General features: G+C 70.9%; 62 protein-coding genes and 2 pseudogenes (2 of these 64 running past the window's edge). 21 read left to right on the plus strand and 43 right to left on the minus strand.

Annotation, left to right across the window (positions count from 1 at the left end; translation table 11 throughout):
* Positions 1-408 carry the 3' portion of an ATP-dependent chaperone ClpB gene (clpB, locus tag M6B22_RS12675; protein WP_269441916.1) on the plus strand. It extends 2,166 nt beyond the left edge of the window, so 408 of the gene's 2,574 nt are visible here — the last part of the coding sequence; its start codon lies off the left edge, out of view; its stop codon occupies positions 406-408.
* A 99-nt stretch (positions 409-507) separates the two neighbouring features.
* Here the strand turns inward: clpB and M6B22_RS12680 are convergent, their stop codons facing one another.
* Positions 508-861, minus strand: coding sequence for a hypothetical protein (locus M6B22_RS12680; protein ID WP_269441917.1), 354 nt, complete (start codon positions 859-861; stop codon positions 508-510).
* On the opposite strand from M6B22_RS12680, the gene M6B22_RS12685 reads away from it, so the two are divergent.
* The 3 genes from M6B22_RS12685 (at position 860) to M6B22_RS12695 (ending at position 2,805) form a co-directional block, all read left to right on the plus strand.
* The gene (locus tag M6B22_RS12685; RefSeq protein WP_269441918.1) at positions 860-1,522 is read left to right on the plus strand and encodes a serine hydrolase; all 663 of its coding nucleotides are present in this window, start codon (positions 860-862) and stop codon (positions 1,520-1,522) included. The two genes, M6B22_RS12680 and M6B22_RS12685, sit on opposite strands and share 2 nt — an antisense overlap.
* Positions 1,523-1,635: 113 nt before the next feature.
* Positions 1,636-2,388: an RDD family protein gene (locus tag M6B22_RS12690; RefSeq protein ID WP_269441919.1), complete on the plus strand. Its 753-nt coding sequence runs from the start codon at positions 1,636-1,638 to the stop codon at positions 2,386-2,388.
* Between the two features lie 54 nt (positions 2,389-2,442).
* Positions 2,443-2,805: a DUF2752 domain-containing protein gene (locus M6B22_RS12695; protein ID WP_269441920.1), complete on the plus strand. Its 363-nt coding sequence runs from the start codon at positions 2,443-2,445 to the stop codon at positions 2,803-2,805.
* Position 2,806: 1 nt separating this feature from the next.
* Here M6B22_RS12695 and M6B22_RS12700 read toward each other — a convergent pair whose 3' ends face one another.
* A complete protein-coding gene (locus M6B22_RS12700; protein ID WP_269441921.1) occupies positions 2,807-3,418 on the minus strand; it encodes a DUF4190 domain-containing protein in 612 nt (203 codons plus the stop codon).
* A 132-nt stretch (positions 3,419-3,550) separates the two neighbouring features.
* On the opposite strand from M6B22_RS12700, the gene M6B22_RS12705 reads away from it, so the two are divergent.
* The 4 genes from M6B22_RS12705 to M6B22_RS12720 all read left to right on the plus strand — a co-directional run bounded on the left by M6B22_RS12705 (position 3,551) and on the right by M6B22_RS12720 (position 6,449).
* Positions 3,551-4,450 carry a hypothetical protein gene (locus M6B22_RS12705; protein ID WP_269441922.1) on the plus strand — a complete coding sequence of 300 codons (900 nt, stop codon included), beginning with the start codon at positions 3,551-3,553 and terminating at the stop codon, positions 4,448-4,450.
* Positions 4,451-4,580: 130 nt separating this feature from the next.
* Entirely contained in the window at positions 4,581-5,108 is a 528-nt protein-coding gene (gene pyrE, locus M6B22_RS12710) for an orotate phosphoribosyltransferase (protein WP_269441923.1), read from the plus strand.
* Positions 5,105-5,746, plus strand: coding sequence for a TrmH family RNA methyltransferase (locus M6B22_RS12715; RefSeq protein ID WP_407935698.1), 642 nt, complete (start codon positions 5,105-5,107; stop codon positions 5,744-5,746). Before pyrE ends, M6B22_RS12715 begins: the two co-directional genes overlap by 4 nt.
* A gap of 22 nt (positions 5,747-5,768) precedes the next feature.
* The gene (locus tag M6B22_RS12720; protein ID WP_269441925.1) at positions 5,769-6,449 is read left to right on the plus strand and encodes a hypothetical protein; all 681 of its coding nucleotides are present in this window, start codon (positions 5,769-5,771) and stop codon (positions 6,447-6,449) included.
* 49 nt (positions 6,450-6,498) lie between these two features.
* Here M6B22_RS12720 and M6B22_RS12725 read toward each other — a convergent pair.
* Positions 6,499-6,723 (minus strand): annotated as a pseudogene (locus M6B22_RS12725) (substrate-binding domain-containing protein); the annotation flags it as partial.
* 9 nt (positions 6,724-6,732) lie between these two features.
* On the opposite strand from M6B22_RS12725, the pseudogene M6B22_RS22220 reads away from it, so the two are divergent.
* A pseudogene (locus M6B22_RS22220) lies at positions 6,733-6,840 on the plus strand (carbohydrate ABC transporter permease); the annotation flags it as partial.
* 35 nt (positions 6,841-6,875) lie between these two features.
* On the opposite strand, the gene M6B22_RS12730 reads toward M6B22_RS22220, so the two are convergent.
* The 4 genes from M6B22_RS12730 to M6B22_RS12745 all read right to left on the minus strand — a co-directional run bounded on the left by M6B22_RS12730 (position 6,876) and on the right by M6B22_RS12745 (position 12,569).
* Positions 6,876-8,081 carry an ATP-binding protein gene (locus tag M6B22_RS12730; protein ID WP_269441927.1) on the minus strand — a complete coding sequence of 402 codons (1,206 nt, stop codon included), beginning with the start codon at positions 8,079-8,081 and terminating at the stop codon, positions 6,876-6,878.
* 183 nt (positions 8,082-8,264) lie between these two features.
* Positions 8,265-9,134: a type I methionyl aminopeptidase gene (gene map, locus M6B22_RS12735; RefSeq protein ID WP_269441928.1), complete on the minus strand. Its 870-nt coding sequence runs from the start codon at positions 9,132-9,134 to the stop codon at positions 8,265-8,267.
* A gap of 29 nt (positions 9,135-9,163) precedes the next feature.
* Positions 9,164-10,789 carry a methyl-accepting chemotaxis protein gene (locus M6B22_RS12740; protein WP_269441929.1) on the minus strand — a complete coding sequence of 542 codons (1,626 nt, stop codon included), beginning with the start codon at positions 10,787-10,789 and terminating at the stop codon, positions 9,164-9,166.
* 76 nt (positions 10,790-10,865) lie between these two features.
* The gene (locus tag M6B22_RS12745; protein WP_269441930.1) at positions 10,866-12,569 is read right to left on the minus strand and encodes a ribonuclease J; all 1,704 of its coding nucleotides are present in this window, start codon (positions 12,567-12,569) and stop codon (positions 10,866-10,868) included.
* A 78-nt stretch (positions 12,570-12,647) separates the two neighbouring features.
* On the opposite strand from M6B22_RS12745, the gene M6B22_RS12750 reads away from it, so the two are divergent.
* A complete protein-coding gene (locus M6B22_RS12750) occupies positions 12,648-12,926 on the plus strand; it encodes a hypothetical protein (RefSeq protein ID WP_269441931.1) in 279 nt (92 codons plus the stop codon).
* Between the two features lie 15 nt (positions 12,927-12,941).
* On the opposite strand, the gene M6B22_RS12755 is transcribed toward M6B22_RS12750, so the two are convergent.
* The 36 genes from M6B22_RS12755 to M6B22_RS12930 all read right to left on the minus strand — a co-directional run bounded on the left by M6B22_RS12755 (position 12,942) and on the right by M6B22_RS12930 (position 44,457).
* Complete coding sequence (locus M6B22_RS12755; protein WP_269441932.1) at positions 12,942-13,568, minus strand: DedA family protein; 627 nt, start codon at positions 13,566-13,568, stop codon at positions 12,942-12,944.
* A 43-nt stretch (positions 13,569-13,611) separates the two neighbouring features.
* A complete protein-coding gene (locus tag M6B22_RS12760; protein WP_269441933.1) occupies positions 13,612-14,634 on the minus strand; it encodes an NAD-dependent epimerase/dehydratase family protein in 1,023 nt (340 codons plus the stop codon).
* 57 nt (positions 14,635-14,691) lie between these two features.
* Positions 14,692-14,907 carry a hypothetical protein gene (locus M6B22_RS12765; RefSeq protein WP_269441934.1) on the minus strand — a complete coding sequence of 72 codons (216 nt, stop codon included), beginning with the start codon at positions 14,905-14,907 and terminating at the stop codon, positions 14,692-14,694.
* Positions 14,907-16,235 carry a hypothetical protein gene (locus M6B22_RS12770; RefSeq protein WP_269441935.1) on the minus strand — a complete coding sequence of 443 codons (1,329 nt, stop codon included), beginning with the start codon at positions 16,233-16,235 and terminating at the stop codon, positions 14,907-14,909. The genes M6B22_RS12765 and M6B22_RS12770 overlap by 1 nt, the downstream gene beginning before the upstream one ends.
* A complete protein-coding gene (locus tag M6B22_RS12775) occupies positions 16,210-18,252 on the minus strand; it encodes a flagellar biosynthesis protein FlhA (protein WP_269441936.1) in 2,043 nt (680 codons plus the stop codon). The genes M6B22_RS12770 and M6B22_RS12775 overlap by 26 nt, the downstream gene beginning before the upstream one ends.
* A 154-nt stretch (positions 18,253-18,406) precedes the next feature.
* A complete protein-coding gene (locus M6B22_RS12780; protein WP_269441937.1) occupies positions 18,407-19,510 on the minus strand; it encodes an EscU/YscU/HrcU family type III secretion system export apparatus switch protein in 1,104 nt (367 codons plus the stop codon).
* Positions 19,511-19,535: 25 nt separating this feature from the next.
* Positions 19,536-20,297, minus strand: coding sequence for a flagellar biosynthetic protein FliR (locus M6B22_RS12785; RefSeq protein WP_269441938.1), 762 nt, complete (start codon positions 20,295-20,297; stop codon positions 19,536-19,538).
* Positions 20,298-20,301: 4 nt separating this feature from the next.
* Positions 20,302-20,571 carry a flagellar biosynthetic protein FliQ gene (locus tag M6B22_RS12790; RefSeq protein ID WP_269441939.1) on the minus strand — a complete coding sequence of 90 codons (270 nt, stop codon included), beginning with the start codon at positions 20,569-20,571 and terminating at the stop codon, positions 20,302-20,304.
* Positions 20,572-20,576: 5 nt separating this feature from the next.
* Entirely contained in the window at positions 20,577-21,479 is a 903-nt protein-coding gene (gene fliP / locus M6B22_RS12795) for a flagellar type III secretion system pore protein FliP (RefSeq protein WP_269441940.1), read from the minus strand.
* A gap of 53 nt (positions 21,480-21,532) precedes the next feature.
* Positions 21,533-22,030 (minus strand): flagellar biosynthetic protein FliO, encoded by a 498-nt coding sequence (locus M6B22_RS12800; RefSeq protein WP_269441941.1) that lies wholly within the window; start codon positions 22,028-22,030, stop codon positions 21,533-21,535.
* Between the two features lie 8 nt (positions 22,031-22,038).
* Positions 22,039-22,761, minus strand: a complete 723-nt coding sequence (fliN, locus tag M6B22_RS12805) for a flagellar motor switch protein FliN (RefSeq protein WP_269441942.1) — start codon at positions 22,759-22,761, stop codon at positions 22,039-22,041.
* Complete coding sequence (locus tag M6B22_RS12810; protein WP_269441943.1) at positions 22,758-23,690, minus strand: flagellar motor switch protein FliM; 933 nt, start codon at positions 23,688-23,690, stop codon at positions 22,758-22,760. The genes fliN and M6B22_RS12810 overlap by 4 nt, the downstream gene beginning before the upstream one ends.
* Positions 23,691-23,789: 99 nt before the next feature.
* A complete protein-coding gene (locus tag M6B22_RS12815) occupies positions 23,790-24,314 on the minus strand; it encodes a flagellar basal body-associated FliL family protein (protein WP_269441944.1) in 525 nt (174 codons plus the stop codon).
* A gap of 17 nt (positions 24,315-24,331) precedes the next feature.
* Positions 24,332-25,234, minus strand: a complete 903-nt coding sequence (locus M6B22_RS12820) for an OmpA/MotB family protein (RefSeq protein WP_269441945.1) — start codon at positions 25,232-25,234, stop codon at positions 24,332-24,334.
* On the minus strand, positions 25,234-26,004 hold the full coding sequence (locus M6B22_RS12825; RefSeq protein WP_269441946.1) for a motility protein A: 771 nt from the start codon (positions 26,002-26,004) through the stop codon (positions 25,234-25,236). Before M6B22_RS12825 ends, M6B22_RS12820 begins: the two co-directional genes overlap by 1 nt.
* Positions 26,004-26,285: a flagellar FlbD family protein gene (locus M6B22_RS12830; RefSeq protein ID WP_269441947.1), complete on the minus strand. Its 282-nt coding sequence runs from the start codon at positions 26,283-26,285 to the stop codon at positions 26,004-26,006. The genes M6B22_RS12825 and M6B22_RS12830 overlap by 1 nt, the downstream gene beginning before the upstream one ends.
* A gap of 196 nt (positions 26,286-26,481) precedes the next feature.
* Positions 26,482-27,309 (minus strand): flagellar hook-basal body complex protein, encoded by an 828-nt coding sequence (locus tag M6B22_RS12835; RefSeq protein ID WP_269441948.1) that lies wholly within the window; start codon positions 27,307-27,309, stop codon positions 26,482-26,484.
* An 81-nt stretch (positions 27,310-27,390) separates the two neighbouring features.
* Positions 27,391-27,846 (minus strand): flagellar hook capping FlgD N-terminal domain-containing protein, encoded by a 456-nt coding sequence (locus M6B22_RS12840; RefSeq protein ID WP_269441949.1) that lies wholly within the window; start codon positions 27,844-27,846, stop codon positions 27,391-27,393.
* Between the two features lie 16 nt (positions 27,847-27,862).
* On the minus strand, positions 27,863-29,203 hold the full coding sequence (locus tag M6B22_RS12845) for a flagellar hook-length control protein FliK (protein ID WP_269441950.1): 1,341 nt from the start codon (positions 29,201-29,203) through the stop codon (positions 27,863-27,865).
* Between the two features lie 67 nt (positions 29,204-29,270).
* A complete protein-coding gene (locus M6B22_RS12850) occupies positions 29,271-30,278 on the minus strand; it encodes a transglycosylase SLT domain-containing protein (protein ID WP_269441951.1) in 1,008 nt (335 codons plus the stop codon).
* Positions 30,275-30,703, minus strand: coding sequence for a hypothetical protein (locus M6B22_RS12855; RefSeq protein ID WP_269441952.1), 429 nt, complete (start codon positions 30,701-30,703; stop codon positions 30,275-30,277). Before M6B22_RS12855 ends, M6B22_RS12850 begins: the two co-directional genes overlap by 4 nt.
* On the minus strand, positions 30,700-32,019 hold the full coding sequence (locus tag M6B22_RS12860; protein WP_407935699.1) for a FliI/YscN family ATPase: 1,320 nt from the start codon (positions 32,017-32,019) through the stop codon (positions 30,700-30,702). Before M6B22_RS12860 ends, M6B22_RS12855 begins: the two co-directional genes overlap by 4 nt.
* 64 nt (positions 32,020-32,083) lie before the next feature.
* Positions 32,084-32,806: a FliH/SctL family protein gene (locus M6B22_RS12865; protein WP_269441954.1), complete on the minus strand. Its 723-nt coding sequence runs from the start codon at positions 32,804-32,806 to the stop codon at positions 32,084-32,086.
* Entirely contained in the window at positions 32,790-33,896 is a 1,107-nt protein-coding gene (gene fliG / locus M6B22_RS12870; protein WP_269441955.1) for a flagellar motor switch protein FliG, read from the minus strand. The genes M6B22_RS12865 and fliG overlap by 17 nt, the downstream gene beginning before the upstream one ends.
* Before the next feature lie 2 nt (positions 33,897-33,898).
* The gene (gene fliF / locus M6B22_RS12875; protein WP_269441956.1) at positions 33,899-35,482 is read right to left on the minus strand and encodes a flagellar basal-body MS-ring/collar protein FliF; all 1,584 of its coding nucleotides are present in this window, start codon (positions 35,480-35,482) and stop codon (positions 33,899-33,901) included.
* On the minus strand, positions 35,482-35,790 hold the full coding sequence (locus M6B22_RS12880) for a flagellar hook-basal body complex protein FliE (RefSeq protein ID WP_269441957.1): 309 nt from the start codon (positions 35,788-35,790) through the stop codon (positions 35,482-35,484). The genes fliF and M6B22_RS12880 overlap by 1 nt, the downstream gene beginning before the upstream one ends.
* 1 nt (position 35,791) lies before the next feature.
* Positions 35,792-36,199 carry a flagellar basal body rod protein FlgC gene (locus M6B22_RS12885; RefSeq protein ID WP_269441958.1) on the minus strand — a complete coding sequence of 136 codons (408 nt, stop codon included), beginning with the start codon at positions 36,197-36,199 and terminating at the stop codon, positions 35,792-35,794.
* 5 nt (positions 36,200-36,204) lie between these two features.
* Positions 36,205-36,546, minus strand: a complete 342-nt coding sequence (locus M6B22_RS12890; protein ID WP_269441959.1) for a flagellar basal body rod protein FlgB — start codon at positions 36,544-36,546, stop codon at positions 36,205-36,207.
* Positions 36,547-36,810: 264 nt separating this feature from the next.
* The gene (locus tag M6B22_RS12895) at positions 36,811-37,185 is read right to left on the minus strand and encodes a hypothetical protein (protein WP_269441960.1); all 375 of its coding nucleotides are present in this window, start codon (positions 37,183-37,185) and stop codon (positions 36,811-36,813) included.
* Between the two features lie 8 nt (positions 37,186-37,193).
* Positions 37,194-37,613 carry a flagellar export chaperone FliS gene (locus M6B22_RS12900; RefSeq protein ID WP_269441961.1) on the minus strand — a complete coding sequence of 140 codons (420 nt, stop codon included), beginning with the start codon at positions 37,611-37,613 and terminating at the stop codon, positions 37,194-37,196.
* A 16-nt stretch (positions 37,614-37,629) separates the two neighbouring features.
* The gene (fliD, locus tag M6B22_RS12905; RefSeq protein WP_269441962.1) at positions 37,630-38,988 is read right to left on the minus strand and encodes a flagellar filament capping protein FliD; all 1,359 of its coding nucleotides are present in this window, start codon (positions 38,986-38,988) and stop codon (positions 37,630-37,632) included.
* Between the two features lie 113 nt (positions 38,989-39,101).
* Entirely contained in the window at positions 39,102-40,064 is a 963-nt protein-coding gene (locus M6B22_RS12910; RefSeq protein ID WP_269441963.1) for a flagellin N-terminal helical domain-containing protein, read from the minus strand.
* A gap of 182 nt (positions 40,065-40,246) precedes the next feature.
* The gene (locus tag M6B22_RS12915) at positions 40,247-41,200 is read right to left on the minus strand and encodes a flagellin N-terminal helical domain-containing protein (RefSeq protein ID WP_269441964.1); all 954 of its coding nucleotides are present in this window, start codon (positions 41,198-41,200) and stop codon (positions 40,247-40,249) included.
* Positions 41,201-41,353: 153 nt separating this feature from the next.
* Positions 41,354-42,253, minus strand: coding sequence for a flagellin N-terminal helical domain-containing protein (locus M6B22_RS12920; protein WP_269441965.1), 900 nt, complete (start codon positions 42,251-42,253; stop codon positions 41,354-41,356).
* Between the two features lie 153 nt (positions 42,254-42,406).
* Positions 42,407-43,342, minus strand: coding sequence for a flagellin N-terminal helical domain-containing protein (locus M6B22_RS12925; protein WP_269441966.1), 936 nt, complete (start codon positions 43,340-43,342; stop codon positions 42,407-42,409).
* A 227-nt stretch (positions 43,343-43,569) separates the two neighbouring features.
* Complete coding sequence (locus M6B22_RS12930) at positions 43,570-44,457, minus strand: sigma-70 family RNA polymerase sigma factor (RefSeq protein WP_269441967.1); 888 nt, start codon at positions 44,455-44,457, stop codon at positions 43,570-43,572.
* 296 nt (positions 44,458-44,753) lie between these two features.
* On the opposite strand from M6B22_RS12930, the gene flgN reads away from it, so the two are divergent.
* From flgN to M6B22_RS12985, 11 genes are all read left to right on the plus strand, one after another.
* The gene (flgN, locus tag M6B22_RS12935) at positions 44,754-45,275 is read left to right on the plus strand and encodes a flagellar export chaperone FlgN (RefSeq protein ID WP_269441968.1); all 522 of its coding nucleotides are present in this window, start codon (positions 44,754-44,756) and stop codon (positions 45,273-45,275) included.
* Positions 45,276-45,277: 2 nt separating this feature from the next.
* Positions 45,278-46,636 carry a flagellar hook-associated protein FlgK gene (gene flgK / locus M6B22_RS12940; protein WP_269441969.1) on the plus strand — a complete coding sequence of 453 codons (1,359 nt, stop codon included), beginning with the start codon at positions 45,278-45,280 and terminating at the stop codon, positions 46,634-46,636.
* Between the two features lies 1 nt (position 46,637).
* Positions 46,638-47,519 carry a flagellar hook-associated protein FlgL gene (flgL, locus tag M6B22_RS12945; RefSeq protein WP_269441970.1) on the plus strand — a complete coding sequence of 294 codons (882 nt, stop codon included), beginning with the start codon at positions 46,638-46,640 and terminating at the stop codon, positions 47,517-47,519.
* Positions 47,520-47,539: 20 nt separating this feature from the next.
* Entirely contained in the window at positions 47,540-47,923 is a 384-nt protein-coding gene (locus tag M6B22_RS12950) for a flagellar assembly protein FliW (RefSeq protein WP_269441971.1), read from the plus strand.
* Between the two features lie 20 nt (positions 47,924-47,943).
* A complete protein-coding gene (gene csrA, locus M6B22_RS22225; RefSeq protein WP_269441972.1) occupies positions 47,944-48,192 on the plus strand; it encodes a carbon storage regulator CsrA in 249 nt (82 codons plus the stop codon).
* Between the two features lie 68 nt (positions 48,193-48,260).
* The gene (fbaA, locus tag M6B22_RS12960; RefSeq protein ID WP_269441973.1) at positions 48,261-49,286 is read left to right on the plus strand and encodes a class II fructose-bisphosphate aldolase; all 1,026 of its coding nucleotides are present in this window, start codon (positions 48,261-48,263) and stop codon (positions 49,284-49,286) included.
* A gap of 134 nt (positions 49,287-49,420) precedes the next feature.
* Positions 49,421-49,624: a hypothetical protein gene (locus tag M6B22_RS12965; protein WP_269441974.1), complete on the plus strand. Its 204-nt coding sequence runs from the start codon at positions 49,421-49,423 to the stop codon at positions 49,622-49,624.
* Positions 49,621-50,031 carry a DUF3151 domain-containing protein gene (locus M6B22_RS12970; RefSeq protein ID WP_269441975.1) on the plus strand — a complete coding sequence of 137 codons (411 nt, stop codon included), beginning with the start codon at positions 49,621-49,623 and terminating at the stop codon, positions 50,029-50,031. Before M6B22_RS12965 ends, M6B22_RS12970 begins: the two co-directional genes overlap by 4 nt.
* Positions 50,032-50,228: 197 nt before the next feature.
* The gene (locus M6B22_RS12975; RefSeq protein WP_269441976.1) at positions 50,229-51,212 is read left to right on the plus strand and encodes a cupredoxin domain-containing protein; all 984 of its coding nucleotides are present in this window, start codon (positions 50,229-50,231) and stop codon (positions 51,210-51,212) included.
* A gap of 93 nt (positions 51,213-51,305) precedes the next feature.
* Positions 51,306-53,393, plus strand: a complete 2,088-nt coding sequence (locus M6B22_RS12980; protein ID WP_269441977.1) for a sensor histidine kinase — start codon at positions 51,306-51,308, stop codon at positions 53,391-53,393.
* On the plus strand, positions 53,386-53,939 hold the 5' portion of the coding sequence (locus M6B22_RS12985) for a response regulator (RefSeq protein ID WP_269441978.1). Its footprint extends 94 nt past the window's final position; the window shows 554 of its 648 coding nt (coding positions 1-554); it begins with the start codon at positions 53,386-53,388; its stop codon lies beyond the right edge, outside the window. The genes M6B22_RS12980 and M6B22_RS12985 overlap by 8 nt, the downstream gene beginning before the upstream one ends.

The raw sequence follows: 53,939 nt of genomic DNA on the forward strand, positions 1-53,939 counted from the left end.
GCGCTGGTCGGCGAGGTGCTCTCGGACGAACTGAAGCGGGACACGGTGATGGGCGCGGTGCGCGGGCACTTCAAGCCGGAGTTCCTGAACCGCCTCGACGACATCGTGATCTTCGATTCGCTGAGCACCGAGGACCTGACCAAGATCGTGGACATCCAGGTGCATGCACTGGCTGCGCGGTTGGCCGCGCGCCGGCTCACGCTCGAGGTCAGCGACGCCGCCCGCGAGTGGTTGGCGATCAACGGGTTCGACCCGCTGTACGGGGCGCGTCCGCTGCGCCGGCTGGTGCAGACGTCGATCGGTGACGCGCTGGCCCGCGAACTGCTGGCCGGGCAGATCCGCGATGGCCAGACGGTGCTGGTCGACGCCCTGGACGACCGGTCCGCGCTCACCGTCGGCGGCCGCTGACGCTCCGGCCCCATCCGCCGCGTCCTCGGGTGGATGACCGTGGTCGTCGCGATCTGGCACCGCGCCGACGGCGACGGGCAGCGACGAGGGCGCAGCCAACTAGGGTGGGCGGGTGCGCGCCCTGCCGTCCGGATTGATCGCGCTGTCCGGACTGATCGCCGCCGGCCTGCTGGCCGGGTGCGCTACCGGCGCCGCGCAGAGCCCGACCGCCCCGTCCGCATCCGGCGTCTCGTCCGCCGTTGCTGTCTCCTCCGGCCCGTCGGCGAGCATGACGGCGCCCGTACCCGGCAGCGCCACGCACCCGGCCTCGGCGCGCACCCCGACGACGCCTGCCTCGTCACGACCGGCGAGGACCACGCGGCCACCGGTCCGCACCTCCGGACCGGTGGTCGGTTCCGGGTCGATCACCAGCCGCGCCGCGCAGGCCGTGAGGTACGCGAACGATCGGGGCATGACGTCCGGTGTCGCCGTACTCGACACGAGCACCAATCGCCTTTACGCAGGGGGCAATTCCACCGGCTACTACGCCAGCGCGTCGGTGGTGAAGACGTTGATCGCGGCGCGCTTGCTGATCGAGAAGAAGATGCACGGCGTCGTCGCGACGAAGGCACGCGCGATGATCACGCAGTCGGACAACGACGCGGCCTGGGCGCTGTACCCGTCCGTGGGCAAGGACGCGCTGCTGCCGTGGATGGAACGGCACTACGGTATCGAGATCGGCGCGCCGCCGACCATGCCGGGGATCTGGGGCAGCACGCAGATCTCGGCGCGCGGGATCGTGACGTTCTACGCCGCGGTACGGCACGACAAGGCGGTGTGGCCGTGGCTGTCCAGCGCGATGCACGACTACGCGCCGCGCTCGTCGTCCGGTGAGCCGAACCTGTTCGGGATCGCGGTGCCGGCGCCAGGGGCCGCGGTCAAGAACGGCTGGGACACCAACCGCGATGTCAAGGCCCCGTCGAACGCGATCGTGAACAGCACCGGCTTCGTGCAGGGTGACCGGTACGCGGTCGCGATCTTGTCCGAAGGGGCCGGTTCGCTGTACTACTCCGGCGGCGAGCGCATCGTGACCGACGAGGCCACGATCTTGCTCCCGCACGGCCGGGTGGTGTGAGCCGCGGTATCAGCACCGGCGAGCCGCCCTCTGGACGGCGGGGATGCCCCGCGTCAGACTGTCTCGACCCGGTCGCCAGCGCGGCGCCGGCAGGAGGAGGGATTTTCAGTTCGATGACCACGCCACCAGAGGACCCGTACGCACAGCAACCGCAGCAGCCGCAGTACCCGCCACCGGCCGCGCCGCAATACGGGCAGCCGCAGTACGGCCAGCAGCCGGGGCAGCAGCCGCAGTACGGCCAGCAGCCGGGGCAGCTGCAGTACCCGCCACCGGCCGCGCCGCAGTACGGCCAGCCGCAGTACGGCCAGCCGCAGTACGGCCAGCAGCCGGGACAGCAGCCGCAGTACGGGCAGTACCCGCCCGCGCCGGCCTACTCGGCATACCAGACACCGCAGACCGGTCAGGGCGTGCCGGCGTCGATGGGCAGCCGGCTACTCGCGCGGATCATCGACGCGTTGATCATCGGTATCCCGGCTGGAATCATCATCGCCATCGTCGCGGTGAGCGTGGCGGACAAGAACACCTGCACGACCGACGCCGCCGGTGTGGCGCACTGCACGACCAAGGGCCTGGGCGCGTTGCTCGCCGTCTACTTCATCTTCATCATCGCCTTCTTGCTGTACGAGATCTTGATGATCGGCCTGAAGGGCGCCACGATCGGCAAGCGGATGATGAGCATCCAGGTGCGCGATGCGGCCACGGGGGGCACGATCGGGGCAGGGCGCGCGTTCGTGCGCTACTTGGTGCTGGCGATCACCGGAGCCATCTGCACCCTCGGGTACTGGTCGCCGTTCTTCGACAGTTCGCGGCGCTACCAGGGCTGGCATGACAAGGCCGCGAACGACTTCGTCGTCTCGTCCCGCTGAGCCGTGCGCACGGACGTGAGGCCTGCGCCATCGCGGCGGCGTGCCCTCGCGTCCGTGCCGCAGGCCTACCGGGTCGGGGCCACGCTGCTACTCGCAGCCGCCGCCGACATCGCGATCGACCCGGTACACACCCACATCCCGCTGTGCCCGTTCAAGGCGATCACCGGCTGGCAGTGCCCGTTGTGCGGCGGCCTTCGCGCTGTCTACGAGATGGCGCACCTGCGGATCGGTATCGCGCTGCGCGACAACGTCCTTGTGGTGGTGGCGATCCCGCTGATCGTGACGCTGTGGCTGGCCTGGGCGCGCCGACGCGTGGCGCTGCGCACGCCGCGCTGGACGTTGCCCATGCTCGTGCTGCTCGGCGTGCTGTTCACGGTGCTGCGCAACCTGCCGCCGATGACGGTGCTGCGTCCATAGCTCACAGGTGATCGCTGATGCACTGGTTGTAGGCGGACGAGCCGGTGTTCAGGTCCAGGCAGTCGCGGAACTTGTTGTAGATGACGAACGTCAGGATCGTCGCGAGGATGGCACCGACCACGGCGCACGCGATGCCGCTGATCGCCATGCCGCGGCCTTCGCCGGACGGCTTGCGCTTGGCCTCGTTGAGCGCGATCAGGCCGAAGATCACGGCAAGCACGACGAACAGGGCGTCGAGGATGGACAGCCAGCAGAACACGATCGAGGCGATACCCAGCACGAGTGAGGCGATCGCCTTGCCGTTGCCGGTTCTCGGCTGCGGGTACTGCCCGTAGGGGGGCGGCGGCGGGACTGCCGGAAACTGCGGGTACTGCGGCCCGTACGGCTGCTGTGGATACTGCGGGCCTCGGGGGTGCTGCGGATGGGCCGCGCTCTGCTGCCCGAACGGCGCCGGTGGCTGGTACTGCAGATGCGGCGGCGGTTGGTAGCCGGGCGGGGCGTACTCCGGCGGGATCGGATGCTCGGGCGCGCCGAACCGGTACGGGTCGAAGTCCGGTGTGTCGTCGTTCTTGCTCAGCGACACCGGTTCGTGCCCGTCCTGCGGGGTGGTCATGGCAAGCCCTTCGGGAATTGCGGCGGTGTTGTGTCGAATCTAGTCAACGAACGGCAGCGCCTGCCCGTGCCCGCGCCGTGCTCGCCCCGGCGGCGGGCGCGGGCACGGTGCCGGCGCACGTACACTGCGCCGGTGAGCGATGCACCGCAGAACAAGCCCGCGCCGAAGATCTCGATGGCCAAGAAGCCCTCGAGTGCTGCGGTGAACCCGTCCGGTGGTAGTGACAAGCCGGACCGCCCGGCAGCGGTGCCGATCCCGCGGACCATCCAGCTCGCGACCGCGGCCGTGATCGGTGAGATCGTGTTCACCCTCGCGCACGCGCTCGCGGCACGCGGCTTCACCAGCCAACTGCTGCAACTGATGAAGCACGCGAACGACACGGCCAAGAAGCCGGTCAAGAACTTCGACGCCGTCAAGCAACTGGCCGACTACCGCACCGGACTGCTGGTACAGGGGCTGGTCATCTGCGTCGCGATGGTGATCCTCGGCCTCAGCCTGCGCCGCGCCCGCGGGGCCAGCGGAGCGCGCTGGGCGATCCTGATCGTGCTGGTGCTGACGGCCCAGTCGAACGGCCCGTTCGCGGTGTTCCCGATCTCGGGCTACCCGGGCACGCTGCAGGTGCTGCGCAGCCTGATCGGCGTCAGTTCCATCGCGCTGATCGTCTGCCTGCTGCTGCCGGAGTCGATGCGCTACTTCCGCGCCTGCAAGGCGGCGACCCGTCCCGAGGGCGCGCCGGCGCGGTCCGGGCTCGGCGCGCTGTTCGGGCCGCGCGGCGCGGGCGCCTCGCGCGGCGGTGCGCTCGGTGCCCGCACGGCCACGCGCGGCGGCGGCCTCGGTGCCCGCGGCGCTGCGCGCGCGAAGGCGGACGCGGCTGGTGCGGCCGAGGCGGAGGCGATCCGCCCGTCCGACGGGCCGCGTGGCCGGGCGAAGGCCAAGGGCCGTGCCGACGCCGACGCGGTCGCCAAGGGTGCGGCGCTGGCCCGCACTCGGGCCAAGGCGAGCAAGTCGCGGCGCACCCCCGAGACGTCCTGAACCTGCGCTTCCCCCACGCCGTGACGACATTTCGCCCGCTTCCCCCCTGCTGTGACGAAATTGAGCGCCGGATTCTCGGCACACCAGGGGGGAAGCGGGAACGGTCAACAGGCTGGATAGGGTCCACGACGTGAGCGACCGCGACGACCTGCTGCAGCTGATCAAGGACCTGGCCGTGGTACACGGCAAAGTGGTGCTGTCCTCCGGCAAGGAGGCGGACTACTACGTCGACCTGCGCCGGGTCGCGCTGCACCGCACCGCGGCACCGCTGGTCGGCCGGGTGCTGCTCGAGCTGACCGCCGACTGGGACTACGACGCCGCCGGCGGCCTGACCCTCGGCGCGGACCCGGTCGGCACCGCGATCCTGCACGCGTCCGGCGGCACCAAGGACGCGTTCGTGGTGCGCAAGAGCGAGAAGCAGCACGGGCTGCAGCGCCGGATCGAAGGTCCGGACGTCGCCGGCCGGCGCGTGCTCGCCGTCGAGGACACCTCGACGACCGGCGGCAGCGTGCTCACGGCGGTCGAGGCGCTACGCGAGGCCGGGGCCGAGGTCGTGGGTGTTGCCGTGATCGTCGACCGCGGCGCCGGGCCGGCGGTCGAGGCCGCCGGGCTGCAGTACCGCGCCGCCTACAGCCTCGCGGATCTGGGCCTGTCCTGAGCGACGGACCGCAGGACGCGACCCCGGACCTGCCGGCCGAGTCCGGGATCGGGGTAGGGCCGCACCCGCGGCCCTGGCCGGACGATCCGCGGCTGGACCCGGACCTGCTCGCGGCTGGTGACCGGCGCAACGTGCTGGACCGCTACCGCTACTGGCACCTGGACGCGATCGTCGCCGATCTGGACACCCGCCGGCACGAGTTCGGCATCGCGATCGAGAACTGGCATCACGACCGCAACATCGGCACGGTCGTCCGCACTGCCAACGCGTTCCTGGCCCGCGAGGTCGTCATCGTCGGGCGGCGGCGCTGGAACCGCCGCGGCGCGATGGTCACCGATCGCTACCAGCACGTCGTGCACGTCGAGACGATCGCGCAGTTGCGCGCACACGCCGGCGACGTCCCGATCGTCGGCGTCGACAACCTTCCCGGCTCCGTCCCGATCGAGACGTTCGCCTTGCCGCGAAAGGTGATTCTGCTCTTCGGGCAGGAGAGTGTCGGGCTGACGGACGAGGCGCGGGCCGCGTGCGCCGCGGTGTGCTCGATCGCCCAGTACGGCTCGACCCGTTCGATCAATGCCGGGGTGGCCGCGGGAATCGCGATGCACGCCTGGATTCGGGCCCACGCCGCGCTACCGTAGTCGCGAGCGCTGGGAGGGAACCATGCGAATCGCGCACCTCGCCGAACCGGGAAACGGCTCGGCAACCAGAACAGCCCATACGGTGCTGGGCGTCGCGTCGGCCGTGCTGGTCACCGCGCTGATCGCTGGATGTGCCTCGACCACCAACGGCACGGGCAGCGGCGGGCAGCCGGCGACCGCCACTTCGACTCAGGACTTCCCGTCCGGCTCACCGGCGCCGGAGGCGACGGCCCCCACCGGTAGCGCGTTCCCGACAGCCAGCAGCGCCCCGACCGGCGGCAGCGCCCCGACGGCCAGCGCGGTCACGACCCACAGCAGCGCCCCGACGGGAGTGGACATCTCGACGTTCGTCGGCGAGTGGGGCGGCCACGGCCGGACGCTGACCATCACCGCGTCCGGCGCCGGCACGATCGTCTACCGCGCCTACAAGAACTGCAGCGACGACCCGAAGCCGCCGTGCGACAAGATCGAGAACAACGAGATCCACGACGGCGGCAAGCTGACCTTCCAGATCCTGGGCACTGCCAACGGCATGGGCAAGTGGGACGCGCACATCCGGATCGTCACGTCGAACGACCCGCAGTTCGCCGAGAAGACCACGGTGATCGAGTTCGATCAGGACACCGACGTGATCACCATGCCGTTCTTCAACTCCTCGACCTTCTGCGGTCCCAAGGCCGCGGCCGGCGCCTGCGGCGCCTGACTCCGGAACGGATGCGTTGCCGCGAGGCGAGCACGGCCGGCGAGGGTGCTCAGGACGGGGCGGCGGTCGAGTTCCGGACGATGAGCTCGGTGGCCAGTTCGACGTGGTGCGCGTCGATCCGCTCGCCGTTCGCGAGCCGCAACGCCGTGCGCAGCGCGACCGCGCCCATCCGGCGCAGGGGCTGCGCGACCGTGGTCAGCTGCGGCGAGGCCCCCCGCGCCACCTCGGTGTCGTCGAAGCCGACGATGCTGAGGTCCTCCGGCACGCGCCGCCCTCCACCAGGCCGTCCTCGCTGGCGGCCGTGCTGCTGACCGCGGTACCGGTCCTGGCGCTGTACATCGTGGGCCGCAAGCAGCTGCTCAGCGGGCTGAGCGCCGGTTTCACCAAGTAACGCCGGGGGTCAGATCTCCTGCTGCCGCAGGCTCCTTACACTTCCTGCTGCCGCAGGTAGAAGCCGAAGTGCGGCACCGTGAAGGCGATCTTGCCGCGCTGGCCTGAGTACACCAGGCCTTTCTTCAGCAGCCCGTCGCGGGCCGGGGAGAGCGACTGGGGCGGGCGACCGACCGACTCGGCGACGGCCGAGGTGGCCACCGGCTGATCGGGCGCATCCGGGTCGGCGACCTCGGCCATCGCCCGCAGGTACTCGCGCTCGGCCGGAGTGGCCCGCTCGTACCGCGAGCCGAAGAAACCCACCGCGAGCTCGGCCTGCGCCTCGGGTACCGCGACCGCTATGTCGGCGGCGGTGATCGGCGACCGGGGCGCCACGTCCCACGCCACCTTGCCGTACGCCTGCACGAAGTACGGATAGCCTCCGGTCGCCGCGTACATCGCGTCCAGCGCGGCATCGTCGAACGCGGCGTGCTCCTCCTGTGCCGGCCGCTGCAGCGCGGCATCGGCGGCGGCGCGATCGAGCCGGTCGATGCGCGCGTACCGGAACAGCCGCTCGGAGTAGGACTTGGACGCGGACAGCACCGCCGGAAGGTGCGGCAACCCGGCGCCGACCACGACGAGCGGCAACCCCTGTTGGGACACCTCGTGGCATGCGGCGCACAGCGCCGACACGTCATCGGGCATCAGGTCCTGCAGCTCGTCGATGAACAGCGCCACGCCGTGCCCGGTGTCGCCGGCGAGCCCGGACACGTCGGTGAACAGCTCGACCAGGTCGATCTCGATGTCGCCGGAGTCGGCGCGGCCGGTCACGACCGGCACGTCGATGCCGGGCTGCCAGCGGTCGCGCAGCTTCGGCGCCTTGCCGGACGCGGTGCGCGATTCGCGCTGCGCGAACGCCTTCAGCACCCCGAGCACGTGCTCGGCCTCGCCGCGGTTCGGCCGGGCGAGTTCGCGCACGGCCAGGTGCAGGGCCGCGGCCAGCGGGTGCCGCAGCGGTTGATCCGGGCGGGCCTCCAGCTTGCCGGTGCCCCAACCGCGCCGTACGGCGGCGCCGCGCATCGCGTTCAGCAGCACCGTCTTGCCCACCCCGCGCAGGCCGGTCAGCATGACCGAGCGTTCGGGGCGGGCGCGGGCGACCCGCTCGAGCAGCACGTCGAAGGCGGCCAGCTCGTTGTCGCGGCCGGCCAGCTCGGGCGGACGCTGCCCCGCGCCGGGGGCATAGGGGTTGCGCACCGGGTCCACGATCGGACTGTATCGGGGACTCTAGCGAATTCGGCAGACATCGCCAGAAAGCCGGATCGTGTCGCCGCGGCGCGGCTGCCCGATCGCGCGGTTCGCCCTCGAGGTCGCTGCTGGACGCGAGGTTGCCGAGCGCCTTCCCGGGATCACCAATCGCCGACGCCGGCGAGGGATTTCGACCGGTGCTCAGGTGGACGGCAGGGTGAGGATCTCGGCGCCGTCGTCGGTGACGACGAGGGTATGTTCCCACTGCGCGACCCAGGAACCGTCCTTGGTCAGGATGGTCCAGTCGTCGTCCCAGCTGTACCAGTCGACACCGCCGAGCGTGAGCATCGGCTCGATGGTGAAGGTCATCCCGGGCTCGAGCGGGGTCGTCGCGGTCGGCTCGTCGTAGTGCAGGATCGTCGGGCGGGTGTGAAAGCTCGGCCCGACCCCGTGCCCCGTGTAGTCGCGCACGACGCCGTAGCCGAAGCGGCGGGCGTAGGACTCGATCACGCGACCGATGACGCTCACCGGACGTCCGGGGCGCACCGCCTTGATGCCGCGCAGCATCGCCTCCCGGGTGCGCTCGCCGAGGTCGCGGACCTCGTCGGCGACCTCGCCGGCGTAGAACGTGGCGCAGGTGTCGCCGTGCACGCCGCCGACGTACGCGGTGATGTCGACCTTGACCACGTCACCGTCGTCGAGGCGTCTGGAGTCGGGGATGCCGTGGCAGATGACCTCGTTCACGCTGGTGCACAGCGACTTGGGAAACCCCCGGTAGCCCAAGGTGGACGGGTAGGCGCCGGCCGCGATCATGAACTCGTGGCCGATGCGGTCCAGCTCGTCGGTGGTGATACCGGGAGCGACGTGGCGGCCGACCTCGACGAGCGCGTCGGCCGCGATTCGGCCGGCGACGCGCATCCGCGCGATCGTGTCGGCGTCCTTGACCATCGGGTCGTCGAAGTCGGCCGGCGTGCCGGGCTTGGCGCCGACGTAGTGTGGCCGCGCGATCGCCGCCGGCACCGGCAGCCGTGGTGAGATCGTCCCTGGCTCTACCGGCGTGCTGGTGCGCATGGCGACCATTGTGCCAACCCGGCCGTGGGTCAGTACTGGAACTGACCCACCAGGGTGCGCAGCTCGGCGGACATGCGCGCCAGCTCGGCGGTGGCGCCGCGGCTGTCCTCCGCGCCTGCCGTGGTCACGCGCGCCGCATCGGCGACACCGCCGATGTTGTCGGCGATCTGCCCCGATCCGGACGCGGCGTCGGCGACCGACCGCGCCATCTCGTTCGTCGTCGCGGTCTGCTCCTCGACGGCCGCGGCGATCGTCGTGGCGTAGTCGCTGATCCGGCCGATGATCGTGCCGATCTCGGTGATCGCGCGGACCGCCCCGGCGGTGTCGTTCTGGATCGCGTCCACCCGGCGGCCGATGTCCTCGGTGGCGCGGGCCGTCTCCTGGGCGAGCTCCTTGACCTCGTTGGCGACCACGGCGAACCCCTTGCCCGCCTCGCCCGCGCGCGCCGCCTCGATGGTGGCGTTGAGCGCGAGCAGGTTGGTCTGCTCGGCGATGGCGGTGATCGTCTTGACGACCGCGCTGATCTCGCTGCTGGACTCGCGCAGCTTGTCCATGGTGATGTTCGCGGCGTCGGCCGACGCGACTGCTGTGGCGGCCACCCCGGCCGCCTCGCTCGCGTTCTGCGCGATCTCGCGGATGGAGCTGCCCATCTGCTCGGCGCCGCCGGCGACGGTCGACACGCTCGCGGTGATGCGCTCGGCGGCAGCCGAGACGACGGCCGCGCGGTCGGACGTCTGCTCGGCGCCGTCGGCGATCTGCTGGTTGGTGACCGACAGCTCCTCGGCCGAACTGGCCAGCGTGCCGGCGCTCTCGGCCAGCGCGGTCACCGTCTGCCGGATCGTCGCGACCGCATTGTCGAGGGCATCAGCCATCTGGCCGACCTCGTCGCGCGACGCCTCGCCGACGCGGCCCGTCAGGTCGCCGGCGGACATCCGCGTCAACACCGTGGAGACCTTGCGCAACGGGCGCAGGATGAACCGGCCCACCACGATTGCCAGGGCGATCGCCAGCGCGGCGCCGACGATCAGGGCCAGAATCGCGATCGTGCGGTTGCTGGAATAGGTGTCCGATGCGGCGCGGGCCGCGGGGTCGACGCCGGCATTGACCCTGTCGGCCAGCTTGTCCAGCGGTTCGGCGAACGCGTCATCGGCCTCGGCGAGCGGGCCGGTGATCGCGGCGTCGGCACGGATGGCGTCGCCGTCCTTGGCCGCGGCGACGACCTGCTGGTCACGCACCTGGCGCCACGCGGCGAGCTTGCCGGTGAAGTCGTCGAACTGCTGCTTCTGCACGGGGTCGTGGCTCGCCGTCACCGATGCGCGGAGCGCGGACACCGCGCGGTCCATCTCGTTGTCGGTGTCGGACGACGCGCTCATCGCGTCGTCGAACGCCTTGGCGTCATGGGCGGACGCGACGGCGTACACGTTCACGCGCATGTCGCCCTCCATGTCGCGCAGCACGTCCAGGTGCTGCAGGGTGGCGCCGATGCGCGCGAGCTGTTGCGCCTTGTCGTTCACCGAGCCGAGGCCCGCGGTGCCCAGGATCGCCACGACGAGCACGCCGGCAACGCCGGTGCCCGCCATCAGCGCCAGCTTGGTGCGGACGCGGGCGTGCCGCAGTGACAGCACCTGCGGGCGCTGCGGGGTGTTTCGGTCCACCGGGTGGCTCCTGGTCGTAGCGAGGTGATCGATCCCTCATCGGCCGCCACGAGCCGCACGTGAGCCCCGCGGGGCGTCAGACCTCCACTACCATCGGCATCAGCATCGGGCGGCGGCGGTACTCCCGGTCCACCCAGCGGCCGACGGTGCGGCGTACCAGGTGCGCGATCGCGTCGGAGTCGCGCGTGCCGTCGGCCAGCGCCTTCTCGACGAGCTCGACGAGCTCGGCGTTGATCGGATCCAGCGCCGCGGGATCGTCGCTGAAGCCACGCGCGGTGATCTCCGGCCCGAACACGACCTTCCCCAGCTCCAGGTCGACGGCGACCAGGATGGACAGGAAGCCCTCCTCGCCGAGGATGCGCCGGTCCTTGAGCGTCGCGTCGCCGATATCGCCGACCTCCAGGCCGTCGACGTAGACGTAGCCGACCGGGATCTTTCCGGTTATCGTGGCCAGCCCGTCGACGAGATCGACGACGGTGCCGTCCTCGGCGAGCATGATCCGCTCGTCCGGAATGCCCATCGAGCGCGCGATCGCCGCATGCGCGCGCAGGTGCCGCCACTCACCGTGCACCGGCATGTGGTTCGCCGGCCGCACCGCGTTGATCAGGTAGCGCAGCTCGCCGGCCGGCGCGTGCCCGGACACGTGCACCAGCGCCGTCGACTTGTGCACCACGGTCGCGCCGAGCCGGGACAGCCCGTTGATGACCTGGCCGACCGACGTCTCGTTGCCGGGGATGAGCGAGGATGCGAGCAGGATGGTGTCGTCGGCGGAGATGCGGACGGTCTGGTGCTCGCGGTTCGCCATCCGCGACAGCGCCGACAGCGGCTCACCCTGCGAGCCGGTGGAGATCAGCATGACCCGGCGGGACGGCAGCTCCTCGGCCAGCTTGAGGTCGATCAGCACCCCGTCCGGCACCCGCAGCAGCCCCAGTTCGCGGGCGATCTGCATGTTGCGCACCATCGAGCGGCCGACCAGCGCGACCTGGCGTTCACTCGCGACCGCGGCGTCCAGAACCTGCTGCACGCGGTGCACGTGCGAGGCGAAGCAGGCCACGATGATGCGGCCGGGTGCCTTGTGGATCACGTCGGCGACGACCTTGCCCACGTCCCGTTCGGACGGGATGAAGCCGGGCACCTCCGCGTTCGTCGAGTCGGCAAGGAGCAGGTCGACCCCTTGGTCGCCGAGGCGGGAGAAGCCGGGCAGGTCGGTGAGCCGGCCGTCGAGCGGCGTCTGGTCCATCTTGAAGTCACCGGTGTGCAGCACGGTCTGCTCGCCGGCGGTGATCGCCACGGCAAGGGCGTCCGGGATCGAGTGGTTGACGGCGAAGAACTCCAGGTTCCACGCCCCGACACCGGTCCGCTCGCCTTCGCGCACCTGGCGCAGGTCGGGTTTGATCTGGTGCTGGTTGAGCTTGGCGGCGACCAGCGCGAGCGTCAGCCGGGAGCCGATCACCGGTATGTCGCGGCGCTCGCGCAACAGGTACGGCAGCGCGCCGATGTGATCCTCGTGCCCGTGCGTCAGCACCACCGCGTCGATGTCGCCGAGCCGGTCGGCGAAGTGCGACCAGTCCGGCAGGGTGATGTCGACGCCGGGAGAGTTCGTCTTGCCGAGCAACATCCCGCAGTCGACGACGAGCAATCGGCCGCCGAACTCGAACATGGTCATGTTGCGGCCGATCTCCTTGATGCCGCCGAGTGCCACGATCCGCAGCCCTCCGGCCGGCAGCTTCGGCGGCGCGCTGAGACCGGGCGCACCCGGTGCCTTGCCCTGTGCTGTCACCCCACGAGGCTATCGACCCGCGGCGCGGGCGGCAGCGGCTGACCTGATCCGCGGCGTGCAGGCGCTACGGTCACCTGCATGACAACGGCTTTGGACTCCGGTGACATCACCAAGATCGGCGTCGGCGCCACGATCGCGATCGTGGTCATCGGGCTGATCCTCGGCATGATCATCACCGCGCTGGTGGCCCGGGTGATCATCCTGGTGATCGTCGTGGCGCTGGGTGTGTTCATCTGGCAACAGCGCGCGGTGATCCAGGACCACGTGAACAAGTGCGAACTGAACATGACGTTCTTCGGCGTACATCTCGATGCGCCGGACAGCGTGGTGAAGGCGTGTCACGAGCGAGGGAAGTAGCCGAACCGGTATCGCTCAGTCCGGCGGGGTGCGCCGCCGGCTCTGCACGTAGTGGATCGCGGCCGGGATCAGGCCGATGACCACGACCACCACGACGGCGTAGTCGACGTAGCCCTTGTGGTCCTGGACGAACTTGACGTGCCCGAGCCGCTCACCCAGCAGCAGCACGCCGTCGGCCCAGATCACCCCGCCGATGACGCTGTACAGCGCGTACACCGAGAAGCGCATCCGGCCGACGCCTGCCATCACCGTGGCGACCGTGCGCACGATCGGCACGAACCGGCCGATCAGGATGGTCCACGAGCCGAAGCGCGCGAAGAACTCGTGCGAGCGCTGCACGTACTCCGGCCGGAACAGCCGCGAGTCGGGACGGTCGAAGACACGCGGCCCCACGCGGTAGCCGATCCAGTAGCCGACCAGGTTGCCCAGCACCGCGCCGATCGGCACCAGCACCAGGAACGCGGCGAGCGAGGTGTGGATCTTGCCGGTGGCGATCGCGATGCCGGCAGCGAACAGCAGCGTGTCGCCGGGCAGGAAGAAGCCGATCAGCAGGCCGCACTCGGCGAACAGGATCACGGTGACGACCAGCAGCGCGGAGCTGCCGAGCAGGTTGTCCGGGCTGATCGGGTTCGCGAGGAGCACGCGGCGAGTCTACGGACGCGACGTGAGCCGGCCGGGCTCGTCCTCAGCCAGCCGGAGTGCTCGGCACCGAAGCGTGCCAGGCGGTCAGCAGTTCGGACTCGCGGTCCGCGGCCAGGCCCGGGGTGCGCGGGCCGGCCGTCCAGTCGAGCGAACGCTGCCAGGCCCAGGTGTCGGCCACCGTGTCCGCGAGCGGGCGCCAGCTCAGCCCGGCGGCTTCGGCGGCCGCGGTGTCGTGCGTGAACAGCCCACGCGCGCCCGGTGCCCACAGCGGCAGTTCGGTCCACGGCGTGACGCCCTGCTCCACCGGCCAGGCGTCGCCGACATAGGTGAAGCCCGCGTCCGAGCCGGTGATCCGGCGGCAGGCCGCCATCAGGTCGGCGCGGGTGTCGCGCCCACTCGGTCCGCCGGTCTCGAACGTGCCCGGCACCGCGGCCAGCGCGAACGCGGCGAGATCGCGCGCATCGATCAGCGCGATCGCGTCGTCCGGAGCGCCGGGCACCAGGACCTCACCGCCGCGCGCGACCCGGTCGATCCACCACGGCAGCCGCCCCACCTGCGAGTCGTCCGGGCCGACGATGCACCCCGCGCGCAGCGCCGTGCTGCGGCCGGCACCGAAGGCACGCGCCGCGGCCAGCTCGCAGCCGGCCTTGAGCCAGCCGTACGCGGCACCGGGGTCCAGGCCCGCGGGCACGTCGCCGGCCGTCGCATCCGGGTCACCGGCGTGGGTGCCGAGGCGCTGGTAGTCGGCCTCGTCCGGCCAGCCCGGGAAGACGTTGATGGTGGACACGAACGCGTAATGGCCGCAGCGCGCGGCGAGCAGTCCGGCGCTGCGGGCGACGTCCGCCGGCTCGTAGCCGCTGGTGTCCACGACGACGTCGAAGCTGCGGCCGGCGAGCTGGGCCAGGTCGGCGGCCGCGGTGCGGTCGCCGGTGATCTGCTCGACGCCGTCCGGGGCGACGCCGGAGCGGCCACGGTTGAACACGGCTACGCGGGCTCCCTGGGCCAGCGCGGTCGACACGACGGCGCGGCCGAGGAAGACCGTGCCGCCCAGCACCAAGATATCCATGGCGCCGAGCCGATCACGTCCGGAGGCGCCCGTCGAGATCCGTTCGCCGAGCGCTGACTACCTTTCGGGACGCTGCTCGCGCGGGGGCGTGCGATCGGTCGACGGCTTGTCCATCGCCGAGCGCACCAGGCCGAGCAGGATCGCGGCGACCGGGACGGCGATCAGGAACCGGACCAGGGCGGTCTCGACCGAGATCGTCTGGTCGACCAACGCCTGCCACATCGTGGGCGCGGCGAACAGCAGCGCGCACAGCAGCACCGAGCCGCGGAACATCAGCGTGCCAGTCCGGCGAGCTTGTCCAGCAGCAGCACGGCCCAGCTCGAGCGGGTCGGGACGGCGCCGTCGAGCAGGGCGACCGGGACGCCGAGTTGCCAGACGGACGCGGGGCTGGCGGTCAGCGCGGCGTTGTCGACCACGAGCGCATCCACGGTCCGGAACCCGGCGCTCAGCGCGCGCGTGTCGGCCGGCTTGCGGGTCGCGTCCACGTGCAGCAGCACGGCGTCCGGCGTGAGTGCCGCGATGACGTCCTGGGCCCACCCGGCGTCGTGCGCATCGTTCGCGATTGCGATGACGGCCGGACGGGTGCCGGTGAGGCGGTGGGCCGCGGCGACGATGGAGGCCTGCCACGGGTCGGCGACCTCGTGTGGTCCGGCGCAGCCCGCCGTCCACACCTCGTCGGCACTCAGCCGCAGTTGCGCCGCGATGGACCCGGCCGCATGCACGATCGCGTGCGCCGGCCCGACGACGGCGATGATGCGCCCGGGTGCCGCGGGCAGCGTGGGCGCCTGCGGCAGCCGGGTGACGAGTTCCTCGACTGCCGCGTAGCGATGTGCGGCGCCGGCCGGCACCCAGTCGACGGGCACGCCGATCTCGGTGAGGTCGCGGCGCAGCCCGAGATCGGAGGCGGCGGCCGGCACGGCGGGAGCCGCAGGAGCGGGCGCGGGAACAGCCGTCGGAGCTGTGCGGCCGGCGGCCGCGATCGGCTCGGGGATCGGTTCGAAGCTGGGGCGGAACTCGGCCGCCGCCGGGTCGGCCGACGCCTGTTCGGTCTTGGCCGCCTGCGACGGAGCCCAGGCCGGCACCTGGTGCCGGACCGGGAACTGGACCTGCTGCGGCTGGGACTGGACCTGCTGGGCCGCGGGCCGTGCCGGCTGTGGCACCGCCCGCTCGGCCGTCTTCTGTGCGGCCATGTCCAGCAGCAGCTGGGCGAACTCGGCGTTCGGGCCCTCCAGCCGAGCCGAAGCCGCGGTCCTGGCGGCCGGCGCGGGGGCGCCGGCGACGGGTGCGACGGTACCGGTGCGGTCGGCCGAGTCGGCCGCGTCGATCAGGGCGGCGAGCGGGTCACCGGCCAGGTTGCCCGGGTCGGCGAATCCGTCCGGGTGCGTTGCCGGGACGTCGGTGCGTGCCCGCTCGTACGGTGCTGGCGCGTCCAGGAGTTCGTAGTGCACGCCGACGAGCGGGCGGGCAAAGAAGCCGAGCACACCCCCGTCGCGCGCGTGCGTCACCTCGACGACATGTACCTGGCCCGGGTGCTCGGCGTCGAGGTCGGCCAGCAGGGCGTCGAGGTCGGGGCCCTCACGGTACAAGGTTGCGGACGTCATCGATCATCCCAATCGCGTTGACGGCGACCGAGCCGGCGGACAGCTCGGTATAGGACAGGACGGGCAGCGCGGGCACCGACAGGCGCACCAGCCGCCGCAGGGGCATGCGGATCTGCGCGGCGCAGACCAGGACCGGTTTGGTGCCGCGCGCGGACTCCTCGCTGTAGCGCTCGGCGATCGCGTTGATCAGGGCCTCGGCCATGCCGGGGTCGAGCACGAGCTGCGCGCCGCCGTCGCCGGGACGCACCGCCTCGAGCATCGCCTGCTGCATCCGCGGCTCGACGGTGAGCGCGTCCAGCTGGCCCTCGGTCGCCAGCGAGGCGGTGATCGCCGGGGCGAGCGCGCCGCGGGCGGCCTCGACGAGGCGGTCCGGGTCGGTGCCGCCCTTCGCGGCCACGGACAGCGCTTCGTAGATGCGGACGAGGTCGCGGATCGACACGCCCTCGTCCAGCAACGCGTGCAGCACCCGCTGGATCTCGCCGAGCGACAGCAGCGCGGGCGTGAGGTCCTCGACGACCACCGGGTGCGAACGCTTGAGCGCACGGGTGGCCGCGGCGACCTCCTCGCGGCCGAGCAGCCGGCTCGCGTGCTGGCGGACGATCTCGGACAGGTGCGTGATGATCAGCGACGAGCGGTCGACGACGGTGGCGCCGAGCAGCTCGGCCTGGCCGCGCAGCTCGATCGGCAGCCACTTGCCGGCGAGGCCGAACACCGGTTCGCGGGCCGGTTTGCCGGGCAGACCGTCCAGGCCGTCGCCGATCGCGAGGACCATGCCGGCCGGCGCCTGGCCGCGGGCCAGCTCGACGGCGTTGATGTTGATCGCGTAGGTCGAGTGCGGCAGCGTGACGCTGTCGCGGGTGCGGACGGGCGGCATGACCACGCCGAGCTCGGCGGCCAGCGTGCGGCGCAGCGCGCGAACCCGGTCGAGCAGGTCGGCGCCGGGGCCGTCGACGAGCGGGACGAGGTCGGCCGAGAGCACCAGCTCGAGCGGGTCGACGGCCAGCTCGCTGAGCAGGCTCTCCTCGGCGTTCGGTGCTGCGGCGTCGGTGGCCTCCTCGGCGACGGCCTCCTCGGCATCGGTCGGCTTCGGCAGCCGGCTGGCCATGAACATCAGCCCGCCGCCGACGAGCAGGAACGGCAGCTTGGGCAGGCCGGGGACGACGCACAGCAGCAGCGCGGCACCGCCGGCGATGCGCACCGCCCGGCGTTGCCCGCCGAGCTGGCGGGCCACGACCGTGCCCATGTCGTCGGAGTCGCTGGAGCGGGTCACGATCAGGCCGGTCGACACCGACAGCAGCAGCGCCGGGATCTGGCTGACCAGGCCGTCGCCGACGCTGAGCAGGCTGTACGTCGACAGCGCCTGGCTCAGCGTCAGGTGGTGGGTGGTCATCCCGATCGCGAAGCCGCCGATCAGGTTGATGAACGTGATGATGATGGCCGCGATCGCGTCGCCCTTCACGAACCGCGTCGCGCCGTCCATCGCGCCGTAGAAGTCGGCTTCCGAGGCGATCTCGGCGCGCCGCTTGCGGGCAGACTTCTCGTCGATCAGCCCCGCGTTCAGGTCGGCGTCGATCGCCATCTGCTTGCCGGGCATCGCGTCCAGGGTGAACCGGGCGCCCACTTCCGCGACGCGCCCGGCACCGTTGGTGATGACGATGAACTGGATGACCAGCAAGATCGCGAAGATCACCAGTCCGATCACCAGCGAACCGCCGATGACGAAGTGGCCGAACGCCGAGATGACGTTGCCCGCGAAGCCGTCGGTGAGCACGAGCCGGGTGGCGCTGATGTTCAGGGCGAGCCGGAACAGCGTGGCGACCAGGAGCAGCGACGGGAAGCTGGAGAAATCGAGCGGGCGCTTGACGTACATGGAGACGAGCACCACGAGCACGGCGCCGGTGATGTTCGCCGCGATCAGCAGGTCGAGCAGCGCCGCAGGCATCGGCACCACGAGCATCACGACGATCGCGACGACGCCGATGGGCACGGCCAGTTGGCTGAGCCTGCCTGTCTTCACGGCACCCCTCGGTCAGGAAATCGGACGCGTACGCGTTGCTCGCGGGCATCCGACCCTGTACTGAGTGCCGTCCTGGCAGCCTGTCCATCGGCAAGGGTCGCGTGGACTTGAGCAGTACTGTCCTGCTCGGCATGCCGCCGCGACGGGCGCCGGCTCAGCGGGCCATCGCGAGGGTGCGGACGACGTGCGTGCCGGCGGCCGAGCCCCGCTTCTTCAGCGTCATGATGAAGGCGAGGACGGTGGCCACGGCCTTGTACAGGTCCGGGGGGATCTCCTGGCCGATCTCGCACGACTTGTGCAGAGTCCGGGCCAGCGGGATGTCGCGCACCATCGGCACCCGGTGCTGCTCGGCCAGCGCCCTGATCCGGGCGGCCACCTGGTCGGCGCCCTTGGCCACCACGCGGGGGGCGCCGCGCGCCGGGTCGTACCTCAGTGCCACCGCCACGTGCGTCGGGTTGACCACGACGACGTCGGCGGTGGGGACATCGGCCATCATCCGGTTGCGGGCCATGGCCAGTGCGCGGGCCCGGCGCATCCCGCGCACGTGCGGGTCGCCCTCGGCACTCTTGTACTCGTCCTTGATCTCCTGCTTGGTCATCTTCAACTGCTTGTTGTTGCGGCGCCGCACGACCGCGTAGTCGGCGCCGGCCATGACCAGGCCCGCGACGGCGGCGTAGCGCAGCACGTTCAGCGCGGTGGACACGCAGATCTGCATCAACGCCGACAACGGCAGCGATCCGGAGCCGTAGACGGTCGGGACGAGACGACGCACCGACACGTACACGACCACGCCCAGGGCGGTCGTCTTCAGCAGCGCCTTGACCAGCGCCCACGCCCCGTGCGGGCCGAACATGCGCTTGATGCCGGACAGCGGGTTCAGCCGTTTGAACTGCGGCTTGAGCAGCTTGGGCGCGAACCAGAATCCACCCTGCGCCACCGCCGAGGCGACGCCGACCAGGGCGATCAGCAGGATCATCGGCAGCACCGCGTGAAACGCCTGGGACATCGCGTCGCTGGCCACCGAGATCGCCTCGCCGGTGTCCGGGGTGTGGATCACCGCGCCGACGCGCACCAGTGCCTCGGTCGCGGCGTCCATCAGCGAGGACGCGACGTGCGGCACCACGAACGAGGCGGCGAGCATGCCCAGCCAGGCGCCGACCTCGGGGGTGTTGCCGATCTGCCCGTCGTGCCTGGCCTTCTTGCGCCGCTTCGGGGTGGCCTTCTCGGTGCGGTCGCCGCCGCTGCCGCCGCCGCTCATGTCCTGCCCCGGGTCATCGGGCGCGTCATCCCGTCACCGCCGACACGACGTCGTTGGCGCGGTGCGCGATCTGGATGACCGTGCCGGGCATCAGCGTGAAGCCCAGCCCGACGAGCAGCAGCGTCAGCCCGATCTTGACGGGGAAGCTCATCGAGAACGCATTGAGCTGGGGGGCGATGCGGTTGAGCACGCCGAGCGCGATGTCGGCGATGAACAGCACGACGATCAGCGGGCCGGCGATCTGCAGCGCCGACACGAACATCTCGGTGACGACGTGCGTGAGCATCTCGGACAGCCGTCCGAGCGACAGCGTGCCGTCGAGCGGGATTGCCGCGAAGGTCCGCAGGAAGCCTTGGAAGATCAGCAGGTGCGCGTTGGTGGCGAAGATCAGCGTGGTGCACAGCAGGCCGTAGAAGCGCCCGTAGACCGAGGTGGTGGTGGTCATCAGCGGCTCGTACGCGGCTGAGAGCGAGAACCCGCCGAACAGGTCGAGCATCCCGCCCGCCGCCTCGACCGCGGTGAACAGCAGCCGGGTGAGGAACCCGAGCGCGGCACCGATCAGGACCTGCTCCAGCAGCGCGCCCGCCATCGGGACGACCTCCGCGGCCGGCGCGTGCGCGCGCGCCTGGGGCACCATCGCCAGCGCCAGACCGACCGACAGGATCGTCTTCACCGGCAGCGGCACGCCGCCGGTCGCGATCGGCGGCGCGATGAGCATCCACGCCAGGATCCGCGCGCTGACCAGCAGCAGCGTGACCAGCGTGGCGGCCTGGACGTCGAACTGCATGGACTCAGCCGAGCAGCTGGGGGATCGACTCGAACAGCTGCCGGGTGAAGGTCAGCATCGTGTTCAGCATCCAGTGCCCGCACACCAGCAGCGCGACCGCGACGCCCACCGCCTTCGGCACGAACGCCAGGGTGAACTCCTGGATCTGGGTCGCCGACTGGAACAGCGAGACGGCGAAGCCGATCACCAGGGCGGTGAGCAGCGCCGGCGCGGCCAGCTTGGCGGCGACCAGCATGACCTCGTAGCCGAGGTGGATGATCTGGGTATCAGTCATGTCAGCTAACCCGTGTGATAGCTCTGGACGAGCGCGGTGATGATCAGGCCCCAGCCGTCGACCAGGACGAACAGCAGCAACTTGAACGGCAGTGACACCGACACGGGCGGCAACATCATCATGCCGAGCGACATGAGCGACGAGGACACGACGAGGTCGATGATCACGAACGGCACGTAGACGACGAAGCCGATGATCATGGCGGCGCGCAGCTCGGAGAGCACGAAAGCCGGGATGATCGTGGTGAGCTCCAGCTTGGACTTGTCCGGCGGGTTGGGCAGGTTGCCGGCGCGCAGCATCAGGGCGATCTCCTGCGGCCGGGTGTGCGCCAGCATGAACTCGCGCAGTGGGGCGATGCCGTCGGTCCAGGCGACCGACCGGCTCTTGGTGCCGTTGAGGTAGGGCTGGATCCCGAGCTTGTTGACCTTGGTCAGCACCGGCCCCATCACGAACAGCGACAGGAACAGCGAGAGCCCGGCGAGCACCTGGTTGGGCGGCACCGACTGCAGGCCGAGCGCGTTGCGGGTCAGCGACAGCACGATGAAGATCTTGGTGAAGCTGGTGACCAGCAGCAGCAGCGACGGCGCGACCGAGAGCACCGTGACCAGCATCAGGATGCTGATCGACTGGCTCGGCTTGCCGCCGACGTTCACCGTGACGGTGCCGGGGTCCGGCGCCGTGGGCGCCTTGGGGGCGGTCGGGGCGGCCGGCGCGGTCGGTGCCAATGCCGCCGGTGCGCTCAAGGCGGCCGGTGCGGTCAGCGCCTGGCGCGCCGACCCCAGCGTCACCGCGGCGGCCGCCGGAGCGGCCGAGACCGGCGCGGCGTCCGCGCGTTGCGTGCCGTTCAGACCGAAGAACCAGACCGCGCCGAGCAGCGTGAGCAGCAGCAGCCCGACCCGTGTTGCCATGCGTCCTGTCGCGACCTCTGGGCGTCCGTGCCCTTCTGTGGCCCGACCGGACCTCACGTCTTCCGGGCGGTGAGGTCGCGGAGGGACTCGACGGTCTGCTTCCAGGTGCTGAGGGACAGGGCGGAGCCGGCCAGGGCCGGCCGGCCCGCGCGTTCGGGCCGCTCGGCCGGTTCGGGCCGGGTGCGCGGCACGCGTGCCGGTTCGGGGCGCGCCGGGCGTGCGGGGCGGGCCGCGCGTGCCGGCCGGAGGGTGCGTGCGGGGCGGGCCGGTTCGGCGGCCTGCAGGCTGGCCTCGGCCGCCTGCAGATCGGTCTCGCCGAGGACGGTGATCTGTCCGTCGGTCACGCCCACGATCAGCGCCTGGTCCATGACCCGGACGACGGCCACCGAAGCGCTCCGGGACAGCTGTTGGCGCGAGAGGACGTCGATGATCCGTCCGCCGCGCCCCCGGCCGCCCGGTCCGCGCTTGACGCGACGTGCGATCAGCCACATCAGCCCGAGGACGAACGCGAGCGAGAGGAGCAGGCGGCCCACCACCGCCACGGTGTTCATGGTGCGGCCTACCGCCCGGAGTCGTCGTTGACGACGTGGGTGATCCGCAGCCCGTAGTTCTCGTCGACCACGACCACCTCGCCGCGCGCGATCAGCCGGCCGTTGACGTACAGGTCGGCGGGGGAGCCCGCGCCGCGATCCAGTTCGATCACCGTGCCGGTGCGCAGCGAGAGCAGGTCGTTGACGGTCATCCGGGCACGCCCGAGTTCGGCGGTCGCATCCATCTCGACGCCGCGGAGCAGGTCGAGCCGCTCGGCCGGTGGCCGCAGCGCCTCGGCGGGCACCGGCTCGGCGGGCGTGTCGATGCCCACGGCGACGGTGGCGCGCACGGAGCTCACGCCGTGCAGCGGGAGCGCGGCGGCGTCGGCGCGGGCGAGTACCCGGCGCAGGGCCAGCTTGGCGTCCAGCTCCTGGGCCGGGCCCAGCACGATCGAGCCCATCGCGGCGGCAGCCGCGTCCAGGGCGGGCGCCAGCGCCGGCAGCAGCTCCAGCGCGCCCAGGCCGGACTCGCGCAGTGCGGTGCCCAGTTCGCCGTCGACGACCAGCAGCAGTTCACCCTCGGCCGACCCGCTGAACGGGGCGATGACGGCGACTCCGTCCAGTTCCGTGGCGGCGACGTCGCGGCTCGGCTCGCCGGGGCGCAGCGGCTCACCGCTCGCCAGCGTGGCGGCGACGGCGCCGCCGGCGGCGGCGAGCAGGCCCAATGCCGTGCTCGTGAGTGCAGTGGTCACGCGTGCTCCTGGGTGGTCTTGACGATGAGCGCTGCCAGGCGGTTGCCCGACTTCCCGGCGACGGCGTGGGCGAAGGCGACGCCGCCGGCCTGGACGGTGAGGGGGACGCCGACGCGGTGCGTCAGCGGCAGGACGTCGCCGGTGCTGAGGGTGAGGATCTGCTCGGGGCTCAAGGACACCGGGGCGAAGTGCACGGAGACGTTCAGCGGGACGTCGCCGAGCCGCTCGCGCAGCCGCTCCGCCGTCGCAGCGGACGCCAGGATCGCGTCCTCGCTCTCCTGCTGGCTGCGCTGGGCGCTCAGGCGCGGCAGCACCGCGGCGAGCGGGAGGCAGAGGGTGAACCGACCGGACTCGGCGCCGATGACCATGTCGAACTCCCCGACGATGACCGCGTCGGTTGCGGTGGCCGCCTGCACGAACTGCGGGTTGTACTCGATCAGCCCCAGCGACGGCGTAACCGGCACGATCGGCTCGAGGGCATAGCGCAGCGTGGCCAGCATCTGCTCCAGCAGGCCGCGCATCAGGGTGGTCTCGATGTCGGTGAGCGGGCGGGCGACCTGGGTGCCGCCGGGGCCGCCGAGCATGTGGTCGATCGCGGCCTGCGCGATCGGCAGCCCGAACTCGAGCACGCCGGTGCCGGCGAGCGGCGGCAGCGATACCGGCGCGAGCAGGGTCTGCGTGTCGAGGCCGGTGACGTACTCCTCGTAGCTCTGCTGGGTGATCTCGCGCAGGCCCAGCTGGCAGACCTGCCGCAGCCCGCTCGTCAACTGTGTCGTCATCCGCCTGGCGAACGTCTCGTACGCCATCTCGAGCATCCGGATGTGCTCGCGCGACAGCTTGGACGGCCGGCGGAAGTCGTACGGAACGACCGAACCGCGGGCGCGACCGCGCGCGGTTTCGCCCAGTTCGCGGACGGAGTTGATCGGCACGTCCCGACCTATCGGCAGGCCGCCGGTGCACCTGAGGGACGGTGTGAAATCAGTGTCAAATGCACTGTCCGGCGCTGCGTCCGCGCCGCGCGTTCGAGGTCACTGGGTGACGAACTGGGTCACGAAGACGTCGAACACCTCCCCGGGGTAGGCGTCCTTGATCTTGTTCAGCAGCTGGTCGGTCAGCGCCTTGCGGGCCTTGTTGGTGCTCAGCGAGGCGACCGTCCGGTTGCTGAACTCGTCGATCACCAGCTCGGCCGCGTGGCTGGTGGAGAAGGCGTCGCTGGTGGCCTTGCCCTTCACCAACTGGATGGCGACGGCGATCTTGAGGTAGTGCCCGCCGGTGAGGTTGAGCGTGGTCGCGTCCATCGTGACCACCTCGCCGCCGCTCGGCGGCACCACCGGGGTCGGCTTGAGGAAGGTGTACGCGCCGCCGCCGACGGCGAGCACCGCTGCGACGGCGATGATGAACTTCTTGGACTTGAACAGGCTCTTCTTGGGCGCCTTCGCCTTCTCCTCCGGCTCGGCGCTGGGCTTCGACCCGGTGCCCGCGGCGCCACGTCCGGCACCAGCCGGGCGCTGCGATCCCAGGGTGCGGTTCTCTCGGTTCGCGGTAGCAGTCATCTTCCTCGCTCCAGTTCTCAGTTGTCGGCGCCGGCGGCCTGCAAGGCGTCCCCGGCGGCAGCGGGCAGGGACGAGAGCACGACGATCTCGACGCGGCGGTTAAGGGTGATCGAGCGCGGGTCGCTCGCCGGGTACAGCGGCCGCTGGTCGGAGTAGCCCACGGCCGAGAGCCGCGACTGCGCGATCCCGGCGGTGATCAGGTAGCGGACGACCGCCGAGGCGCGGGCCGAGGACAGCTCCCAGCCGCTCGGGTACGGGGCGGTGCTGACCTTCTCCTGGTTGGTGTGCCCGTCGACCTCGATGTTGTGCGGGCTGTGCAGCAGCGGCGGGGCGATCACCGACAGGATGTGCTGGCCCTCGCGCAGCAGGTTCGCGCTGTTCCCGGGGAACACCAGGGCGTTGGTGACGACCGTGATGATCAGCCCGCGGCGGTCGATCGCGAACTGCACCGCCCCCGACATGCCGCCCCGCTTGAGCGCGCTGTTGATCGCCGCCTCGATGTGCTTGTAGTCCTGGACCTCGGCGTCGACCTTGGCGGTGTAGTCGGCCGGCGGGACATCGGAGTTCTTGGGCTTGGAGTCGTTGGCCGCCTTGTCGGCCTGCGGCGGGGTCACCGGCACGCCCGGCATCAGCTGGTCGGCGCCGTTCTGCTCGGCCGAGTTCTCGTTCAGCGCGTTGCCGCCGGACAGCACGCCGGTCGGGCCGGAACCGAACGCGGACGACAGCGAACTGCGCAGCGCGATGAACTTGGACGTGTTCACGACGGAGATCGAGAACAGCACGATGAACAGCACGAGCAGCAGGGTGAGCATGTCGGCGTAGGTCACCAGCCAACGCTCCGCGCCACCCTCCTCGCCACCGCCCTCGACACCCTTGCGCCGGGCCCGCCGAGCGGTGGCCGAGCGACCCGGCCGCGCCATCAGGCCACGTCCTTCTGCGGCTGCTCGACGCTCGGCAGCATGCTCTGCAGCTTCTGCGCGACCAGGCGCGGGTTGGAGCCGGCCTGGATCGCCAGCACGCCCTCGATGGTCAGCTCCATCTGCTCGCACTCGCTCTCGCTGATCCGCTTGAGGCGGTTGGCGATCGGGAACCAAAAGATGTTCGCGTTCAGCACGCCCCACAGGGTGGCGACGAACGCTCCGGCGATCTTCTCGCCCAGCGAGTTCGGATCGGACAGGCTGCCCAGCACGTGGACCAGGCCGAGCACGGTGCCGATGATGCCGATGGTGGGCGAGTAGCCGCCCATGTCGTGGAACAGCTTCGCGGCGGCGTGGTCCGCGGCGCGCTTGGTGTCGACCTCGGCCCCGAGGATCTCGGCCACCTCGTCCGCGTCCGTGCCGTCGATCGCCATCTCCAGCGCCCGCTTCAGGAACGGGTCCTCGACCGCGCCGACGTCGCCCTCGAGCGCCAGCAGGCCCTCGCGGCGGGCCCGCTCGGCCATCTTGACGATGATCGCGACGCTCTCGTGCGGCGGGGTGACCTTCGCCTTGAACGCGCGGATCAGCGACTTCGGCAGGTTCTTGGCCTCGGCCATCACGGTGCCGGCGACGGCCGCGCCGATCGTGCCGGCGAACACGAGGATCATCGGCGGGATCAGGAACATCGAACCGATGTTCCCGCCCTCCATGATCATCGAGACGAGGATGGCGCCGAGCGCGAGGCCGATGCCGATCAGGGTTGCCGGATCCATCACTGATCACCTTGACGGAGCGCCACGACGGTCGGTCGGGTCGGCGCGTTCTCCTTGGGCCGTGGCACGGGCTGGCGGAAGTCGGGCGGAACCTGGGCGGCGTGGATGATGTCGGCGCGGTAGTCGCGAATGAGCTGGGTCAGCTCCTCGAGCGACTCGCGGATCACGTACTTGCTGCCGTTCACGAGCGTCACGACGGTGTCCGGCGTGGCCTCGGCGCGTTCGATGAGATCGGGGTTCAGCGCGAAGACCGGGCCGCTCAGTCTGGTTAGCTGCAACACGGTGTCCGTCCTTGGAGGATTGCGCGAGGCCGTCCGTGGCCTCTTCACGGATACTGTCGGCACGTCCGGGCCGACCTTGAGGTGCCGGGCGTCCCGGCCGGGGAGGCGACCGAAAGGCCGGACGGACACCGAGTGGCCACTTGCAGCCGACCACTGGGGCTGCAGGTGACCACTCGGCGGGGGGGCTGTGCGGTGCTCAGTTCTTCAGGTTGACCAGCGTCTGCAGCACCTCGTCGGACGTGGTGATGACCTTCGAGTTCGCCTGGAAGCCGCGCTCGGAGATGATCAGGTTCGTCAGCTCCTGGGACAGGTCGACGTTGCTCATCTCGACGTAGCCGGAGCTGATGCTGCCGCGCGAACCGCTCTTCGGCGCGCCGACGGCGGCCGTGCCGGAGTTGGCCGAGGCGGCGTACGCCGAGTCGCCCACCTTCTGCAGGCCGTTCGGGTTGGTGAACGTCGCGAGGGCCACCTGGGCCAGCTTGGTGGTCACGCCCGCCGAGTCGACGGCGTTGACGTTGCCCGCCGAGTCGATGCTCCACGAAACGTAGGTACCGCTGTTGAGCGCGGCCAGGTTCACGTCGGTGGGTGCGGCGGGCGGGGTCGCCGGGGACATCCAGCCCATGGCCATCGAGCCGTCCGGGGTGACCAGGTTGCCGGCCGAGTCCAGCGTGAAGTTGCCGGCGCGGGTGAACAGCTGCTGGCCGCCCTTGTCGATCATGAAGAAGCCGTCGCCGTTGATCAGCATGTTGCTGGTCACGCCGGTGGCCTGGCTGGCGCCCTGCGTGAAGTTCAGCTGGGTGCCGGCGAGCTTCACGCCGAGGCCGACCTGCTGGGCGTTCGTCCCGCCGACGCCGCCGGTGGGGCCGCCCGCGCCGGTGAGGGTCTGGCTCAACGTGTCCTCGAAGACGGTGTGGCTGCTCTTGTAACCGGTGGTGTTGACGTTCGCGACGTTGTTGGCGGTGACATCCAGCATCTGCTGGTGCGCACCGAGTCCGGCGATGCCGGTGAACAGGGACCGCAGCATGAGAACTCCTTGGGGGTATGGGGTGCTGTGGATTTCGGGGGGCCGGAGACCCGGCGGTGGCTTGGCTGCGTGCTCGTGCGGCTAGGGCGCCGTGGGCGCCGCGCTCACCTCCAGCACGCTGGAGAGCGGGACGCTGGTGTCACCGACGTGCAGGGTGGCTCCGGTGGCCAGGATCGAGGCCGAGTCGACGACGCCCTTGACCTGCATCCCGGAGCTGTCGGCGTAGGTGATCTGCTTGCCGATCAGCGAGGTGGCCGCCTGTGCCTGCTGGGCGCTGGCGAGCGAGGTGAGCGTCGAGGACATCGACGTCATCGTCTGGACCTGGCTGAGCATCGCGGTCTGGTTCATGAACGAGGACGTGTCGACCGGGTTGGTCGGGTCCTGGTACTGAAGCTGCGCGACGAGCAGCTGCAAGAACGCCTGCGGGTCGAGCAGGCTCTTCTGGCTGCCGGCGGTGGCCGCCGCCGCGGTGTCCTTCGGCGCGGTCGTCGGGTCGATCGTGCCGACGGCGGCGGTGCCGCCCACGGGTGACGTCATGAGTTCTCCTCGTCTTTCACAGCAGCCGGTCGAGCGCGGCGTCCTGGGCCGGTCGACGACGTTCGGGGGCGGTGGTGGTCTGCTCGGGCGCGCGGTGCCTGCCGGAGGGCTGGTCCTGGCCGGGGGCCTGCTGTTGACCGGCGTGGCCCGGATCCTGCGACGGGCCGCCGAACTGCACGTCCACCCCGCCGAACCCGGCACCGGCGAGCTGCTGGTGCAGCGTCGGCAGTGCCGCGGTGACGGCTGCCCGGGCCGCGTCGCTCGAGCAGGCGACGGTGACGGTGAGCTGGTCGCCGTGCAGGGTCGCGGAGACGTTGACGGCGCCCAGTTCGGCCGGGTGCAGCGAGACGGTGAGCTCGTGCGAGCCGTCGCCGTGGGAGCGCAGCCGGGCGAGCGCGCCGCTCAGTTCGGGCTGCGGGTCGATGAACCGGCCGGCGTAGCCGGGCGCCGGCGCGGCGACGGGCGGCAGGGAGGGCGCGGACGGTGCGGCGGGCGCTGCCGTCGGCGCCGGTGCGGCCCCCAGTTGGGTGGGGGCGGCGGGCGTCGATGCGTCGCCGTCGATCGGCTGCTGCGGGGTGACGTGGGTGCGCTTGCCGCCCTTTGCCGTGGCCTCGAGTGCCGCGGTTCCCGGTGCTGCCGTGCCGAGTGCCGTGCCGAGTGCCGTGGTGGGCGTTGTGGCCGCGCCGGGCAGGACCGGCCCGGCCGTGCCCGGAGCCGGCCGCGCCGAGCCGGGGTCGGCCGGTTGGGCGGCGCCGTCGGGTCCGGTGACCGGCAGGCCGATCGCAGTGCTGCCCGGCTGCGTGCCCGGGCCACCCGCATGCGGCGCGGCCGGGGTGCTGCCCGGCTGCGCGCCGGGGGCTGCGCGGCCGGTCAGCGCGGCCGCGAACCCGGCGTGTCCCGCGGCGGGCGCCGGCCGGGCGGTCGTGGACGTGCTGCCTGCAGGGAGCGCGCCGGCCGCAGCCGTCGCGATCGCGGTCGAGGCGGCACCGGCGGTGCCGGCCGCCGCAGTAGCGGCGATCGCGTCGGCAGCGGATCCGGCCGCGCCCGAGACGGCCAGTGGGACGGTTCCCCCGGTCGCGAGAACCGTCGCCACCAGCGTTCCGGCCACCTCGGTGGCCGGAGTCTGTGCGGAGCTGTCGTCGGCTGCGTGCCGCCCGGGCTTGCCCGGACCGGCGGTCGGCGTTGCGGTCGCGGGCGAGCCCGGGTCGGTGCCCGCGGCCGGCGAGCCGGCCAGGACGGACAGCAGCCCGGCGAACGTCGAGTCGCCGGGTGTGTCGTCGCCGGAGCCCGGCCCCGAGCCCGTCCTGGCGGCACCGGCCGGCGCCGCCCCGACCGGGCCCAGCAGCGCGGCGGTCATGCCGCGCCCGCGGGGTGAGAGCGGGATGGGCTGGTCATGGCCTGTTCGCCTCCTGGGTTGAGTGCGCTCATGCCCCGCTCGCCAACATCGCGGTGATCCGGTGCACGTAGTTCTGGGTCTCGGCGTAGGGCGGGATGCCGCCGTACTGTTGCACCGCCCCCGAGCCCGCGTTGTACGCGGCCAGCGCCAGCGGGACGGAGCCGAATCGCGACAGGTTGCCGGACATGATCGTGGCGGCCGCGTTGATCGCCTGGTCCGGGTCGAACGCGTTGACGCCGAGGCCGGCGGCGGTCGACGGCATCAGCTGCATCAAGCCCTGAGCCCCGGCGGGGCTGACCGCGCGGACGTTGCCGCCGGACTCCTGCTGCGCCATGGCCGCGAGCAGGCCGCGGGGCAGACGGTGCTTGGCCTCGGCCGCGGCGAACTGGTCGGCGAACGCGGCGACGGACGAGGAGAGCCCGGCGGCGGTGAGCTGTTGGGCAGGGACGCCGGCGGTCGCCGCCGTGCTGCCCGTGGCTGCCGCGGCGCTGGGCAGGATGCGGCGGATCGACGTCGGCTTCTGGTAGACGTCGGTGATGTGCACCGTCTTGCCCGGCTCGGGTGACTCGATCAGCTTGTTGTCGCCGAGGTAGATGGCGATGTGGTAGGCCGGGTTGCCGAAGGTCAGCAGGTCACCCGGCTGGGCCTGCGCGAGCGAGGGCACCTCGGTGCCCTCGTGTGCCTGGTCGGCGGCGATGCGCGGCAGGTCGATGCCGAGCTTGTGGTAGCTGGCCTGGACGAGGCCGGAGCAGTCGATGCCGGACCTCGACTCGCCGCCCCACACGTAGGGGACGCCGAGGTAGGTCTTCGCCTCGGCGACCACGTCGGCACCGGTCACCGCGCCGGTGGCCGAACCGGCGGTCGCCGAACCGGCGGTGGCGGCCGCCGCGGGGGCGGTTGCGCCGGCCAGCTCCGCGGCGAACCGGCTGCCGCCGATGGGCGCGCCGGGCGCCGGTGCCGACACCGAGGCGATCAGCGACTGGAGCTGCGCGATGTGCGCGGTGATCTGCGACAGCGCGGTGGCCGGTGCGGTCATGACGGGTTCCCGTCCCGATGCACCCGGGCCGCGACCTCGTCCAGCTCCTGCTGGGCGGCGCGTGCCGTGCGGGCCTGCTCACCGGCGAGTTCGCGCTCGTGCAGTTCCTCGGCGCTGCGCCGAGCGCGGGCGGCCGCCCCGAGCGTTACCCGCTGGTTGTCGACCTCGCCGTCGGCGCGGTCGGCAGCACGGGCCGCGGCGGCGTGGGTCGCGGCCGCGGCCTGCAGCGCCACGGCGGCCGCGACGAACGCGGGCGCCGACTGCTGGGCGTCGGCAGCGACCAGCGAGTCGAGCCGGTCGGCGTCGTAGCGCACGCGGGCGTGCGCGTTGTGCGAGATGCGCTGCGCGGTGGCCAGGCGGGCCTTGGCGTTGTCCTCCTGCAGCTGGCGCGCGCGCACCAGGCTGGTCAGCCACTTCGGGCTCATTCGGGCTGACCCCCGTCCAGCAGGGCGCCGAGCGCGGCCCATGAGTCGGCCGCCGAGGACAGTTGATGCAGGTCCTGCTGCAAGAACGCCTCCACCGACGGCCAGAGTGCGAGCGCCCGGTCGGCGGCGGGGTTGGTGCCGTGCACATAGGCGCCGATCTCGACGAGTTCCTTCACGTCGCGGCGGGCGTCGATCAGCTTGCGGACCTCGCGGGCCGCGGTGCGCTGCTCGTGGGTCGTGATCGCGCCGACGACGCGCGACACCGAGGACAGCACGTCGATGGCGGGAAAGTGCCCGGCGTTGGCGAGCTTGCGGTCGAGCATGATGTGCCCGTCCAGGATCGAGCGGGCGGTGTCTGCGATCGGCTCGTTGTGGTCATCGCCCTCGACCAGCACGGTGTACAGGCCGGTGATCGACCCGACCGCGGATGCGCCGGCGCGCTCGAGCAGTTGCGGCAGCATGGCGAAGACCGACGGCGGGTAGCCGCGGGTCGTCGGCGGCTCGCCGGCGGACAGCCCGATCTCGCGCTGGGCCATGGCCAGCCGGGTGACGCTGTCCATGAGCAGCAGCACCTCGCGGCCGGTGTCCCGGAACCACTCGGCGATACGGGTCGCGACGAACGCCGCGCGCAGTCGCACCATCGGCGGCTGGTCGGACGTCGCGACGACGACGACCGCGTTGCGCAGTCCTTCGGGCCCCAGGTCGTCCTCGAGGAACTCGCGGACCTCGCGGCCACGCTCGCCGACCAGGGCGAGCACGGTGACGTCCGCCTGGGTGCCGCGCGTGATCATCGACATCAGGCTCGACTTGCCGACGCCGCTGCCGGCGAAGATGCCCATGCGCTGGCCGCGGCCGACCGGGGTCAGCGTGTCGATCGCGCGCACGCCCAGCGGCAGCGGCGTGTTCACCCGCTGCCGGGTCATCGCGTCCGGCGGAGTGGAGTCGACGCCGGTGCGGATCAGGCCGGACGGCAGCCGGGACCCGTCCAGCGGGCGGCCCAACCCGTCCAGGACGCGGCCGAGCAGCGACTCGCCGACCGCGACGGCCATCGGGCCGCCGGTGGCCAGCACCCGGTCGCCGGCACCGATGCCGGTGAGCGCGCCGAGCGGCAGGCAGGTGGCGGCGCCGTCCTGCACGGCGACGACCTCAGCCGGGGTGGCGGGGGCGCCGATCAGCACGACGTCGCCGACGCGGGCCGGCACACCGCGCACGGTCACCGACAGGCCGCGCACCTCGGCGACCTCGCCGGACAGTTGCGGCAGCCCGGCACTGACGGCGTCGTCGACGCTGTGCCGCACCCGGTCCAGGACGGACATGCTTGTCATGCGGGGTCCCCGCGCAAGTGCGGAGCGTTCCTTGCAGAGCAGTTTCGTGGGGCGTTCATGGAGCGAGCACCTCGCGGACGCGCTCCAGTGCGGCCCCGAGGCGGGCGTCGATCGAGGTGGCGCCGCTGCGGGCGAGCGCATCGCCCGGCGCCAGCGTGTCGTCGGCCCCGAACGTGATCGCCCGGCCGCCCTCGGTGCGCGTGGTGCCTTCGGCCCCGAGCGCCGCGAGGTCGGCGGGATGCAAGGTGACGCGGACGTCCTCGTCGCTGGGCGCGAGCGAGAGCGCTCGGGCCACGGCCGCGTTCGAGCGCAACTGCTCGTCGGCGAGGGTCCGGCCGATGAGCGCCTCGGCGATCGCGAACGCGGAGGACAGGATCAGCTGCTCGATCTGCTCGGCGGCCGGGACGGCGCGCTGCTCGAGCGCCCCGGCGGCCCGGTCGATCGCGGTGATCGCCTGGGCGAGCGCGGCACGCCGCGTTGCGCTCGCGCGATCGCGGTCAGCGGCCGCGACGTGTGCCTCGGCGTCGGCCACCAGCCGGGCGGCGCGGATGCCACTCGCCCAGCCGGCCGCGTACCCGGCGGCCTGGGCGGCGGCGCGGGCCGGGGCGAGCAGTTCGTCCGGGACGCCGGCGCGCGGTGCGATCTCGAAGACCGTGGCGGCTGCCTCGGGACGAACGGCGTCGGCCACGAAGGTGACGGCCGCGGCGGGGGGCGGGACCTGGCCGGTGCGCAGCTCGGCCAGCTCGAACTGCGGTGCCAGCTCAGGCGACGAACGCATCCTCATCACCCCTTCCGACGATGATCTGGCCGGACTCCTCCAGCTCGCGGATGATCCGGACGATGCCGGCCTGCGCCTCCTCGACGACGTGCACGCGCACCGGGCCGAGCACCTCCACCTCTTCGGCGAGGTTGAGCGCCGCGCGCTCGGACATGTTCTGCATGATCCGGTTGCGCACCGAGTCCGCCACGCCCTTGAGCGCGGTGGCCAGGTCGTTCGTCTGCACCTGGCGCAGCACCAGTTGGATCGCGCGATCGTCCAGGCTGACCAGGTCCTCGAACATGAACATCTGGCTGCGGACCTGTTCGGCGAGTGCCGGGTCGAGCTGGTCCAGGCCTTCGAGCAGCATCTTCTCGGTGCCGCGGTCGGCGCGGTTGATGATCTCGACCAGCGGGCCGAGGCCGCCCACGGTGGACAGGTCGCTGGCCAGGCCGAGCGAGGACAGCCGGCGCTCGAGCGCGGACTCGACCTGGCGGATCAGGTCCGGCGAGGTGCGGTCCATCACCGCGATGCGGTGGGCGACGGTCGCCTGCAGGTCGCGCTGCAGGCCGGCGAGCACGTTCGAGGCGAGCCCGGCGGGCAGGTGCGCGAGCACCAGCGCGATCGTCTGGGGATGCTCGTCGGCGAGGAAGGACGTGACCTGGCGGGCGTCCAGGTTCTGCATGAAGGCGAACGGCAGTTCGACGAAGCTCTGCGAGAGCCGGTCCAGGATCTCGGTGCCGCGCGCCTCGCCGACCGCGGAGAGAAGCAGCTCGCGGGCCAGGTCCATGCCGCCGCGCGTCGTGGCGCCGCCGTTGGCCAGCACGCCGGCGAACTCGCCGAGCACCGCCGAGGCGACGTCGGGCGGCACGCTGCCGATGCGGGCGATCTCAGCACCGAGGTCCTCCAGTTCGGCCTCGCTGAGCTGGCCGAGCACGCGCGCGGACTCCTCGCGGCCGAGCTGCAACACCAGGATCGCGGCCTTCTGCCGTCCGCTCATACCGAGCAGCGGATCGGGGCCCGAGGGCGGGGTCGGCAGCGCGATCGGCAGCGGCACCGGGGCGGCGGCGAACTCCTCGAGCGGCAGGGAAAGGACCGAGGCTTCGGTCATGGCTAGTTCTCCCTCGAGTTGAGCCAGCCGGACAGCACCCGGGCGACGTCGTCGGGCTGTTCGTCGGCGAGCGTGACCAGGGCGTGCCTGCGGGCGGCGGCCTCATGGATCTCGTTGGTGAGTGCGTTGTGCTCCGGAGCGGGCGCCGGGGCGACGGGCGCGTCCGGCAGCGGCAGCAGGTCGTCGAAGAACTGCGCATCGCCGTCGTCACGCTTCTTGCGCTTGCGGCCGGCCAGCCAGGTGCCGATGACCAGGGCCACCACCAGGGCACCGAGCGCGCCCTGCTTGACCAGTGACATCAGCTGGTCGTGCGCAGCCTTGTCGGCCGCGGCACGCTTGGCCGCCTCGGCCGCCTGCGCGGCCTGTTGGGCCGCCGAGTTGTCGAACGGCATCGCCTGGACCGCGAGGGTGTCGCCGCGGGTGGCGTCGAAGCCGACGCCGGACTTGACCAGCGACTCGATGGACGCGATGTTCACGTTCTTGACCGAGCCGTCCAGCAGTACCGCGATGGACTGCTTCTTCACGGCGCCCGGCGCGCTCTGGATCGTCTGGGTGACGGTGCCGAGCGCGTTGTTCACGACCTTGTTGGTCTTCTGGTAGCTGCCGGCGCCGTTGGTCGCGGTGCTTCCGACCGCGGGCGTGCCCGCGCCGAGCGTGCCGCCGGAGCCGTTGCCCGTGCCGGTGTACTTCTCGGTCTGCTCCTGCGACGACAGCGGCGGGTTGCTCGGGTTGGACGTGTACGTCTGGCTGGTGGTGCTGGTCTTGTCGAAGTTGAGCACCGAGTTGACCGTGACCACCGCGTGGCCGGTGCCGAGTGCCCGGTCGATCATGTTCTGCAGGCTGGCCGCGACCCGGTTGTCGTAGTCCTGGGTGGCCTGGGTCTGGGTGTCGTTGAAGGCGGCACCGGACAGCCCGTCACCGGGCGCGGCGAGCACCTGGCCGTCGGCGTCGGTGACGGTGACGCCGTCCGAGTCCATGTTCGGTACCGACGAGCTGACCAGGTAGACGATCGACTGGACCTGCTGGCTGGTCAGGTGGGTGCCGGCGCTGGTGGTGAGCATGACGGCTGCGGTGGCCTTCTGGCTGCCGTCGTTGAAGACGTCCTGCTGCGGGATCGCCAGGTGCACCGACGCGGCCTGTACGCCGTTGATGGCCTGGATGGTCTTGCCGAGTTCACCCTCGATGGCGCGCTGGTAGTCGACCTGCTGCTTGAACTCGGAGGTGGTGACACCTTCCTTGTCCAGCAGCGAGTAGCCGGTCTGGCTGGAGCCGGGCAGCCCCGCGGAGCTCATCTTCAGCCGGGTGTCGTAGACCTGGCTCTGCGGCACCATGATCTCGGTGCCGCCGGCGGCGAGCTTGTACGGGACCTTCTCGGAGTTGAGTTTGTCCACGATCGCGCTCGCGTCGCTCGCTGCCAGGTTGGTGTAGAGCGGTGCGTAGGTAGGTGCGGACTTCCACGTCGTGAACAGGTACCCGCCGATGATCAGAGCCAGCGCGGCGGCGATCGTCACGGCCTTCTGTCCGGCCGAGAACGCGCGGAAGTCGTTCCAGAGCTTCTGTCCGAGGCCCTGCAGCTGGTCCTTCATCAGGCCTGCATCCCCATGATCGTGTTGAAGGCGGTGACGGCCTTGCTCTGCAGCGTCGAGGCGAGCTGGGTCATCAAGGTCGCCTGGGTCGTCGCGATGGTCAGCTGCGCCGGGTCGACGAGCTGGCCGGTCGCCGCCTGCACGGCGAGGCTGTCGGCGTTGGCCTGCGCGCCGGTGACGGCATCGAGGCCGTGGCCGAGCGCGGTGGCGAAGTCGGCGCCGCTGGTGGTCGGTGGCTGCGTCGCCGCGGCCGGTGCGGCGGCACCGAGCGGCGCGATGGCGCCGATGGGCGCGATGGGCACGACCACGTCAGATCCCCTTGCCGATGGCGATGGCCGACTGGTAGACGTCCTTGGCGCGGTCGACGACGGTGGCGTTGGCCTGGAACGCGCGCTGGGCCATGATCAGATTCCCCATCTGCTGGCTCATGTCGATGTCGGGCCGGCGGACATACCCCTGCGCGTCCGCCTGCGGGTCCTCGGGTGCGTACGTCAAGATCCCCTGGGCGCTGGACTCCGGCAGCCCGGTCACGTGCACGCCGCCGCCCACGCCCTCCGCGTCGCTCGGCAGCGCCTCGGCCTGCACGAACTGGGCCTGGAAGGCCGGTCCCGAGGTCGGCGAGGTGTCGTTGACGTTCGCGATGTTGTTCGCGATGGTGTCGATCCAGGTGCGATAGGTCGACAGGCCGGTGCCCGCGGTGCCGATTGCTTCGAACACCGCCGTCAGCCCTTCAACACGGTGCTGATCAGGCCGTACTTGGCGGTGAGTGAGCCGGTGAGCAGTTGCTCCTGTAGCCCGGTCTTGGTCGCGGTGACGATCTCGCTGTCCAGGCTGACGTTGTTGCCGTTGATGCCGGGCGCGTCCGCGGAGTTGGTCGTGCTGATCTCGGCCGACGTCGGGTCGCCGCCGGAGACCGCTGCGGCGAGGCTGGCCTCGAAGTCCACGTTGCGCGCGGTGTAACCCGGGGTCTCCAGGTTGGCGATGTTGTCCGCGGTCACCTGCTGGCGCACGCCGAGACCGTGCACGGCGGTCTGCAAGGTGAGTGATGCGACGTCGTCAAGCACGCGGGCCCTCCCGGGGCAGTACGCGCCGATCCGTCGGCTCTGGTGAGGCAATCCGTCGCTCTGTGGTTGCCAATCGGCTGGGCGGTCCGGAGCTTTAGCGTTCAACTCACGAAGTCTTTACTTCGCCGTGCTGCCCCCGTTGAGTGGCGGGTTCGGCGTTCAGTGGCGACCTATAGCCCGCCACTGAACGCGAAAGCCGCCACTCAACGTGGCGGGCGTGACTTCTCGAGAAGGCGGTCCGGGATACGGGCCGAGGTGCGGCCGCTACAGGTGCCGGTCGACGTACACCGGCGGCTGGGCCGCTGTGCCTACGAGTCCGGTGCCGAGCGTGGCGCGCTGGGAGTGCTGCCAGGTGCGCAGCGCGCTGGTCAGCTCGGCCTGCAGCGCCAGGATGTGCGCGCGTAGCGCCACGATGCGCTCACGCAGCTCCTCAGGGATGGCGGGCAGCTGCTCGATCGGCGGCAGGCTGCTGGGGTTGGTGGTGGGTAGCAGCCAATCGGCGGGCACCCGCGCGGCCGCGGCATCGGCTTCCTCGACCGCTGCCGCCGCCTGCTCGTCGGCGAGCAGCAATGCCTCGGCGCGGCGTGCGTCGGCCTCGACGGCCGCCAGCACCCGCTCCCACTGCTGCTTGCTGTCCATGGTGGGCCTCAGCTGACCCAGGCGCCCGCCGACGCCGGCGCGCTCTGCGCACTCTGCGCGGCTGAGCCGGCGACGATGTCAGCGGCCTGTGCCCAGGCATCACGCAGCGTGCCGACGATCTGCTGGACGCCGGCGATGCGCTCGCGATCGCCACCGCGGGCCGCGACCAGTTCGGTGAGCAGGTGCGCGTAGATCCCACTCAGGTTCTGGGCGGGGCCGCCGGCCGACACGTCCAGGCTGCCCTGCAGCTCGATGACGACGGCCATCGCGTGGCCCAGGTGCGAGCCGGTGGTGAACTCGTCCTCGGCGGATTCGGCCAGGGTGAGGTCGAGCCCGAGGCGGTCGTAGAGCATCACGACACGCTGTGCCGGCGTCGCGGTCAGCACGCGGTCGCGCAGGTAGCGGGCGCGCACCTCGTCCATGGGCATGTGGGCACCCTTCCGATCAGGAACTGCTCGAGCTGGAGCTGCCCGAGGACATCGACTTCAGCATCGAGGTGAGGTAGCTCGACTGCGACTGCAGCTTGGCGAGCGCGGTCTGCATGGCGTTGAACTTCTGCTGCAGGCCGGTCTGGATCAGAGCCAGCCGCGGCGTCCAGTCGTTGATGCGCGTGTTCAGATCGGTGATCTGCCCGTTCGCGGACGTGATCGCCGCGGTGATGTTGCCGGTCGTCGGGTCGATGGCGCCGGTCGAGACGGTGTCGAGCGACGTGGCGAAGTCGTTGACGGCCGCCTGGGTGCCGGTGGGGTCCTTGGTGAACGCCGCGGCGAAGGCGGTGGCGTCGAAGGAGAGCTTGCCGGTGCTGTCCATGTCGATGCCGTAGGTGTGCAGGCTGGTGCCACCGGGGCCGCCCTTGCTGACGGCCGCGTAGAGCGACTGCTGCAGCGAGGTGACGTCGTAGCTGCCCTGCAGCACGGCACCCTTCGCGGTGGTCTGGCCGATCGTGTTGGCGGCGCTGTTGACCGCGTCGACGAGTGCCTGGACCTTGTCGCTGATGGCGCCGTTGTCGGTCTTGACCGTAACGGCGACGTTGCTGACGATCGCGTTCACCGAGAAGGTGACGCCCGGGATCATGTCGGTGAACGTGTTGCTCTGGCTGCTGACGGTGTACCCGCCGGCGGCCGGGTCGCCCACGCCGACCTGGGCGTTCGCGGCCTGCGTGATCGTCGCCGGTGCCGGGTCGTCGAAGCCGCTGACGGTGAAGCCGGCCTTGGTGCCCGTCGCGGTGGCGTTCAGTTGCAGCAGCGGGATGGTGCTCCCGGTGCCGGTTCCGTCGTCGACGTTGACCACGGATGCGCGGACGCCCACGGCGGCCGAGTTGATCGCCGCGGCTACGTCGGCCGCGGAACCGGACGTCAGGCTGATCGCGTGCGCCGTCCCGTCGGCGCCGGTGATCGTGATGCCGTTGCTCGGTGTCGTCACGACCGTGCCGTCGGTTGCGGCCTTGACGGTGGTGACCTGTGCCGCGGCGAGGCCGACGACGTTGAAGATCGTGGTGCCGGCCTGTGCCGTGCTGCTGCTGGTGGCGACCACGGCGGCGTTCGACGAGCTCGCCGCGGTCGACTGCCACACGCTGCTCAGCACGTCCGTGAACGCGTGTGCGGCGGTCTGCACCGCTGTCACGGTCGTGTTGACCGCCTGGTAAGCCGACAGGGCCGTCTGCTGCGCGGACAGCTGATTCTTCAGCATCGTCTGCGGCAGGGCCTGCGCCTGCATCATCTGGCTGATCAACGTGGTGGTGTCGATCGAACCGGCCACGCCGCCGAGCAGTCCCGAGACGTTGAAGCTACTCGGACTCGTCATCGTCTCGTTCCCTCTCTTGTGCTCGGCGAGCGAGCCGGTTCAGCCCGGAGCGGGCGGACCAGGTGGGGGTTGGTCCGCCCGCGCCGAGGTGGTGCTGGTTACTACTTCGGCTGCTACTGGAGCAGCTTGAGGATTGCCTGCGGTGCGGAGTTCGCCTGGGCCAGGACGCTGGTGGCGGCCTGGGTCAGGATCTGCGACTGCGTCATCTTGGTGACCTCGGACGCGAGGTCGGCGTCGGTCAGGTTCGACCGGGACGCGGTGACGTTGGTGATCGCGGTCTGCAGGTTGGTGACCGTGTAGTTGAGCTGGTTCTGCGTCGCACCGATACCCGACCGAGCCTCGGAGATCGTCGAGATTGCGGCATCGATCGTCGCCAGATCGTCGGTCGCCTGGGTTGTGCCGTAGGTCTTCAGCGCAGCGGTGCCTTCGTTGTCGGTGTACCCGGTGGTCCCGTCGTACTTGACGATGTTGAGGCCCGACAGCGTGGCCGTTCCGTCCGTGTTGGTCGACTTCGGGTCGGGGGCGCCGGCCGCAGGCGCTGTGAGAGCAGTGCTCGAGTTGCCGAGGACCCACGCTTGCACACCTGCGCCGCTCAGGTCGAGTCCGATGGTGTCGCCGCCGTTGGCGCCGACCTGGAAGTTCTTGCTGAAGTTGCCGTCGAGCAGGTTGGTGGCGCCGAACTTGGTCTGCCCGGCGATGTTGTCCAGCTGGCTGTTCAGCTTGCTGATCTCGCCCTGGATGGCCTTGAGCGAGGAGTCGTCCTGGGTGCCTTCGTTGCCGGCCTGCACGACGAGGGTGCGCATGCGCTGCAGGATGTTCTGGGTGGTGCCCAGGGCTCCGTCGGCGATCTGGGCGACGTTGATGCCGTCCTGGGCGTTGGAGACGGCCTGGGTCAGGCCGTTGATCTGGCTGGTCAGGCCCTGGCTGATCGACAGGCCGGCGGCGTCGTCGGCGGCCTTGTTGATCCGCAGACCCGAGGACAGCCGCTCGAAGCTGCTGGCCTGGGCGTTCTGGTTCGCGGCCAGGTTGTTGTAGGCGTTCAGTGCCGCGACGTTGGTGTTGATGCGAAGACTCATGGTGTTTGCCTCCCAAACGCGAGTCCGTGCTTACGGGGGAAGGTGTGCCGTCCGTGGCGCACCGGTCGTGCTGATCGAACTGGTCGTTCTGGTTGTGCGGGTCGTGCGGGTGGAGTCCGGGTCGGGCGGACCAGGTGGGGGTTGGTCCGCCCGACCCGGAGCCGGTGGGCTGCTTCCGATTACTACTGCAGCAGCTTGAGGATGGCCTGCGGGGCGGAGTTCGCTTGGGCGAGCACCGAGGTCGCGGCCTGGGTCAGGATCTGTGACTGCGTCATCTTGGTGACCTCGGATGCGAGGTCGGCGTCGGTCAGGTTCGACCGGGACGCCGTCACGTTCGTGATCGCGGTCTGCAGGTTCGTGACCGTGTAGTTGAGCTGGTTCTGCGTCGCACCGATCCCCGAACGGGCCGAGGAGATGTCCGAGATCGCCTGGTCGATCTTGGCGAGGTCGGCGCTGGACTGCGTCGAGTCGTACGTCGTGGGCACTGTGTACACAGTCGACGCAACGCCGGTCCCAGCGTTGGTGGTGGTCACGCCGCCAGCGATTGCAAGAGCGGTTAGGTCCACGCCGCCGGTGTAGGTACCAGTCGTCTGGGTACCAGTCGGAGCCGCGTACGTGCCGCCGACCGCGTGAGCCGTCGTGGCGGCACCAGCGAGGTTCAATGCGATGGTGTCGCCGCCGTTGGCGCCGACCTGGAAGTTCTTGTTGAAGCTTCCGTCGAGCAGGTTGGTGGCGCCGAACTTGGTCTGGCTCGCGATGTTGTCGAGCTGGCTGTTCAGCTTCTGAATCTCACCGTTGATCGCCTTCAGCGAGGAGGCGTCCTGGGTGCCGGTGTTGCCGGCCTGCACGACGAGGGTGCGCATGCGCTGCAGGATGTTCTGGGTGGTGCCCAGGGCTCCGTCGGCGATCTGGGCGACGTTGATGCCGTCCTGGGCGTTGGAGACGGCCTGGGTCAGGCCGTTGATCTGGCTGGTCAGGCCCTGGCTGATCGACAGGCCGGCGGCGTCGTCGGCGGCCTTGTTGATCCGCAGACCCGAGGAGAGCCGCTCGAAGCTGCTGGCCTGGGCGTTCTGGTTCGCGGCCAGGTTGTTGTAGGCGTTCAGTGCCGCGACGTTGGTGTTGATGCGAAGACTCATGGTGTTTGCCTCCCAAACGTGAGTCGGATGAAGCGGCGCGCCGTCCGTGGCGGGCCGGTCGTACTGGTCGTGCTGGTTGTGCGGGTGGTGGAGTCCGGGTCGGGCGGACCAGGTGGGGGTTGGTCCGCCCGACCCGGAGCCTGTGGGCTGCTACTACTGCAGCAGCTTGAGGATGGCCTGCGGGGCGGAGTTCGCCTGCGCGAGGACCGAGGTCGCGGCCTGGGTCAGGATCTGTGACTGCGTCATCTTGGTGACCTCGGACGCGAGGTCGGCGTCGGTCAGGTTCGACCGGGACGCGGTGACGTTGGTGATCGCGGTCTGCAGGTTGGTGACCGTGTAGTTGAGCTGGTTCTGCGTCGCACCGATCCCCGAACGAGCCGACGAGATCTTGCTGATCGCCGAGTCGATGGTGGCCAGGTCGGCCGTCGCGTCCGCTGTCGCGTAGGTGGTCGGCGGGGTGTATGTGACCGGCGTGCCGGCGACCGCGGTGCCCACGATCTTCAGTGCGGTCAGATCGACGCCGCCGGCGCCGTTGCCACCGACATCGCTGGAGGTGACATCCGAGCTCGACAGGTCGAGCCCGATGGTGTCGCCGCCGTTGGCGCCGACCTGGAAGTTCTTGTTGAAGCTTCCGTCGAGCAGGTTGGTGGCGCCGAACTTGGTCTGGCTCGCGATGTTGTCGAGCTGGCTGTTCAGCTTGACGACCTCACCCTGGATCGCGGCGAGCGAGGACGCATCCTGGGTGCCCGTGTTGCCGGCCTGCACGACGAGGGTGCGCATGCGCTGCAGGATGTTCTGGGTGGTGCCCAGGGCTCCGTCGGCGATCTGGGCGACGTTGATGCCGTCCTGGGCGTTGGAGACGGCCTGGGTCAGGCCGTTGATCTGGCTGGTCAGGCCCTGGCTGATCGACAGGCCGGCGGCGTCGTCGGCGGCCTTGTTGATCCGCAGACCCGAGGAGAGCCGCTCGAAGCTGCTGGCCTGGGCGTTCTGGTTCGCGGCCAGGTTGTTGTAGGCGTTCAGTGCCGCGACGTTGGTGTTGATGCGAAGACTCATGGTGTTTGCCTCCCAAACGTGAGTCGGATGAAGCGGCGCGCCGTCCGTGGCGGGCCGGTCGTACTGGTCGTGCTGGTTGTGCGGGTGGTGGAGTCCGGGTCGGGCGGACCAGGTGGGGGTTGGTCCGCCCGACCCGGAGCCTGTGGGCTGCTACTACTGCAGCAGCTTGAGGATGGCCTGCGGGGCGGAGTTCGCCTGCGCGAGGACCGAGGTCGCGGCCTGGGTCAGGATCTGTGACTGCGTCATCTTGGTGACCTCGGACGCGAGGTCGGCGTCGGTCAGGTTCGACCGGGACGCGGTGACGTTGGTGATCGCGGTCTGCAGGTTGGTGACCGTGTAGTTGAGCTGGTTCTGCGTCGCACCGATCCCCGAACGAGCCGAGGAGATTGCCGAGATCGCAGTGTCGATCTGGTTGAGGTCGTAAGCAGCCTCGCCCGAGCCGTAGACCTTGTCACCCGCCACCGCGGTCGTCGTGCCGCCAACCAGGGTGTTGCCGGCGTAGCCCGCTCCCGCGCTGGTGTACTTGGCGATGTTCAGGGCGGTCAGGTCCGTGCCGCCCGACGAGCTAGCGCCGCCGACGAACTTCGAGTTGACGTTCGCGCTGGACAGGTTCAGCCCGATGACGTCACCGCCGTTGGCGCCGACCTGGAAGTTCTTGTTGAAGCCACCGTCGAGCAGGTTGGTGGCGCCGAACTTGGTCTGGCTGGAGATGTTGTCCAGCTGGCTGTTCAGCTTGACGATCTCACCCTGGATGGCCTTGAGCGAGGAGTCGTCCTGGGTGCCGGCGTTGCCGGCCTGCACGACCAGGGTGCGCATGCGCTGCAGGATGTTCTGGGTGGTGCCCAGGGCTCCGTCGGCGATCTGGGCGACGTTGATGCCGTCCTGGGCGTTGGAGACGGCCTGGGTCAGGCCGTTGATCTGGCTGGTCAGGCCCTGGCTGATCGACAGGCCGGCGGCGTCGTCGGCGGCCTTGTTGATCCGCAGACCCGAGGAGAGCCGCTCGAAGCTGCTGGCCTGGGCGTTCTGGTTCGCGGCCAGGTTGTTGTAGGCGTTCAGTGCCGCGACGTTGGTGTTGATGCGAAGACTCATGGTGTTTGCCTCCCAAACGTGAGTCCTGAGGGGGTGGCCCGGGGGAGGGCCGTCGATCCGTCCATGGGTCGACAGACTCGCTATCGGCACAGCCGCGCCGGCCTTGAGCCGGTCACCTGATCTTGCGGCCGTTCTGGGCTAAGCCACAGCACTGCCTCAACACAGAACAGCCGGCCGGGAGCGACGTCGTCGTCGCTCCCGGCCGGCTGCCGAGGAGAAGGAAGGTGTCAGTTGGCCACGCGCTGGCGCAGCGGCGCGACCAAGCGGGCCTCGCCGAGCAGGGTGCTGGCCTCGAGCCGGCCGGCCAGGGTGGAGCGTGCGGCGATGGCGGCGCAGTAGGCCTCGCGGGCGCTGTCGCGGCGGCGGCTGGTGGGGGCAGGTGCCGGGGCGGCGTCGCCATCCTGGGCACGCATCCCGGTGCGCAGCATGGCCAGCGCCTCCGACCGCAGCTGTGAGACGCGGGACTCGGTCACGCCGAGATCGGCGGCGATGTCGGCCATCTTGCGCTGCTCGAAGAAGTACTCCCGAACTACCGTGCACAGCCGCTCGGGGAGTTCGGCGATCGCGTCGCGCAGGATGCCCAACTGCTCGCGGTGCATCAGGATGCCCTCGGGGCCGGCCTCGTGGTCGGGCAGCAGCTCGGCACCGTTGTTCTCGGTCAGGCCCTGGATCGACAGCACGGCCGCCCGCTGGACGTCGGCGTCCACCGCGTCGAGTTCGTGTGCCGCGACACCCATCGTGTTGGCGACCTCGTCGCGGCTCGGGGTGCGGCCCAAGGTGGCGGCTAGCTGGTTGCGCACCGCCTCGATCTCGCGGGCCTTGCCCCGGACGGCCCGGCTGGCCCAGTCCATCGTGCGCAGCTCGTCGGTGAGGGCGCCGCGGATGCGGAAGGCGGCGAAGCGGCCGAACGGGACGCCGCGCGAGGCGTCGAAGCCCTGCGCGCTCACCGTCAGCGCCAGCATCCCGGCGGAGATGAGGTCGTCGCGGTTGACGTGCGACGGAACACGGCCGAGCAGTTCACGCACCAGGTGGCCGACCAGCGGGAGGTGCGTGCGCACCAGCTCGTCGACGGTGGGCGTGGAAGCGCTCTCGGGCGCGTTGGTTACAGCCGTCATGGCTGCCTCCTCGGGTGACCTGCGAATCGGACGGTGTAGCTGTGTTGTCCGAGCCGGTCCCCCGACCTCGGTGCGGCTCCCCAGCCCCACCGTTCGATCCATTGGCTCGTGTTAGATCGACGTGAAGTAATCTCGCATGTAAAGTCCGTGTTTGGCAAGCCCAAGATCCAAGAATTTTGAAGTGGTGTCACAGGTCACAGCAGATAGGGCGAAACCGCCTCAAAGCACCGGTCACCGCGCACATTGGTCACCCGCAGCTGCTCAAGCCGGGACGGGTGCTGGCCGATGGTGCAGGCATGCTGAACCCCCGCGCCGCTGACCCCACCGACCACGCCGACCCCTTCGCCGGTGTCGTCGCTGTGTTGTGGAGCGAGCGCGAGATCCTCGAACGAGTGCTGTTCGCCCTCACCACGGAGCGGCTGATCCTGGAGTCGGGACAGACCCGCTGGCTGGCGCGCGCCGACCGGCAGCTTCAGGACGCGCTCGAGGTGCTCCGCACCGGCGAGGTGCTCCGGTCCGCCGAGGTGCAGGCCCTTGCCGACCAGCTGAACCTGCCGTTCGAGACGAACCTGGCCGGGCTGGCCTCGATCGCGCCCGAGCCGTGGCCCTACGTGCTGAACGAGCACCGCACGGCGCTGCGCGGCCTGGTCGCCGAGATCGACTCGGCCACCACTGACATCCGTCGTCTGCTCCACGCGGGTGCGCAGGCGATCGGCGAGACCCTCGACCGGCTCGGCGACGCGTTCAGCGCGTACACCGCCGACGGCGGGGTTGCCACGTTCCCGGCCCGCCCGATCTTCATCGACGAGCAGGCCTGAGTATGTCCTCGACCTTCGGCGGCATCCAGCAGGCGACGAACTCCATCGGCGCCGCGCGGTACGGCCTGGAGATCGTGTCGCAGAACATCGCCAACGCGAACACGCCGGGCTACACCCGGCAGGCCTCCCAGCAGGCCACGGTCGACGCCGTAGCCGGCGTCCCGACGCTGTACACCAAGCCGGCCGGTCCCGGCGGCGTCCAGATCACCGGCACTGCCCGGCTGAACGACCCCGTCCTGGACGCCCGCTCACGCACCGAGCACGCCCGCAGCGGGCTGGCCGACACCAACGCTGCCGCGCTGTCCTCGATCGAGTCGCTGTTCCCCGAGCCGAGCGACAACGGCCTGTCCGAGCAGCTCAACGCGTTCTGGAAGGCGTGGACTCCGGTCGCGAACGACCCCGGGTCGCAGGCGCCGCGCTCGGTGCTGCTGCAGCGTGCCGCGACGGTCGCCAGCACCCTGAACGCGATGAGCACCTCGCTCAGCGACGTGGCCGACAGCGCCACCCAGTCACTGACCCAGGGCATCGACGCCGTCAACTCGGCAGCCACCCAACTCGGCAACATCAACGGGCAGATCGCCGTCGCCGCCGCCACGGGGGCCAACGCCAACTCGCTGATGGACCAGCGCGACCAGCTGCTCGACCAGCTCAGCACGATGGTCGGGGGCGTCGCCACGATCAACGCGAACGGCTCGGCCGACGTCGTGGTCGGCGGGCAGTCCCTGGTCTCCGGCGTGACTGTGAACGCGATGGCCTTCAATGCCGGCACCAACACGGTGAGTGTCGGCGGCACGGCCGTCACGCTCGTCAACGGCAGCGCCTCGGCCTTCCTGTCCACGCTCGTCACCACCGTCCCCGCCTACCAGGCGCAACTGGACACCGTCGCGAACACGCTCGCGGCGACCGTCAACGCCGGTCAGGCGGCGGGCTACGACCTCGCCGGTAACGCCGGTGGGCCGCTGTTCGGCGGCACCGGCGCGGCGAACCTCTCGGTGATCATCACCGACCCCACGCTGGTGGCGGCCTCGAGCACCCCCGGGGGCAACCTGGACGGCTCGAACGCGCTCACCCTGTCCGGCAAGGGCGCGGAAAGCACGTCCGCCGACGCGCTGTACACCAAGCTCGTCGGCAACATCGGCTCGTCCACGGCACTGGCCAAGCAGCAGCAGACCACCCAGTCGTCGGTGACGGCCAGTGTCGACGCGCTGCGCACCTCGGTCTCCGGGGTCAGCTACGACGAGGAGGTCAGCAACATGTTGACCTTCCAGCGGTCCTACCAGGCGTCCTCGCGCGTGCTCACCACGCTGGACGACCTGCTCGACACCTTGATCAACCACACCGGATTGGTGGGCAGGGGCTGACATGCGCGTCACCGAATCCTCCGCGAGCTACGGCGCGCTGGCCGGGCTGCAGTCCAGCGCCGCCCGGCTGGCGTCACTGCAGGCCAAGCTGTCCAGCGGCAAGCAGATCACCGCGCCCTCGGACGACCCGTCCGGCACGGTCCGGGCGCTGCAGTTGCGCGGCGACCTGCAGCGCAACAACGCCTACACCGACAGCGCCACCGACGCGATCGCCTGGATGTCCACCGCGGACTCGGCGTACTCGCAGATGGTCACGCTGACCCAGAGTGCGCGCACGCTCGTCGTCCAGGGCTTGAACACCGGGGCGAGCACCGGCTCGTCGGCGGGCGCGATCGCCGACCAGATCGACGCGCTGCGCACTTCGCTGCTCTCGGTGGCGAACACGACGTACAACGGTCGCCCCGTCTTCGGCGGGACGACGAGTGGTTCGGTCGCATACGACAACGGGGGCAACTACATGGGCGACAGCGGCACGGTGAACCGGACGGTAGGGCCACAGGCCACGGTGCAGATCAACCAGAACGGCCCCGCCGTGTTCGGGCCGGCCGGCGGGGACCTGTTCAGCCTGCTCAGCTCCGTCTCCGCCAACCTGCGCAGCAACAACACCACGGCACTGTCCGGCCAGCTGGCCGACCTCGACACCGCGATCGGCCGGATGAGCGCCGCGCAGGCGAGCGAGGGGGCGGCGTACCAGCGGGTACAGGTCGCGCAGTCCGCGCAGAGCTCGACCAAGCTCTCGGTCACCTCGCAGCTGTCCGAGCTGCAGGACATCGACCTCGCCGACATCGCGGTCCAGGTCACCACCGCGAGTACCAACTACCAGGCCGCGCTGCAGACGACGGCGAACATCCGTCAGCTCTCGCTGCTCAACTTCCTCTCCTGATCGGGCGGACAATGACGACGATGATGGAACGCACCCGGCAACTGCACTTCGTGGAGCCGCTCCCCGGTTTCGCGGGCGAGGACGAGTACACGCTCGAGCCGATCGACCCGCGCGGGCTGCTGTTCTCGTTGCGCGCCGTGAACGAGCCGAGCCTGCGCTTCGTCCTGACGCCGGCGGACGCCTTCTTCGACGACTACCACCCGGACGTCGCCGGCGCGGTTGCGCCGGTGCTGGGCGGCGAGGACATCTCGCTGCTGCTGGTGCTGACGCTCGGGGCCGGGCTGGCCGACGCCACCGCGAACCTGCGCGCCCCGATCGCCGTTTCCGCGTCCACCGGGCGGGCGGTCCAGGTCGTCATCGACGACGAGACGCTCCCGATGCGTGAACGGATCGTCCGCCAGTAGTCATGGCCTAGGCTCGTGGGGTGCTGATCCTTACCCGGCGCGTCGGCGAGAGCGTCATCGTCGGCGACGACATCGTCATCTCGGTCATCGAGGTGCGCGGTGACGCCGTGCGGATCGGTATCCAGGCACCCCGCTCGGTCAGCGTGCACCGCGAAGAGGTGTACCTGGAGCTGCAGCGCGCCAACGAGCAGGCAGCGTCCGCCAGCGACGCCGCGATCGGCGCGGCGGTCGAGGAGCTGATGGGCGAGGACCAGCCCGAGCGCGACTGACGCCCGAGCCCGGCGGTGCGCGATACTGGCCGGGAGCCGTCGCCCGCCGAGCACGTCAGGAGACCTTGATGCCCATCGCCACTCCCGAGATCTACGCCGACATGCTGGACCGCGCCCGGGACGGCGGGTTCGCGTACCCGGCGATCAACGTCACCTCGTCCGAGACCGTGAACGCCGCGCTCCGCGGCTTCGCCGACGCCGGCAGCGACGGCATCATCCAGATCTCCACCGGTGGTGCCGAGTTCGCCTCCGGCACGCACGTGAAGAACATGGTCGCCGGGGCGGTAGCGCTGGCCGAGTTCGCGCACTTGATCGCCGACAAGTACCCGGTCAACGTCGCGCTGCACACCGACCACTGCCCCAAGGACAAGCTGGACGGCTACGTGCGGCCACTGCTCGCGATCTCGGCTGAGCGGGTGGGTGCGGGCCGGCCGCCGCTGTTCCAGTCGCACATGTGGGACGGCTCGGCGATCGAGCTGGAGGAGAACCTGCAGATCGCCGCGGAGCTGCTGGCGAAGGCGGCCGCGGCCAAGATCGTGCTCGAGCTGGAGATCGGCGTCGTCGGCGGTGAGGAGGACGGGGTCGTCGGCGAGATGAACGAGAAGCTGTACACGACTCCTGGTGACGCGCTGCGCACCGCCGAGGTGCTCGGGACCGGCGAGAAGGGCCGCTACCTGCTCGCCGCCACGTTCGGCAACGTGCACGGGGTGTACAAGCCCGGCAACGTCAAGCTGCGCCCGTCCATCCTCAAGGACCTGCAGGACGAGGTCGGCGCGAAGGTCGGCCGGGAGAAACCCTTCGAACTGGTCTTCCACGGCGGCTCCGGCTCGGCTCTGGAGGAGATCCGCGAGGCCGTGTCCTACGGCGTCGTGAAGATGAACGTCGACACCGACACCCAGTACGCGTTCACCCGCGAGGTCGCCGGCCACATGTTCACCAACTACGACGGCGTGCTCAAGGTCGACGGCGAGGTCGGCAACAAGAAGGCGTACGACCCGCGGGCCTACCTCAAGCTGGCCGAGACCGGGATGGCCGCGCGCGTGCAGCAGGCCTGCGAGGATCTGCTCTCGGCCGGGACCTCGCCGGCGGCCTGACGCCCCTCACGCGGTGGGTCCGTCCCGCTGGTGACCGGTCTGGCGCGTCCAGCCAGTCGCCGGGCGGGGCAAGCAGGACTCAGCCGGCCGGCGCGAACGCCAAGCCGGCCACCGCGGCCAGCGCGACGCTGCCGATGAGCTGGCCGCACGTTCGGCCTTGTCGTGGCGTTCGATCAGCGGTCCTGCCGCCGGAGCAGTTCCCGAACCTCGTCGCCTGCGCGAGCGCGCTGACCGGGTGCGAGGACGAGCAGGCGTACTGCGAATTCGGCGTCGACCTGTTCGTGTCGGGGGCCGGCCGATTGCAGGCCGCGCGCAAGCGGCAGAATCGCACGGCATGACCGACGCGTTCAACCTGATGGCCCAGCCGACGCGGCTGCCCGAGGACCCCGCCGTCGCGCGGCTGGAGGCGGGAGAGGACGCGAGCGCCGTGGCCGCCGCCCTTCCCGCGTCCTGTACCGCGTGGGCGACGCTCGCCGAGACGGCGCTGGCCGCCGGCAGGACGGTCGAGGGCTACGCCTACGCAAGGACCGGATACCACCGCGGCCTGGACGCGCTGCGCCGCGCGGGCTGGAAGGGCAACGGCCCGGTGCCCTGGGCCCATGAGCCGAACCGCGGCTTCCTGCGGGCGCTGCACGCGTTGGGCCGGGCCGCCGGTGCGATCGGCGAGCAAGACGAGGCCGCCCGCTGCGCCCAGCTCCTCGCCGACTGCGACCCCGAGGCCGTCCGGTACCTCGCGGCCGGCTGACGTCTCGCCCCGTTCCGCTCGCCCGACCATGTGACGGGTGTCCGCTGAGGCCGTCCGTCATGCGATCACGGTGCCCGGGCACCGCGATCGCATGACAGTGCGCGGCCGGGCGATCCGGGACACCGGCCCCATCCGCTCGGGACACCTCGGCCGCGATCCTGACCCGACGAACCGCACTCGTCCGGGAGGGACCGCACATGATCACCGAACACATCCGCAGGCCGCGGCGGGCCGTCGCCGCGGCCACGCTCGCCATCGGCGCGCTGGCGCTGGCGGCGTGCAGCAGCAGCGCGAACGGCGGGACGCACGCCGCGCACACCTCGGCCGGTCAGACGTCGGCCCCGGCACCGGCCGGTTCGGCGCCGAGCTCGCCCGCGCCGGCGACCTCCGACTCGTCCCCAGCGGCGAGCGACAATGCCCTGTCGGTGACGGCCACCGACTCGGCTGCGGCGATGAGCTTCGACATCAGCGGAACGCCGCACGCCGGCCTGGTCACGATCACGCTGCAGAACACCGGCAAGTACGCGCACGAGATGGGGTTGGCGCGCACCAAGCCCGGCGTCACCCTGGCGCAGGTGAAGGCCGCGCTGATGAAGGGCGATGAGGCGAAGGCCAAGGCACTGCAGGTGGATCCGGACCACGAGATCTCGGCCCCCGCGATCGTCGGGCCGGGCCTCACCGAGCAGGTCACCGTGCCGCTCCTGGCGGGCCACTACATCGTCACGTGTTTCCTGCCCGGGCCGGACGGCATGCCGCACGTGGCCATGGGCATGATCGACGAGTTCACCGTCACCGACGGCGCCGGTGCCGACCAGCCGCCGGCGAGCGACGGCACGATCACCTTGACGGACAAGGCGATCACGCTTCCCGACGGCTTCACCGGAAGCGGCACGTTCACCGTCACCAACACCGGCACGGCGGCCCACGACTTCAGCGTCGCGAGCCTGAAGTCGGCAGGCTCGCTCGGCGCGTACTTCCAGTGCGTCGCCGGCAGCTTCGGCAAGGGCACCCCGATCGACGCCTGCCCCGGCACCCTGGCAGGTGGCGTCACCGCGCTCGCTCCGGGCGCCAGCGCCTACGTCACGATCCAGCTGGCGCCGGGCCATTACGGCTACGTATCCACCCAGGGGGACGGCAAGGACTTCCAGGCCGGCCTGAACGGCGAGTTCGAGGTCGCCTGAGCCGGTTTGTCCCGGGTGGGCCGCGCGGAGGGGACGCGGCCCGCCCGGGCCATCGCTCGACCATTGCTGACAACCGCACCCAGGAGTGCTTGCATGATCGCCATGACGACCGTGGTGGAGGGGGTCGCGGCGGCAGCGCGCGTGCCGGGCCGCGGTGCGCCCGGCCACCGGCACGCCACGAACACGGCGCGAGCGGTGGCCGTGTTCGTGCCACTGCTGCTCGTCGCCTACGTCGTGCTCCATGTGCACACGGGCTACAGCGACCTGACCAGCTGGTGGCTCGGCGACGTCGCACTGTCGGCGACGCTGCTGGTGCCGGGCGTCCTGATCGTCGGGAAGCGTCCGGACAACGCGATCGGCTGGCTGCTGCTGCTCGCCTCGGTCTCGACCGCCGTCGCCGGTGCCGGGCGCGAGTACCTCGCGTTCGGCTTCGTCGGCGGGACGGCGCCGGGTTACCTGTGGATCGGCTGGTTCACCGACTCGATCTACATGCTGTCGATGGGCACCCTGCCGCTGGTCCTGATGCTCTTCCCCGACGGGCACGCGATGTCGCGTCGCGCGCGGACCCTGTTGCTGCTCCCGCTCGTCAGCATGGCGCTCGGTGTGTTCGGCGCGCTGTTCTTCGCCGACCGCGACGGGGTCGACGTGCAGGGACGCCGGCTCTACAACCCCGCGCGGCACTGGCTGCCGGCCTGGGTTTCCGACGCAGCGATGAACCTGAGCACGCTGCTCTTCTTCGCCAGCGTGGTCGTCTCGATCTGCCTGCTCGTGGTGCGGTACCGCCGATCCGGCACCGAGGCCAGGCTGCAGATGAAGTGGGTCGTCTGGGCCGGCGCCATCGGGGTTGTCGAACTGGCCACCGAACTGATCCCGAACAATCAGCTCTCGCAGGTCACCGGGCCGATCGCCTCGGCGCTGCTCACCGCATCGGTGTGCATCGCGATCCTTCGGCACCGGTTGTTCGACATCGACCTCGTCATCAACCGCACCCTGGTGTTCCTCGCGCTCACCGCGGGCGTCGTCGGCGGCTACGTCGGGGTCGTCGCGCTGCTGAGCGCAGCTCTCGGCCAGCCGGTGCGGATCGGTACCGGCGTGATCGCGACCGCGCTGCTGGCGATCGCGTTCGCTCCGGCGCGCAACCGCGTGCAGCGCGGCGTCGACCGGCTGATGTACGGCGAGCGCAGGAACCCGTACGGCGTGATGACGCAACTCGGCCTGCGGCTGGAGCGCAGCGATCAGCACGGCGAGCTCGCCGTCGTCGTGGACACCGTGACCCAGGCACTGAAGCTGCCGTACGCCGCCATCCTGGACGCGCACGGGCTGCTGCTCGCCGAGTCGGGACTCGCCCGCGGGGCGCCGTACGTCGAGCCGCTCAGCTACCAGGGTGTGGCCGTCGGTCAGCTCGCGGTCGGAACCCGTGGCAGCCGGGTGGGGTTCAGCCGGGACGAGCGGCGCCTGATCGCCGACCTGGCCAGGCAGATCGGTGCCGCGATGCACGCTGTCGGGCTGTCCCGCGACCTGCAGGCCTCGCGCGAGCGGCTGGTCAACGCCAAGGAGGAGGAGCGGCGACGGCTGCGGCGCGACCTGCACGATGGGCTCGGGCCCAAGCTCGCCGCGCTCGCCCTGAAGCTGGACGCGGCCCGCAGCCTGGTCGACGGCCGTCCCGAGCAGAGCAAGCAGGTGCTGGCCCAGGTGAAGGCCGACATCCGCGGCACCATCGAGGACATCAGGCAGCTGGTGTACGGGCTGCGGCCGCCTGCGCTGGACGAGCTCGGCCTCGTCGGCGCGCTGCGCGAGTGCGTCGAGCGGTTCGGCTCCGGCTCCGGCTCCGAACCGGCGATGACCGTGCACGCGCCCGCAGCGTTGCCCCCGCTGCCCGCCGCCGCCGAGGTCGCCGTCTACTGGATCGTGAACGAGGCCGTCACCAACGTGGTGCGGCACGCGTCCGCGCGGCACTGCGAGGTCCGGCTCGAGCTCGCCGAGGGAGCGGTGCTCGTGTCGGTTGCCGATGACGGCATCGGCTTGCCCGCGAACTGGCGGGCCGGGGTAGGCACGTCGTCGATGGCCGAGCGTGCGGCTGAGCTCGGCGGCACCCTGACCATGCGGCGGGCGCCGCGTGGGACGGGCACCCGCATCGACGTGACCCTGCCGGTCCGCACGGCGGCGATTCGCGATGAGTGAGGAACCGATCCGGGTGCTGCTCGTCGACGATCACCCGATGTTCCGCGACGGTCTGAAGGTCGCGCTGGGCGCCATGGACGGCGTCGAGGTGATCGCCGAGGCAGCGAGCGGGATCGACGCGGTGGCGCTCGCGACCGAGCACCAGCCCGACGTCGTGCTGATGGACGTCAACATGCCGGGGCTGAACGGCATCGACGCGACCCGCCGGATCGTCGCGGAGAGCCCGCACATCGGCGTGCTCGTGCTGACGATGTTCGACGAGGACGAGAGCGTGTTCCAGGCGATGCGGGCCGGCGCGCGCGGCTACCTGCTCAAGGGGTCCGACCAGGAGGACATCGCACGTGCCGTGCACGCGGTCGCGCGTGGCGACGCGATCTTCGGGCCGGCCCTGGCGCAGCGGCTCATCGGCTACTTCGCCGCGGAGCGCGGGGCCGTCGTGCCGTTCTCCGGGCTGACCGACCGCGAGCGGGAGGTGCTCGAGCTGATCGCGCGCGGCCGGAACAACAGCGAGATCGCGCGCGAGCTGTTCATCAGCGCCAAGACGGT

Origin of the sequence: Jatrophihabitans cynanchi, from assembly GCF_027247405.1 — a bacterium.
Taxonomy (GTDB): Bacteria; Actinomycetota; Actinomycetes; order Mycobacteriales; family Jatrophihabitantaceae; genus Jatrophihabitans_B; species Jatrophihabitans_B cynanchi.

Coding starts and splice junctions, on each gene's coding strand:
- M6B22_RS12980 (WP_269441977.1), top strand. CDS start 51,306: ATGATCGCCATGACGACCGTGGTGGAGGGGGTCGCGGCGGCAGCGCGC.
- M6B22_RS12840 (WP_269441949.1), bottom strand. CDS start 27,846: ATGACGTCACCCGTGGGCGGCACCGCCGCCGTCGGCACGATCGACCCG.
- flgK (WP_269441969.1), top strand. CDS start 45,278: ATGTCCTCGACCTTCGGCGGCATCCAGCAGGCGACGAACTCCATCGGC.
- M6B22_RS12910 (WP_269441963.1), bottom strand. CDS start 40,064: ATGAGTCTTCGCATCAACACCAACGTCGCGGCACTGAACGCCTACAAC.
- fliD (WP_269441962.1), bottom strand. CDS start 38,988: ATGACGAGTCCGAGTAGCTTCAACGTCTCGGGACTGCTCGGCGGCGTG.
- M6B22_RS12690 (WP_269441919.1), top strand. CDS start 1,636: ATGACCACGCCACCAGAGGACCCGTACGCACAGCAACCGCAGCAGCCG.
- M6B22_RS12770 (WP_269441935.1), bottom strand. CDS start 16,235: ATGACGTCCGCAACCTTGTACCGTGAGGGCCCCGACCTCGACGCCCTG.
- M6B22_RS12950 (WP_269441971.1), top strand. CDS start 47,540: ATGATGGAACGCACCCGGCAACTGCACTTCGTGGAGCCGCTCCCCGGT.
- M6B22_RS12965 (WP_269441974.1), top strand. CDS start 49,421: ATGAGCTGGCCGCACGTTCGGCCTTGTCGTGGCGTTCGATCAGCGGTC.
- M6B22_RS12930 (WP_269441967.1), bottom strand. CDS start 44,457: ATGACGGCTGTAACCAACGCGCCCGAGAGCGCTTCCACGCCCACCGTC.
- fliP (WP_269441940.1), bottom strand. CDS start 21,479: ATGGCAACACGGGTCGGGCTGCTGCTGCTCACGCTGCTCGGCGCGGTC.
- M6B22_RS12765 (WP_269441934.1), bottom strand. CDS start 14,907: ATGTTCCGCGGCTCGGTGCTGCTGTGCGCGCTGCTGTTCGCCGCGCCC.
- fliF (WP_269441956.1), bottom strand. CDS start 35,482: ATGAAGGACCAGCTGCAGGGCCTCGGACAGAAGCTCTGGAACGACTTC.
- M6B22_RS12800 (WP_269441941.1), bottom strand. CDS start 22,030: ATGAACACCGTGGCGGTGGTGGGCCGCCTGCTCCTCTCGCTCGCGTTC.
- M6B22_RS12920 (WP_269441965.1), bottom strand. CDS start 42,253: ATGAGTCTTCGCATCAACACCAACGTCGCGGCACTGAACGCCTACAAC.
- M6B22_RS12925 (WP_269441966.1), bottom strand. CDS start 43,342: ATGAGTCTTCGCATCAACACCAACGTCGCGGCACTGAACGCCTACAAC.
- map (WP_269441928.1), bottom strand. CDS start 9,134: ATGCGCACCAGCACGCCGGTAGAGCCAGGGACGATCTCACCACGGCTG.
- M6B22_RS12860 (WP_407935699.1), bottom strand. CDS start 32,019: ATGTCCGTCCTGGACCGGGTGCGGCACAGCGTCGACGACGCCGTCAGT.
- flgN (WP_269441968.1), top strand. CDS start 44,754: ATGCTGAACCCCCGCGCCGCTGACCCCACCGACCACGCCGACCCCTTC.
- M6B22_RS12975 (WP_269441976.1), top strand. CDS start 50,229: ATGATCACCGAACACATCCGCAGGCCGCGGCGGGCCGTCGCCGCGGCC.
- M6B22_RS12900 (WP_269441961.1), bottom strand. CDS start 37,613: ATGCCCATGGACGAGGTGCGCGCCCGCTACCTGCGCGACCGCGTGCTG.
- flgL (WP_269441970.1), top strand. CDS start 46,638: ATGCGCGTCACCGAATCCTCCGCGAGCTACGGCGCGCTGGCCGGGCTG.
- M6B22_RS12820 (WP_269441945.1), bottom strand. CDS start 25,234: ATGGCGCGGCCGGGTCGCTCGGCCACCGCTCGGCGGGCCCGGCGCAAG.
- M6B22_RS12790 (WP_269441939.1), bottom strand. CDS start 20,571: ATGACTGATACCCAGATCATCCACCTCGGCTACGAGGTCATGCTGGTC.
- M6B22_RS12845 (WP_269441950.1), bottom strand. CDS start 29,203: ATGACCGCCGCGCTGCTGGGCCCGGTCGGGGCGGCGCCGGCCGGTGCC.
- M6B22_RS12720 (WP_269441925.1), top strand. CDS start 5,769: ATGCGAATCGCGCACCTCGCCGAACCGGGAAACGGCTCGGCAACCAGA.
- M6B22_RS12685 (WP_269441918.1), top strand. CDS start 860: ATGACGTCCGGTGTCGCCGTACTCGACACGAGCACCAATCGCCTTTAC.
- M6B22_RS12680 (WP_269441917.1), bottom strand. CDS start 861: ATGCCCCGATCGTTCGCGTACCTCACGGCCTGCGCGGCGCGGCTGGTG.
- M6B22_RS12835 (WP_269441948.1), bottom strand. CDS start 27,309: ATGCTGCGGTCCCTGTTCACCGGCATCGCCGGACTCGGTGCGCACCAG.
- M6B22_RS12865 (WP_269441954.1), bottom strand. CDS start 32,806: ATGCGTTCGTCGCCTGAGCTGGCACCGCAGTTCGAGCTGGCCGAGCTG.
- M6B22_RS12700 (WP_269441921.1), bottom strand. CDS start 3,418: ATGACCACCCCGCAGGACGGGCACGAACCGGTGTCGCTGAGCAAGAAC.
- M6B22_RS12850 (WP_269441951.1), bottom strand. CDS start 30,278: ATGACCGCACCGGCCACCGCGCTGTCGCAGATCACCGCGCACATCGCG.
- M6B22_RS12915 (WP_269441964.1), bottom strand. CDS start 41,200: ATGAGTCTTCGCATCAACACCAACGTCGCGGCACTGAACGCCTACAAC.
- M6B22_RS12825 (WP_269441946.1), bottom strand. CDS start 26,004: ATGGATCCGGCAACCCTGATCGGCATCGGCCTCGCGCTCGGCGCCATC.
- fliG (WP_269441955.1), bottom strand. CDS start 33,896: ATGACCGAAGCCTCGGTCCTTTCCCTGCCGCTCGAGGAGTTCGCCGCC.
- M6B22_RS12780 (WP_269441937.1), bottom strand. CDS start 19,510: ATGAGCGGCGGCGGCAGCGGCGGCGACCGCACCGAGAAGGCCACCCCG.
- M6B22_RS12815 (WP_269441944.1), bottom strand. CDS start 24,314: ATGACTGCTACCGCGAACCGAGAGAACCGCACCCTGGGATCGCAGCGC.
- M6B22_RS12855 (WP_269441952.1), bottom strand. CDS start 30,703: ATGAGCCCGAAGTGGCTGACCAGCCTGGTGCGCGCGCGCCAGCTGCAG.
- M6B22_RS12785 (WP_269441938.1), bottom strand. CDS start 20,297: ATGCAGTTCGACGTCCAGGCCGCCACGCTGGTCACGCTGCTGCTGGTC.
- M6B22_RS12750 (WP_269441931.1), top strand. CDS start 12,648: ATGACAACGGCTTTGGACTCCGGTGACATCACCAAGATCGGCGTCGGC.
- M6B22_RS12760 (WP_269441933.1), bottom strand. CDS start 14,634: ATGGATATCTTGGTGCTGGGCGGCACGGTCTTCCTCGGCCGCGCCGTC.
- M6B22_RS12895 (WP_269441960.1), bottom strand. CDS start 37,185: ATGGACAGCAAGCAGCAGTGGGAGCGGGTGCTGGCGGCCGTCGAGGCC.
- fbaA (WP_269441973.1), top strand. CDS start 48,261: ATGCCCATCGCCACTCCCGAGATCTACGCCGACATGCTGGACCGCGCC.
- M6B22_RS12970 (WP_269441975.1), top strand. CDS start 49,621: ATGACCGACGCGTTCAACCTGATGGCCCAGCCGACGCGGCTGCCCGAG.